Annotated in this window: 50 protein-coding genes and 3 pseudogenes (2 of these 53 cut by a window edge); 18 read left to right on the top strand and 35 right to left on the bottom strand. The window is 71.6% G+C overall.

The window, feature by feature from the left end; all coding sequences use genetic code 11:
• Window positions 1-762, top strand: partial view of a LysR family transcriptional regulator gene (locus tag ACIO3O_RS04255; protein ID WP_401741645.1) — the 3' portion only. The gene continues 159 nt to the left of window position 1, outside the view; the window shows 762 of its 921 coding nt (coding positions 160-921); its start codon lies beyond the left edge, outside the window; the stop codon is at window positions 760-762.
• On the opposite strand, the gene ACIO3O_RS04250 is transcribed toward ACIO3O_RS04255, so the two are convergent.
• Window positions 759-1379, bottom strand: a complete 621-nt coding sequence (locus ACIO3O_RS04250; RefSeq protein ID WP_401741644.1) for a hypothetical protein — start codon at window positions 1377-1379, stop codon at window positions 759-761. The genes ACIO3O_RS04255 and ACIO3O_RS04250 overlap by 4 nt on opposite strands.
• A gap of 72 nt (window positions 1380-1451) precedes the next feature.
• Window positions 1452-4412, bottom strand: coding sequence for a tetratricopeptide repeat protein (locus tag ACIO3O_RS04245; protein ID WP_401741641.1), 2961 nt, complete (start codon window positions 4410-4412; stop codon window positions 1452-1454).
• A 122-nt stretch (window positions 4413-4534) separates the two neighbouring features.
• Between ACIO3O_RS04245 and ACIO3O_RS04240 the strand changes: the two genes are divergently transcribed.
• From ACIO3O_RS04240 to ACIO3O_RS04230, 3 genes are read left to right on the top strand one after another with little or no spacing between them, the layout of a single operon-like run.
• Entirely contained in the window at window positions 4535-4840 is a 306-nt protein-coding gene (locus tag ACIO3O_RS04240; protein WP_401741638.1) for a hypothetical protein, read from the top strand.
• A gap of 48 nt (window positions 4841-4888) precedes the next feature.
• Window positions 4889-5578, top strand: a complete 690-nt coding sequence (locus tag ACIO3O_RS04235) for a HEAT repeat domain-containing protein (RefSeq protein ID WP_401741636.1) — start codon at window positions 4889-4891, stop codon at window positions 5576-5578.
• Window positions 5579-5587: 9 nt separating this feature from the next.
• The gene (locus tag ACIO3O_RS04230) at window positions 5588-6709 is read left to right on the top strand and encodes a HEAT repeat domain-containing protein (RefSeq protein WP_401741635.1); all 1122 of its coding nucleotides are present in this window, start codon (window positions 5588-5590) and stop codon (window positions 6707-6709) included.
• A 60-nt stretch (window positions 6710-6769) separates the two neighbouring features.
• Here the strand turns inward: ACIO3O_RS04230 and ACIO3O_RS04225 are convergent, their stop codons facing one another.
• Together ACIO3O_RS04225 and ACIO3O_RS04220 are read right to left on the bottom strand one after the other, a co-directional pair.
• A complete protein-coding gene (locus ACIO3O_RS04225) occupies window positions 6770-8101 on the bottom strand; it encodes an MFS transporter (RefSeq protein WP_401741632.1) in 1332 nt (443 codons plus the stop codon).
• Between the two features lie 277 nt (window positions 8102-8378).
• The gene (locus ACIO3O_RS04220; RefSeq protein ID WP_401741629.1) at window positions 8379-9272 is read right to left on the bottom strand and encodes a LysR family transcriptional regulator; all 894 of its coding nucleotides are present in this window, start codon (window positions 9270-9272) and stop codon (window positions 8379-8381) included.
• Window positions 9273-9367: 95 nt separating this feature from the next.
• On the opposite strand from ACIO3O_RS04220, the gene ACIO3O_RS04215 reads away from it, so the two are divergent.
• The 3 genes from ACIO3O_RS04215 (at window position 9368) to ACIO3O_RS04205 (ending at window position 12106) form a co-directional block, all read left to right on the top strand.
• Complete coding sequence (locus tag ACIO3O_RS04215) at window positions 9368-10603, top strand: nuclear transport factor 2 family protein (RefSeq protein ID WP_401741627.1); 1236 nt, start codon at window positions 9368-9370, stop codon at window positions 10601-10603.
• Between the two features lie 91 nt (window positions 10604-10694).
• Complete coding sequence (locus tag ACIO3O_RS04210; protein WP_401741625.1) at window positions 10695-11669, top strand: helix-turn-helix transcriptional regulator; 975 nt, start codon at window positions 10695-10697, stop codon at window positions 11667-11669.
• Between the two features lie 68 nt (window positions 11670-11737).
• On the top strand, window positions 11738-12106 hold the full coding sequence (locus tag ACIO3O_RS04205) for a DUF488 domain-containing protein (RefSeq protein ID WP_401741623.1): 369 nt from the start codon (window positions 11738-11740) through the stop codon (window positions 12104-12106).
• 8 nt (window positions 12107-12114) lie between these two features.
• Here ACIO3O_RS04205 and ACIO3O_RS04200 read toward each other — a convergent pair whose 3' ends face one another.
• Complete coding sequence (locus ACIO3O_RS04200) at window positions 12115-13083, bottom strand: NAD(P)/FAD-dependent oxidoreductase (protein WP_401741621.1); 969 nt, start codon at window positions 13081-13083, stop codon at window positions 12115-12117.
• A 150-nt stretch (window positions 13084-13233) separates the two neighbouring features.
• Here ACIO3O_RS04200 and ACIO3O_RS04195 point away from each other — a divergent pair, with 150 nt between their 5' ends.
• Window positions 13234-14778: a protein kinase gene (locus ACIO3O_RS04195; protein ID WP_401741619.1), complete on the top strand. Its 1545-nt coding sequence runs from the start codon at window positions 13234-13236 to the stop codon at window positions 14776-14778.
• Window positions 14779-14799: 21 nt separating this feature from the next.
• Here the strand turns inward: ACIO3O_RS04195 and ACIO3O_RS04190 are convergent, their stop codons facing one another.
• The 18 genes and pseudogenes from ACIO3O_RS04190 to ACIO3O_RS04105 form a co-directional block, all read right to left on the bottom strand.
• A complete protein-coding gene (locus tag ACIO3O_RS04190) occupies window positions 14800-16404 on the bottom strand; it encodes a hypothetical protein (RefSeq protein WP_401741617.1) in 1605 nt (534 codons plus the stop codon).
• Between the two features lie 184 nt (window positions 16405-16588).
• The gene (locus tag ACIO3O_RS04185; RefSeq protein WP_401741615.1) at window positions 16589-17284 is read right to left on the bottom strand and encodes a response regulator; all 696 of its coding nucleotides are present in this window, start codon (window positions 17282-17284) and stop codon (window positions 16589-16591) included.
• Window positions 17284-19185 (bottom strand): APC family permease, encoded by a 1902-nt coding sequence (locus ACIO3O_RS04180; RefSeq protein ID WP_401741614.1) that lies wholly within the window; start codon window positions 19183-19185, stop codon window positions 17284-17286. The genes ACIO3O_RS04185 and ACIO3O_RS04180 overlap by 1 nt, the downstream gene beginning before the upstream one ends.
• A 97-nt stretch (window positions 19186-19282) precedes the next feature.
• Window positions 19283-19801, bottom strand: coding sequence for an ATP-binding protein (locus tag ACIO3O_RS04175; protein WP_401741612.1), 519 nt, complete (start codon window positions 19799-19801; stop codon window positions 19283-19285).
• A gap of 625 nt (window positions 19802-20426) precedes the next feature.
• Window positions 20427-20780, bottom strand: a complete 354-nt coding sequence (gene cas2e, locus ACIO3O_RS04170; RefSeq protein ID WP_401741610.1) for a type I-E CRISPR-associated endoribonuclease Cas2e — start codon at window positions 20778-20780, stop codon at window positions 20427-20429.
• Window positions 20777-21751, bottom strand: coding sequence for a type I-E CRISPR-associated endonuclease Cas1e (cas1e, locus tag ACIO3O_RS04165; protein ID WP_401741608.1), 975 nt, complete (start codon window positions 21749-21751; stop codon window positions 20777-20779). The genes cas2e and cas1e overlap by 4 nt, the downstream gene beginning before the upstream one ends.
• A 4-nt stretch (window positions 21752-21755) precedes the next feature.
• A complete protein-coding gene (cas6e, locus tag ACIO3O_RS04160) occupies window positions 21756-22544 on the bottom strand; it encodes a type I-E CRISPR-associated protein Cas6/Cse3/CasE (RefSeq protein WP_401741606.1) in 789 nt (262 codons plus the stop codon).
• Window positions 22544-23350 carry a type I-E CRISPR-associated protein Cas5/CasD gene (cas5e, locus tag ACIO3O_RS04155; RefSeq protein WP_401741603.1) on the bottom strand — a complete coding sequence of 269 codons (807 nt, stop codon included), beginning with the start codon at window positions 23348-23350 and terminating at the stop codon, window positions 22544-22546. Before cas5e ends, cas6e begins: the two co-directional genes overlap by 1 nt.
• Window positions 23347-24552, bottom strand: coding sequence for a type I-E CRISPR-associated protein Cas7/Cse4/CasC (gene cas7e, locus ACIO3O_RS04150; RefSeq protein ID WP_401741600.1), 1206 nt, complete (start codon window positions 24550-24552; stop codon window positions 23347-23349). The genes cas5e and cas7e overlap by 4 nt, the downstream gene beginning before the upstream one ends.
• A complete protein-coding gene (gene casB / locus ACIO3O_RS04145) occupies window positions 24549-25253 on the bottom strand; it encodes a type I-E CRISPR-associated protein Cse2/CasB (protein ID WP_401741891.1) in 705 nt (234 codons plus the stop codon). Before casB ends, cas7e begins: the two co-directional genes overlap by 4 nt.
• Window positions 25242-26942, bottom strand: a pseudogene (gene casA, locus ACIO3O_RS04140) (type I-E CRISPR-associated protein Cse1/CasA); the annotation flags it as partial. The gene casB and the pseudogene casA, both read right to left, overlap by 12 nt.
• Entirely contained in the window at window positions 26926-29832 is a 2907-nt protein-coding gene (cas3, locus tag ACIO3O_RS04135; RefSeq protein WP_401741597.1) for a CRISPR-associated helicase Cas3', read from the bottom strand. The gene cas3 and the pseudogene casA, both read right to left, overlap by 17 nt.
• Window positions 29833-30373: 541 nt before the next feature.
• Window positions 30374-30523 carry a hypothetical protein gene (locus ACIO3O_RS04130; RefSeq protein ID WP_401741596.1) on the bottom strand — a complete coding sequence of 50 codons (150 nt, stop codon included), beginning with the start codon at window positions 30521-30523 and terminating at the stop codon, window positions 30374-30376.
• A 291-nt stretch (window positions 30524-30814) separates the two neighbouring features.
• Complete coding sequence (locus tag ACIO3O_RS04125) at window positions 30815-31642, bottom strand: thioredoxin domain-containing protein (RefSeq protein ID WP_401741594.1); 828 nt, start codon at window positions 31640-31642, stop codon at window positions 30815-30817.
• Complete coding sequence (locus tag ACIO3O_RS04120; RefSeq protein ID WP_401741591.1) at window positions 31639-32058, bottom strand: hypothetical protein; 420 nt, start codon at window positions 32056-32058, stop codon at window positions 31639-31641. Before ACIO3O_RS04120 ends, ACIO3O_RS04125 begins: the two co-directional genes overlap by 4 nt.
• Window positions 32055-32987 carry a hypothetical protein gene (locus ACIO3O_RS04115; RefSeq protein ID WP_401741590.1) on the bottom strand — a complete coding sequence of 311 codons (933 nt, stop codon included), beginning with the start codon at window positions 32985-32987 and terminating at the stop codon, window positions 32055-32057. The genes ACIO3O_RS04120 and ACIO3O_RS04115 overlap by 4 nt, the downstream gene beginning before the upstream one ends.
• Before the next feature lie 169 nt (window positions 32988-33156).
• Window positions 33157-33573, bottom strand: a complete 417-nt coding sequence (locus ACIO3O_RS04110; RefSeq protein WP_401741588.1) for a hypothetical protein — start codon at window positions 33571-33573, stop codon at window positions 33157-33159.
• A 10-nt stretch (window positions 33574-33583) separates the two neighbouring features.
• Entirely contained in the window at window positions 33584-34717 is a 1134-nt protein-coding gene (locus ACIO3O_RS04105) for a polymorphic toxin-type HINT domain-containing protein (RefSeq protein WP_401741587.1), read from the bottom strand.
• Here ACIO3O_RS04105 and ACIO3O_RS04100 point away from each other — a divergent pair.
• Window positions 34710-35468, top strand: coding sequence for a transposase family protein (locus tag ACIO3O_RS04100; protein ID WP_401741585.1), 759 nt, complete (start codon window positions 34710-34712; stop codon window positions 35466-35468). The two genes, ACIO3O_RS04105 and ACIO3O_RS04100, sit on opposite strands and share 8 nt — an antisense overlap.
• Before the next feature lie 23 nt (window positions 35469-35491).
• Here ACIO3O_RS04100 and ACIO3O_RS04095 read toward each other — a convergent pair.
• The 3 genes and pseudogenes from ACIO3O_RS04095 to ACIO3O_RS04085 all read right to left on the bottom strand — a co-directional run.
• Window positions 35492-35875 (bottom strand): annotated as a pseudogene (locus ACIO3O_RS04095) (SMI1/KNR4 family protein); the annotation flags it as partial.
• A gap of 575 nt (window positions 35876-36450) precedes the next feature.
• Window positions 36451-37238, bottom strand: a pseudogene (locus ACIO3O_RS04090) (transposase family protein); the annotation flags it as partial.
• Window positions 37239-37360: 122 nt separating this feature from the next.
• A complete protein-coding gene (locus ACIO3O_RS04085) occupies window positions 37361-37909 on the bottom strand; it encodes a hypothetical protein (RefSeq protein ID WP_401741583.1) in 549 nt (182 codons plus the stop codon).
• A gap of 691 nt (window positions 37910-38600) precedes the next feature.
• On the opposite strand from ACIO3O_RS04085, the gene ACIO3O_RS04080 reads away from it, so the two are divergent.
• From ACIO3O_RS04080 to ACIO3O_RS04070, 3 genes are all read left to right on the top strand, one after another.
• Window positions 38601-38984, top strand: a complete 384-nt coding sequence (locus ACIO3O_RS04080) for a BlaI/MecI/CopY family transcriptional regulator (RefSeq protein ID WP_401741581.1) — start codon at window positions 38601-38603, stop codon at window positions 38982-38984.
• Window positions 38981-39925 carry a M56 family metallopeptidase gene (locus ACIO3O_RS04075; RefSeq protein ID WP_401741579.1) on the top strand — a complete coding sequence of 315 codons (945 nt, stop codon included), beginning with the start codon at window positions 38981-38983 and terminating at the stop codon, window positions 39923-39925. Before ACIO3O_RS04080 ends, ACIO3O_RS04075 begins: the two co-directional genes overlap by 4 nt.
• A gap of 85 nt (window positions 39926-40010) precedes the next feature.
• Window positions 40011-40268, top strand: a complete 258-nt coding sequence (locus tag ACIO3O_RS04070) for a hypothetical protein (RefSeq protein ID WP_401741578.1) — start codon at window positions 40011-40013, stop codon at window positions 40266-40268.
• 651 nt (window positions 40269-40919) lie between these two features.
• Here ACIO3O_RS04070 and ACIO3O_RS04065 read toward each other — a convergent pair.
• From ACIO3O_RS04065 to ACIO3O_RS04055, 3 genes are all read right to left on the bottom strand, one after another.
• Window positions 40920-41999: a sodium-dependent transporter gene (locus ACIO3O_RS04065; protein ID WP_401741576.1), complete on the bottom strand. Its 1080-nt coding sequence runs from the start codon at window positions 41997-41999 to the stop codon at window positions 40920-40922.
• Window positions 42000-42151: 152 nt separating this feature from the next.
• Window positions 42152-43537 (bottom strand): sensor histidine kinase, encoded by a 1386-nt coding sequence (locus tag ACIO3O_RS04060; protein WP_401741574.1) that lies wholly within the window; start codon window positions 43535-43537, stop codon window positions 42152-42154.
• A complete protein-coding gene (locus tag ACIO3O_RS04055) occupies window positions 43534-44196 on the bottom strand; it encodes a response regulator transcription factor (protein ID WP_401741572.1) in 663 nt (220 codons plus the stop codon). The genes ACIO3O_RS04060 and ACIO3O_RS04055 overlap by 4 nt, the downstream gene beginning before the upstream one ends.
• Before the next feature lie 241 nt (window positions 44197-44437).
• Between ACIO3O_RS04055 and ACIO3O_RS04050 the strand changes: the two genes are divergently transcribed.
• The gene (locus ACIO3O_RS04050; protein ID WP_401741569.1) at window positions 44438-45115 is read left to right on the top strand and encodes a TetR/AcrR family transcriptional regulator; all 678 of its coding nucleotides are present in this window, start codon (window positions 44438-44440) and stop codon (window positions 45113-45115) included.
• Window positions 45116-45122: 7 nt separating this feature from the next.
• On the opposite strand, the gene ACIO3O_RS04045 is transcribed toward ACIO3O_RS04050, so the two are convergent.
• A complete protein-coding gene (locus tag ACIO3O_RS04045; protein ID WP_401741568.1) occupies window positions 45123-45815 on the bottom strand; it encodes a phosphatase PAP2 family protein in 693 nt (230 codons plus the stop codon).
• The gene (locus tag ACIO3O_RS04040; RefSeq protein WP_401741565.1) at window positions 45812-46465 is read right to left on the bottom strand and encodes a phosphatase PAP2 family protein; all 654 of its coding nucleotides are present in this window, start codon (window positions 46463-46465) and stop codon (window positions 45812-45814) included. The genes ACIO3O_RS04045 and ACIO3O_RS04040 overlap by 4 nt, the downstream gene beginning before the upstream one ends.
• Before the next feature lie 151 nt (window positions 46466-46616).
• On the opposite strand from ACIO3O_RS04040, the gene ACIO3O_RS04035 reads away from it, so the two are divergent.
• The 3 genes from ACIO3O_RS04035 (at window position 46617) to ACIO3O_RS04025 (ending at window position 48545) form a co-directional block, all read left to right on the top strand.
• Window positions 46617-46988 (top strand): BlaI/MecI/CopY family transcriptional regulator, encoded by a 372-nt coding sequence (locus ACIO3O_RS04035; RefSeq protein WP_401741563.1) that lies wholly within the window; start codon window positions 46617-46619, stop codon window positions 46986-46988.
• Window positions 46985-47956, top strand: coding sequence for a M56 family metallopeptidase (locus ACIO3O_RS04030; RefSeq protein WP_401741561.1), 972 nt, complete (start codon window positions 46985-46987; stop codon window positions 47954-47956). Before ACIO3O_RS04035 ends, ACIO3O_RS04030 begins: the two co-directional genes overlap by 4 nt.
• Window positions 47957-48125: 169 nt before the next feature.
• Window positions 48126-48545 carry a molybdopterin-binding protein gene (locus ACIO3O_RS04025; protein WP_401741559.1) on the top strand — a complete coding sequence of 140 codons (420 nt, stop codon included), beginning with the start codon at window positions 48126-48128 and terminating at the stop codon, window positions 48543-48545.
• Window positions 48546-48744: 199 nt separating this feature from the next.
• On the opposite strand, the gene ACIO3O_RS04020 is transcribed toward ACIO3O_RS04025, so the two are convergent.
• The 3 genes from ACIO3O_RS04020 to ACIO3O_RS04010 all read right to left on the bottom strand — a co-directional run bounded on the left by ACIO3O_RS04020 (window position 48745) and on the right by ACIO3O_RS04010 (window position 53108).
• Entirely contained in the window at window positions 48745-50643 is a 1899-nt protein-coding gene (locus tag ACIO3O_RS04020) for an amino acid transporter (RefSeq protein ID WP_401741558.1), read from the bottom strand.
• Between the two features lie 379 nt (window positions 50644-51022).
• Window positions 51023-51997: a pirin family protein gene (locus ACIO3O_RS04015; RefSeq protein WP_401741555.1), complete on the bottom strand. Its 975-nt coding sequence runs from the start codon at window positions 51995-51997 to the stop codon at window positions 51023-51025.
• 106 nt (window positions 51998-52103) lie between these two features.
• Window positions 52104-53108 (bottom strand): D-alanyl-D-alanine carboxypeptidase family protein, encoded by a 1005-nt coding sequence (locus ACIO3O_RS04010; RefSeq protein ID WP_401741553.1) that lies wholly within the window; start codon window positions 53106-53108, stop codon window positions 52104-52106.
• A 189-nt stretch (window positions 53109-53297) separates the two neighbouring features.
• On the opposite strand from ACIO3O_RS04010, the gene ACIO3O_RS04005 reads away from it, so the two are divergent.
• On the top strand, window positions 53298-54248 hold the full coding sequence (locus tag ACIO3O_RS04005; RefSeq protein WP_401741552.1) for a hypothetical protein: 951 nt from the start codon (window positions 53298-53300) through the stop codon (window positions 54246-54248).
• Between the two features lie 25 nt (window positions 54249-54273).
• Here ACIO3O_RS04005 and ACIO3O_RS04000 read toward each other — a convergent pair whose 3' ends face one another.
• Window positions 54274-55101 carry a class I SAM-dependent methyltransferase gene (locus ACIO3O_RS04000; protein ID WP_401741550.1) on the bottom strand — a complete coding sequence of 276 codons (828 nt, stop codon included), beginning with the start codon at window positions 55099-55101 and terminating at the stop codon, window positions 54274-54276.
• A 74-nt stretch (window positions 55102-55175) separates the two neighbouring features.
• On the opposite strand from ACIO3O_RS04000, the gene ACIO3O_RS03995 reads away from it, so the two are divergent.
• Window positions 55176-55595: the 5' portion of a TetR/AcrR family transcriptional regulator gene (locus ACIO3O_RS03995; protein WP_401741547.1), read on the top strand. 177 nt of this gene lie beyond the right edge of the window; only the first 420 of its 597 coding nucleotides appear in the window; its start codon is at window positions 55176-55178; its stop codon lies beyond the right edge, outside the window.

The following is a 55595-nucleotide window of genomic DNA, read 5'->3' as shown; positions in this document are numbered from 1 at the left end:
GGCGTCGTCCCCACCCCCGCCGGCCAGCTCCTCAACGGCGCGGCGGCGGGCGGCCTGGGCGACATCGACCACGCCCTGCGCCTGCTGAAGGAACAGGTGCACGGCGAGGGCGGCTCGATACGGATCACCACCGGCGCGACGACGGTCCGGCACTTCATGTCGGAGGCGGTGGTCGACTTCCGTCGCCAATTCCCCGCCGTCAGGCTGGAGTTCAGGACCGCGACCTCCAGCCGCGCCTGCTTCGACGCACTGCTCGCGGGCGGCCTCGACCTGGCCTGGATCACCCTGGGGGAGCCCGTCCGGGGCATCGAGCAGCGTCCCGTCGTCGAGCTTCCGTGGGTGCTGGCCGTCGCCGCCGACGACCCCCTGGCCGGCAAGTCCCGCATCTCCACGGCCGACGTGGCGGACGTACGCCTGATCGCCCTGCCCGAGAACGCCACGTCACGCTCCCGGCTGGACTCCTGGTTCGCGGCCTCCGGCGTCGAGCCGACCTCGGACACCAGCGTCGCGGACTGGGACACGGCGATCCTGCTGGCCGAACTGGGCCTGGGCCACGCCGTGGTCCCCGACCTGCCCGCCTGGCACGGCCCCGCCCACCCCCGCCTCCACCTGATCCCCCTCCCCGAACTCCCCCCGCTGTGGACGGGCTGGGCGGTACGCCGCTGGGAGGCCCTGCCCCCACTGGCCCGCTCCTTCGCGGACACGGTGGAGGAGAACTGCGCCCGCACCTTCCCCGCCGGGGGCGACACCGCCCGCCGCTAGCCGACCCGCCCCGGCCCCGCGTGCGTCAGCAGGAACTCGGTCGCCCGCGCGATGGCCTCCGCCGAGGTGCCGTACGCGGCCGCCGACTCCTCCTCACGCTGGTCGGCGGCCGTGGCGGCGTACCACCAGGCGTCCGCGTCGGGGTCGTGGTGGATCACGGCGCTGCCTCCCGCGTAGGCGAGCGGAATCGACTCCCCCGAGGTCCGCTTCACGACCGCGTGCGGCCACTTCAGCCGGGCCGACTGGCGCTTCAACCCTCCCCAGGCAGCGCCGAGTTGCACGTACGTCGCGCCCGTGCGCCCGGCAGCGGTGGCGGCGCTCTCGGCGAGCCGGTCGACGGACTGCTTGGCCTCGTACAGCGACCGCAGCACCGCGAGCTGCACGTCGGGGGCGGCCATGAGCACGGGGTCGAGCTCCTTGCCCGCGGCCCGGTAGGCGGCGGCGCGGGTCGAGATGCCCCGGGCGAGTTCCCGTACGGCGTCGAGCACCTTGTCGTCCATGGCGAGCGAGTCGTCGAGGGCGGGCTCGGCCCAGGCGGGCTCGACCTGGGTGGTCACGGTCGGCCAGAAGTCGGGGTCGGCCTTGTCGGGGGTGGGGATGAGCGTAATGTCGTCCATGCGACAAGAATAACTGTCACACATCGAAGCCGACAAGTATTTCTGTCGTACGGAATTTTGCGGCGGCCCTCATCACCCCCGCCCACCGGGCAGCCGCTCCAGGATCCGCAGCAGCGGGCCGACCGCGCGCAGGGTCCACGTGCGACGCCAGGCGACTCCCTGCCGAGGCCCGACCGCTCCCTGCCCCTCCTCGTCCGGCACTCCGCGTGCCTGCGCGGCCTCCACCGCCGCCACCGCCCGGTGCAGCACTCCCACCCCGCCGATGACCAGGCGCGGGCTGGGGCGGAGCGCCAGCACCGACGCGACGTGTCCGGCACGGCCGGGCCAGCGGACCTGGTCCGTGTACAGCGCGACGAGGCGGATCGCGGCGGTCACGGCGGCTCGGTTGGCCGGGAGGTGCTCGCGGAGCAGGTCCACCACGGGGCGGGCGATCGCCGACTCGGCCTCGGCCTCCGGCAGGCCCAGGTGCCGGACGAAGGCCTGGGTCAGGTCGGCGGTGGCGTCCTCGTGGCGTCCGGCGTAGGCCCGTACGACGGCGCGTCCGCCCAGGCACCACGCACGGTTCGGTTCCACGGCCAGCACACGGGTGAACTCCCTTTCTGCCAGCTCCAGTTCACTCGCGTGCCAGGCCACCCAGCCGCGCATCGCGGACGTGTGCACCTCCCAGTCGCCGATCTCCGACGACCGGTCCAGCTCGGCCAGCGCCTCCGCCTCGCGGCCGCCGAGCCCGTACAGCGCCCAGGCGCGGAGGCTGTACGGCCAGCCTGTCGCCCGGAGTTCGCCCTCTTCCGGAGCAAGGGCCCGGTCGATCTCCACGAGAGCGTCCGCGTACCGGCCGTAGTCGAGCAGCAGAGCCGCCAGGTAGGTCCGGCACTGCCGGTCCTCGGCCCGCTCCTCCTCCAGCTCGGCGGCCCGGCGCATCGCCTGTTCGGCCTCGTCCCAGCGGTCCAGGTCCTTCAGGCAGCGGGCGCGTTCCATCTGAGCGGCCGGATAGGAGGGGTCGACGGCCAGCGCCCGGTCCGCGTCCGCCAACCCCTCCTCCGCGCGCCCGAGTTCGCGCATCACGTAGGCCCGGTTGGCGAACGCCCAGTCCTGGCGGGGGTCCAGCGCGACCGCCCGGTCGAAGTCGTCGAGCGCTTCGTCCCGCAGTCCCGCGTGCAACTTCATCCACCCCCGGAACGCGTGGTGCTCGGCCCGGTCCGGCGCCACCCGCACCACCTCGTCCCACGCCGCCAGCGACTCCTCCGCCCGCCCGGCGTCCAGCAGCGTGCGCGCCAGCCCCTCCCACCCGTCCACGCTCTCCGGGTCGAGAGCGACCGCCGCCCGGAAGTCGGCCAGCGCCGCTTCGTACCGCTCGGCACGGGCGTGCAGCCGCCCGCGCACACAATGGACGCGCAACCGTCCGCCCGGTGTCGGCCCCCGCCCCGCGAGCAGCTCGTCCAGCACCTCCGCACGGTCACCCCCCGCCAGCCGCCGACCCCATGCCGCGAGCTCCTCCTCTCCCCCGTCCTCCCCGGCCCGCGCCAGGAGTTGGACCCAGCGCCGCAGCATCCCCTCCCCCTGCTCGCACGCCTCCGCCACCTCCACCAGCGCGTCGGGCAGTGCGCGGCGCGGGTCGGCGCACAGCAGGTGGTAGGTCTCCCCGGCCCGCTGGTCGCGCCACTGCGCGTCGCCCCCGTACTCCTCCTCCGCCAGCACCTCCTCGCGCCGCTCCCGCCCCGCCCGGAACAGCTCCGCCAGCGCCTCGTGCGCCTCCCGCCAGCGGGCGGGCGAGGTGGTGCGCTGGTGCCGGAGCATCGGGGTCCGTACGACCTCGTGGTACCGGCAGCGACCGCCCCGGTCCGTGACGAACGCCAGCCGCCGCACCCACCCGTACTCCTCGGCGGCCTCCGCCGGCACCACCGCCCGGAAGACGTCCTCGTCGAACTGCAACGGCAGCGCGCAGGCGAGGGCCGCCGCCCGGCGCGCGGGGTCGTTCTCCCACTTCAGGAAGCGTTCCACGGCCGTCCCCGACGGGTCGTCCACCGCCTCGGCCGAGCCTGGCCGCGCCTGCGCCAGCGTGTGGACGAGCACGGGCAGCCCGCCCGACAGGCGCAGCACGACCTCCACCACCCGCTCGTCCGCGATGCCCTGGAGCGCCAGGAGCGACCTCGCCTCCTCCTCCGTGAACACCTCCAGCGGCACCTCCGCCACCAGGTCCAGCCAGTCCCCCCAGCAGCGCGCGTCCAGCCGCCCCTGCCCGGACAGCACGAGCTGTACATTCGCGGGCAGCTCCCCGTGCACCTCGTCGAACGCGATGTCGCGGAGCCACGCGTCGAGCGCGGGCCCGGTCCGCTCGTACACGTCGAAGAACAGCACCACCCACGGCCGCTTGCGCGCCGCCTCCGCCAGCTCCTCCAGGAAGACGGGGGTCAGGGTCCGTACCGGATCGAGTACGAGTCGTACGTCGTCCTGCGACCGGAGCCGGGACCCGAGCGCCGCCCGCAGCCGGTCCGCGCCCTGGGCCACCTGCTGCGGGTCGACGGCCCCGACGAACGCCCCGAGGCCGGGCACCATGCCGAGCCCGACGAGACCGACCTGCGCGGCGACGGTCGAGGAGGGCGAAGGCGGCGCCAACTCGCCGTCAGGGCCGGGCACTTCGGGACCCGCCGGCGGGTTGGCCGCCCCCTGCGCCTCGTGCAGCCGCTGCCGGTACGTTTCCAGTTGCCTGCTGAACCGGCGGAAACCGGCCCCCTGCCGCCCGAGCCGTTCGGCCACCGCCTCCATCGCCTCGACGGGGCTGTGCACGGTGTCGTCGACGTACGCGGTGGCGGCCCCGCCCCGGGACTGGGCCAGTTCCTCCCACTGCCGCAGCAACGAGGTCTTGCCGACGCCCGCGTTGCCCCGCACGTGGAAGAGGAAGCGGAAGTCGTCGGCGGCCGGGTCCCGGCCCAGGTTCTCCCGGAAGGCGTCCATCTCGGCACGCCGCCCCACGAAGCCGCTGCGCCGCCTGCGCCGGACCAACTCCTGCCGGGACAAAGGCCGTTCTGCCATGTGCGCCCACCCCCGTGCCCAGTATGGACGGTCGGCGGGGCGCGCGGCCGTACGCTGCGGATGGGGCAGGAGTTCACTTCGCGGCCACCTTGCGCGCAGGCCCCGGGCGTAGATTTCCCGGCGTGGACATACCTGTCGACCTTCCTGTCGCGCTCCGCTGGCTGTTCGCGGCCCTGGCGCTCCTCCAGCTCCTCGCCGTCGTCGCCGTCCTGCGCCGGATGCGGCACCTGCCCGACCCCACGGCGCGTGCCGTGGCGCGGTGGGACCATCTCGAAGCCGTCGGCTTCCTGGCGGTCCCGGTCGGTCTCCTGCTGGGCAGCGGGGTGCTCGGCCTCGGCGGCTTCGTGCTCGCGTGCGTGGCCGGTTCCGTGAAGGGGGTGCGCTTCCTGCGGGGCCGTCGGTCGAAGCGGCCGGGTGCCACCGCTTGACCTTGACACGGTGACAAGGTCTTCACTGTGGCGCAGGAGGTGGTCCCGATGACCATGGCACAGCAGGATCAGGAGCAGGAGCAGGACACCGCGCGGGTGCTGCGCGCCCTTGCGGACGACCGCACCGCGGTGCGGCTGCGGGCGACGATGGCGGTGGGGACGGCCCCCGCCCCCGACTACGTCGACACGCTCGTCGTACGGTGCGCGGACGAGCCCGACTTCCAGGTGCGGGAGATGCTGACCTGGGCGCTGACCCGGCACGCGCCCGACCTGACGGTCCCGGCCCTCGTCGGCGAGCTGCGCTCGGAGCGGGCGCAGGCCCGCAGCCAGGCCCTGCACACCCTGTCCAAGATCGGCGACCGGAGGGCCTGGCCCGCGATCACGCGGGGTTTGCTCACCGACGCGGACGACGAGGTCGCGCGGAGTGCCTGGCGGGCGGCGGTCGCTCTCGTACCGGAGGAGCAGCGGCCGGAACTGGCCGCAGTATTGTCGACACAGCTCGGGCGCGGTCCGCGGGCGACGCAGCTGAGCCTCAGCCGGGCGATGATCGCCCTCGGCGAGGTGATCGTGCCGTCGCTGGCGGCGGCGGGCACGCACGCCGACCCGGGTGTGCGGGCGCACGCGCTCGCCACGGAGCGGTTGCTGCGTGACCCGGAGGCCGAGTCCGCGTTCACGGTCTACGCGATCGAGGAGGCGAAGCGCGTCGTGGCCCTCGGCCCGGACGCCCAGGAAGGGTGAGGTGTTGCGGTGCTGATCGGTGAGGTGGCGCGGCGGTCCGGGGTCAGCGCGCGCATGCTGCGGCACTACGAGTCGCTGGGCCTGGTACGCCCTTCGGACCGCACCGCCTCCGGCTACCGGGAGTATGCGGCGGACGACATCCGTCGGGTCTTCCACATCGAGAGCCTCCGGTCGCTGGGGCTGTCGCTGCGGGACGTCGGGCGCGCGCTCGACGACCCCGGGTTCACCCCGTCGGAGCTGGTCGCCGACCTGATCCGGCAGACCCGGGAGCGGATCACCGCCGAGACGGAGCTGCTCGACCGGCTGAGCCGGATCGACGCGGCCGGGCCCGCGGCCTGGGAGGACGTGCTCCAGACCACCGCGCTCCTCCAGGCGCTGGGCTCCAAGAGCGCGGGCAGACGCCAGAGCGCGGTCCTGGCCCCGGGCGCCGAGGACACTCCGCTGGACGCGCTGGTGGAGGCCGCGCTGAACGAGCGCGAGCCGAACGTCGCCGGTGCACTGCGCTGGGCCCTCGCCCGGTCGAACGAGAGCCCCTCCCCCCTGCTGGCGAAGGGCCTCGCCTCCTCCACGGCCGAAATCCGCAGACGCGCCGCACGCACCCTCGCCGCGATCCCGGACGACGAAGCGACCGCGTTGCTCCGGAACGCCCTGACCCACCGCGACCACACCGTCCGCCGCATCGCCGCACTGGCCCTCGGCACCCGCGGTGTGCCGGAAGCGGTACCGGTCCTCCTGGACATGGTCGTGCAGGGCCGCAACGACGTGGACGCCGCCGACACCCTGACCACCCTGGCCCACCGGTCCGCAGACCCGGCCGACACCTCGATCACCACGACCGCACCGACCACCGCGATCACCTCGACCACACCGACCACCCTGGCCGCCCGCGAGGCGGACACGACCGACACCCCGGCCACCCCGAGCCCCCTGGCCGACCTCATCGCCGCCGGGCTGGTCGACCGCGTGGCCCGCAGCGCCAAGGACCCCCTCGCACGCCGACGTCTCACCCAGGCACTCGCGGACATCCCCGGCCCCACCGCCCTCCAGGCCCTCACCGCCCTCACCCAGGACGACGACCCCGGGGTGGCCGTCACCGCGACGTACCTCCTGGGCAGGCGTACCACGGACTGACGGCAACCCGGCCGGACCCCCGGCGGGGCGACGCGCCCCGCCGGGCGCCCGGCCCGCGGCTCAGCCCCGTGCTTCCTCCGGCAGTACGATCCGCCACGCCACCACAGCCGCCGCCAGCAGCCCCGCGAGCGCCAGCCCGCTCGTGGTCAGGAAGGCGTCCGGCCCTTCCGGGGCGCGTGCGAAGCCGACCCCCACGTAGAGGGTGACCCCCGCGGCCCCGCCCAACTGGTCCGCGGCCCGTTGCACGCCGGAGGCGATCCCCGCGTCGGCCTCCGTCACGCCGCTCACCGCGACGTACTGCAGCCCGACGATCCCGAGCCCCATCCCCGCCGCGACGCACACCATGGCAGGGATCATCGCCGCACCGCTCGCCCCGTACCGGGACACCAGCGCGACGAGGATCATGGCCAGCGCGGTGAACCCGATCCCGCCCAGCACGCAGACGCGCGCACCCCACCTCCCGAGCAGTCGGGGCACCAGCACCGACGCCGCGATGAGCGACACCGCCAGCGGGAGCATCGTCAGCCCGGCCCGGAGCGGGCCCGCGCCCAACCGGTTCTGGAGGTAGTACGTGAACAGCAGGAAGGAGGTGGACAGCGCCGCGCTCACCAGCGCGGTGGCGGCATTGGCCCGCACCCGCGGCCGGTTGCGGAACAACCGCAGCGGCACGAGCGGATCGGGCGAGCGCCGCTCGACCCGCACGAACAGCACCCCGGCCGCCACCGCCCCGGCAAACGTCACCGGCGACAGCCACGGCACAGGACCGTCACCCTCACCGGCACTGACGACCCCGTAGGTGAACAACAGCGGCCCCGCCACCAGGAGGAGCGCCCCGGGAAGATCCAACACACCGGTGGCGCAGGGCTCTTCGGCCGGTACGAGGAGGGGCACCGCCACCAGCACCACCAGCAGGAACGGCACCGCCACCAGGAAGATCCACCGCCATCCGAGCAGCTCCGTCAGGAACCCGGAGACCACGAAGCCGAGCACGAGCCCGCAGCTCGCGATCGCCGCCCACACGCTCAACGCCCGTGTCCTGCGCGGCCCTTCGGGGAACAGCAGCACGATGACCGCCATCGCCGCCGGAAGCGCGACCGCCTCCCCGACGCCCTGCAACAGCCGGGCGAGCACCAGCACCCCGAACGAGGGCGCGAGCCCGGCCAGCAGGGAAGCGGCCCCGAAGAGCGCGGTGCCGCACAGCAGGACCCGCCGCCTGCCGAAGACGTCGCCCAGCCGCCCGCCGAGCATGAGCAGCCCGCCGCCGGTGATCGTGTATCCGACCACGACCCAGGTCAGCGCGTGACCATCCACGCCGAACTCGGCGCCGATCGAGGGGAGGGCGACATTGACCACGGTCACGTCGACCGCGATGAAGAACTGCAGCATGGCCATGCAGCACAGCACCAGCCACGCACGCGCCGGGGACGACGTGCCCCGGCGCGGAGGAAGGATTCCTGGAATCACGAAATGCTCCGTTGCTCGGAATCAGAAGGAGTTCTGACGAGCAGCACGGAAGTGCCGCTCCGATGCGATCTCGGAGCGACGGCGCGTTCACACGCTCACACGGGTGGGACGCTCCGCCGCTAGCGGAGCGTCTTCGTCACAGCGGAGCAGGCAGCACAGGCCGCGCAGGAAGCAGACATGCGAACGACCGTACCAGCACCGCCCCTCACTCCCCGAACGGGGCAAAAGCGGTGCCCAGTTGGGTGAGGAGCGCGTCCGTCGAGGGGTGTGGGTCGCGGGTCGGGGTGAGGGCGTAGACGCCCCGGGTCGGCGGGTCGACCAGCTCCGTCGCCACCACGTCGGGCCGCAGTGCTCCCCTCAGCACACCCGGGACCAGGGCGACGGCGTGCCCCGTCGCGACCAGCGCGAGTTTGCCGAGCAGGTCGGCGGCGGCGAGGTCGATGCGGATGTCGGCACCGGCGCGGGCCGCGTGGCGGCGCAGGAGGGCCGCCGAGCCGTCGTTGTCCTCGGCCCAGGTCTCCTCGGCCAGGTCGGCGATGCGCACCGGTCCGCCACCGGCCAGCCGGTGGCCGAGCGGGAGGACGACGGCCATCCGGTCCAGGCCGAGGAAGCGGCGTACGACTCGGGGGTCGTCCGGCAGCCCCGGCGGCGCGTCCGTGACGACGACCAGGTCCAGGTCCCCGGCGGTCACCCGCTCATGCAGCTCGGCGCTCAGGCCGGGCAGCAGGCTCCAGCGCAGCGGCCCGGTCTCCGTCAGGAGCCGCCGGATCGCCTCGGGGACGATGCCCGCCGCGAGCGAGGGGGTGGCGCCGACCGTCAACGGACGGGCCAGGGCGCCCTGTTGGGCCTCGCGTGCGGCCCGCACCGCCCGGTCGGCCTCGTTGAGCGTGACCTGGGCGTGGGTGCGGAAGGCCGCACCGGCCGGTGTGGGGCGCACCCCTCGCGCATGGCGCTCCACCAGCGGGACGCCCAACTCCCTTTCCAGTCCGGCGATCTGCCGGGACACGGCGGACTGGGTGTGGTGCAGTTCGGCGGCCGCCGCCGACAGCGAGCCGAGTCGGCACACGGTCACGAAGGTCCGCCACACGGTCAGGTCCATGGCCCCAGTATGCGGCGGAGCCATGCGTCTTCCGCAGGGCAGGTCTGCGGAATCTGCGCTTGTCGCAGTTCCTACCCTGCGGAACGCTGACACCCATGACGAACACCGCCGCACCGCGCACCATCGCCGTCCTCGGGCTGGGAAGGATGGGCTCCGCGATGGCCGAACGGCTGTCCCGCGACGGGGACGTGACCGGCTGGACCCGGTCGGGCCGCGCCTCCGCCCCCTTCCCCACCACCGACGACCCGAACGAAGCCGTGGCGAAGGCAGACCTCGTCGTCCTCGCCCTGTTCGACGGCGCCGCCTGCCGCGAGGTGCTCGCCACCGTCGCGGGTGCCCTCCGTACCGACGCGGTCGTCCTCAACACCAGCACCGTCTCCCCTGCCGAGGCGGCGGAACTGGCCGCCTCGCACCCCCGTTACGTCCACGCCCCCGTACTCGGCTCGGTCCCGGCCGTCGTGGCAGGCGGGCTGAAGATCCTTGCGGCGGGTGATACTCCGTCACTTGAGCGTGTACGACCCGTACTTGAGACCCTGGGTACGGTACGGGAGTGCGCCGACGTCCCCGGCGCGGCCGCACTGAAGCTGATCGCCAACAGCAGCCTCGCCGGTGCGGTCCTCGCCCTGCGCGACGCGCTGCGTCAGGCCGACGGGCTGGGCCTGTCCCGCGCCCAGGCCTTGGACGTACTCGAACTCGGCCATCTGGGAGGGCTGGTGGCCCGCAAGCGCCCGCTCCTCGCGGACCGGCCCACCGCGACGGCCGGGTCCGGGGCAGGGGCCGGGGCAGGCTCCGGGTCCGGGTCCGGGTCCGGGTCCAACTCCGGTGAGGACGCCCCCGCCGACTTCACCATCGCCGCGCTCGCCAAGGACCTGGCCCTGCTCGCCGACGCGTCCGGTGTCCCCCTGCCCGCCGCCGCAGCCCTGGCCGCCGCCCCCGCCGCACCCGACGCCGACATCGCGGTCGCCGCCACGGTCCCGGCCGCGCCCGAACCCGTACTCCGCCCCCTGCGCGCCTACCTGCGCGGCCACGCCACTGGCGAACCGGCCCATTTCCGTGCGGCGTTCCTGCCGTCGGCCCATGTGGAGGGCATCCGCGACGGCGCGCTCGTGTCGTGGCCCCTGGACGCGTACTGCGAACTCTTCCCCGGCCACCCGGCCCCGGACGAGGCGAGCCGCTCGCGCCGCATCGACTCGGTCGAGGTGCACGGCACGGTCGCGACCGCCACGATGACGCTCACCCACGGCCCGGACACGTTCACGGACGTCTTCCTGCTCGTCCGCACCGGCGACGCATGGCACATCGCCAACAAGGCGTACCACCGCCATTCCTGACGGATCGTCGGACGCCCGTCCCCGTCCGCTGCCGGGCCGGGGGCCGATCAGAGGCGTCCAGCGCCCTCACCCCGGGCCTTAGGGTTCGGGCATGCGTGCCGATCGACTCGTCTCCCTGGTCCTGCTGCTGCGCCAGCGCGGGCGGTTGTCGGCGACCGCGCTCGCCCGGGAGCTGGAGGTGTCCACCCGGACCGTGCTGCGCGACATCGAGGCGCTGTCCGCGGCGGGCGTCCCGGTGCACGCCGAGCGCGGGCGGCACGGCGGTTTCGCGCTGCTGCCCGGCTTCCGCACCGAACTCACCGGCCTGAACCACGACGAGGCCCTCGCCCTCCTGGTCGCCGGGTCGCGGCGCGGCCCGCAGGCGTTCGGGCTCGGTTCGGCGCTCGCCTCGGCCATGCTCAAGGTGGTCGACGCGCTGCCCGAGAGCCAGCGGGACACGGCGGCGGGGGTGGCCGAGCGGCTGCTCGTGGACCCCGGGACCGACCTGCTCGCCCGGCGGCAGGACGCCGACGACGTGCCCGGCCCGATCGCCGCCGAGGTCCGGCGCGCGGTCCTCTCCGGGCACCGGCTGCGCATCCGGTACGAGGCCGTGGGCCAGGCCGCCGAGTGGCGCACCGTGGACCCGGTCGGGCTGGTCACCGTACGCGAACAGACCTACCTCCTCGCCACCCGCGCCGGGGCCGACCGCACCTACCGGCTCTCCCGGGTCCGGGCCGCCGAGGTGCTCGCCGAGCCCGCCGAGCGCCCGGAGCGGGTCGACCTGGAGCGGGCCTGGCAGGAGCGCAGCCACCGGTTCCGCAACGGCGGCGACCGGGTCACCGCGCAGGTGCGGGTGGTTCCGGAGCACCGGGAGCCGCTGGTGGCCACCGCCCTCGCCGTGCTCACCGAGGAGCCCGAGGCGGACGGGCGGCTGCGCCTGGAGGTGGCCTTCCAGGACGCCCGCCACGCGGAGTGGGCCCTGTGGCAGCTCGCCCCGCACGCCGAGGCTCTGTCCCCGCAGTGGCTGCGCACGGCCCTGCACGACCGCGCCGCCTCGGTGAGCGCCCACTACGGGGCACGTTCCTGATGTCGTACGGGTGCGTGGGTACCGGCGCTGCCTAGGGTGGAGGGCCCCGACCCAGGAGGTGCCGGACGATGCCAGCGCGTCCCGACCGCCGTGTGCGCCGCGTCTACGACCCGCCGGAGCCGGACGACGGCGTACGCGTCCTCGTCGACCGGCTGTGGCCGCGCGGGCTGTCCAAGGAGCGCGCGGCGGTGGACGAGTGGCCGAAGGACCTGACGCCCTCCAAGGAGCTGCGCACCGCCTATCACGCGGGGCGGTGCGACTTCGCGCAATTTCGGTCCCGCTACCGGGCGGAACTCTGCGAACCGGCTGCGGCGCAGGCGCTCGACCGGCTTCGCGAGACCGCCGCTTCGGGGACGGTCACCCTGGTCACCGCCGTGCAGGACCCGGAGCACAGCCATGTGACGGTACTCGTCGAGGCCCTGGACGAGCGGCGGTAGGGGCGGCGTCAGACGGGCTGAAGGAGTCGGCGTGCCGTCAGGTCGGCGTGCAGCAGAGCCGCGTTGACCGCGACCCCGGCCCGGTAGCCCGCACTGGCCGCGTTGACCACCTGCTCCGCGGCTCCGGTGGCGTTGCCGACCGCCCAGACGCCGGGGACGCTGGTCAGACCGGTCGGGTCGACCTCGGGGAACGTCCCGGCGGGCGTCTCCTGCGTACGTACGCCCAAGGCGGTCAGCACACCGTCCCGGGGCACCATCCGCGGCGGCACGACGAACGCCGACGCCTCCCGCACCTCGCCGCCCACCAGCCGCACGCCGGTGAGCCGGTCGCCCTCGACCACCAGCCCGGCCAGCTTCCCCGCCACCGCGCGGACACCGGCAGCGGCGAGCAACTCCCCCTGCTCGTCGGTGAGTTCGCCACCGTCCAGGAACAGCGTCACCTCGCTCGACAACTGGCTGAACAGCAACGCCTGGTGTACGCCCACGTCCTCGCGGAACATCACCCCGATCCGCTGGTCCCGCACCTCCCAGCCGTGGCAGTAGGGGCAGTGCAGTACGTCGCGGCCCCAGCGCCCGGCCACCCCGGGCAGGTCCGGCAGCACGTCCACCAGCCCGGTGGCGACGACGACCCGGCGGGCGTGCACGCGGCCGCCGGACGCCAGGACCACGTCGAACTCGCCCGCGCCGTCCGGCACGACCTCCGTCACCGTGTCCCGCAGCACCACTCCCCCGTACCCGGCGACCTCCTCGCGCACCACGGCCAGGAACTCGCCGGGCGGCATGCCGTCGCGCGACGGGTAGCCCTGCATGTGCGCGGCGGGCGCGTTGCGCGGTTCGCCCGCGTCGACGACGAGCACCGAGCGCCGGACGCGGCCGAGGACCAGCGCGGCGGACAGGCCGCCCGCGCCGCCTCCGACGACCACGACGTCGTAGGCGGCGGCGATGCCGTTCGCTGCGTTCGCACCACTTCTGGCCATGACGACCACCTCGCTTCTCTTTGTCTTCCTGGCTTGCCTCGAAGGTGCACCCGTACTGCGCCGGGGGCAAACATGCTTGCCGTTTCGGCAAGACGCTTCCCGGCCGCCCGTACCTCCGCGAGGGGATGCGGGCCCGCCTAGGATGCGTCCGTGACCGCTGACGAAACGCAACTCCTCGCTGGCCGCTACCAGTTGACCCACCTCCTGGGCCAGGGCGGCATGGGAGCCGTCTGGCGGGCCCATGACACGCAGCTGGCCCGGGACGTGGCCGTCAAGGAGCTGCGGCTGCCCGGGCACCTCGGGGAGGCCGAGCGGGCGAACTGGATCGCGCGCCTGGACCGCGAGGCCCGCGCGGCGGCGGGGCTGAAGCACCCGGGGATCATCACCGTGCACGACCGGGTGGCCGGGGCGGACGGACTGCCCTGGATCGTCATGGAGTTGGTGACCGGCGGGTCGCTGGCCGACCTCGTCGAGGCGCGCGGCCCGCTGCCGCCCGAAGAAGTCGCGGAGATCGGGCAGCAGGTGGCCGCCGCGCTCGACGCCGCGCACCGCAGGGGGATCACGCACCGGGACATCAAGCCCGCGAACATCCTCCTCGAAGAGGGACGGGCGGTGCTGACCGACTTCGGGATCGCGGCGGTGGAGGGGGACGCCACCCTCACGGCCACCGGCATGATCATGGGGACGCCCGCGTTCATGGCCCCCGAGCAGGTCCTGGGCCTGCCCGCGACGGCGGAGTCCGACCTGTGGTCGCTGGGGGCGACGCTCTACGCGGCCGTGGAGGGCCGCGCGCCGTTCGCGGGCACGACTCCGAGCGCGGTACTGGTCGCGGTGGCGACGGAGGAGCCCGCACCCGCCGGGCGGGCCGGGCCGCTGGCTCCGGCGCTGGCGGGGCTGCTGCACAAGGATCCGGCACAACGGCTGACGCTGGACGGGCTGCGGGCGCGGCTGGCGCAGCCGGTCACCGTACAGGCGCAGGTGCAGGCGCAGCCACAGGTGCAGGCACAGGTGCGGCCGCAGATGCAGGCACAGGCGCAGGCGCCGCTGGGTGTCCCGCAGCACGCCCCGTCGCCGGTGCCGCAGCCCGCCCCGTCGCCGGTCCCGCAGAACGGGGCGTCCTCAGCGCCCCAGCAGGCCCCGCGTCACACGCCCCAGCCCCGCACCGTCACCGCCATGACCCCGCCCCCTCCGGCCTCCCCGGCCGCCCGCCCCCGCTGGTCCACCCGCCGGAAGGTACTCGGCGCGGTGGCCGTCCTGGCGGTGGTGGCCGCCTCGGTGACCGGTTACCTGGTCCTGAACTCCGACGCCCTGAGCTCCGCCTACCAGGGCAACCTGCGCACCGCCGCGAGCGCCGGTTCCCCCGACGGCTTCCTCCGGGAGTCCGAGACCCGGGTCTCCGACGACCGGGCCCGCATCACGCACACGGCCCCCTGCGGCAGCTACGCGGAGTGCGGCACCCGCGCGGACGTCGCCCAGCGCTGGCTCGCCGCGCTCCCCGGCGTGGCGGCGACCGGCGTCACTCTCGGCAGCGCCTGCCTGACCAGCGCGGAAGGCTGCGCGTTCCGGATGGTCCCGGCCCCCCGGCAGAACCAGCGGGGCGTACGGAGCGCCTCCCTCCGCCTGGAGGTGACGGCCGGAACCGCCCGGCACCCCCTCTCGGGCCGCTACCGCCTCGACGTCACCTTCGGGGAGTAGGCCCCCACACACCCCCACCGGTCACGGATTGCTGAACTCCCGCAGACGCGGGCGCAGTCCCCGTACGACCAGACCCGCCGCCACCACGAGCGCGCCGCCCGCGAGCGGGAGGGGGCCGGTGAGGAGGGAGCGGCCCTCGGCGGTGGCCTGTTCGTAGTGCAGGTGGTTGATGTCGACGGTCCGGCCGAGAGCGGTCATCCAGGCGCCGAAGTGGGCGTTGGACTGGCCCGGTTGCCAGCCGATGCCGAAGGCGACGGCCGCCCGCTCCTGGCCCCGGGCGACCAGGGCGCGCAGGGTGCGGTCGTCGCGCTGGTAGACGGCGTACGCCCGCACCGTGGCTTCGGCGGCCTTCCGTTCGCCGGGGAAGGTGATGTTGTCCAGTTCGCGCCGGAACTCGCCGCCGAAGCGCAGGTCGGTGTGGTCGGCGCGATAGGCGGACCAGGTGCGGTCGAGGTCCCTGTTGTACGTGTCGAAGGTCGTGCCCCGGATCTCGTACAGCTGCTGCGAGGTGGCGAAGTAGGACTCCTGGTACGCGTCCCTGTCGTCGGCGAACAACAAGTACCGGCTCTCGTCGGCGTTGAGGTCGTAGGCGCTCGCGCGTGCCCGGGAGAGCGCGACGACGGAGTCGAAGGCGTCGGAGCGGGCGATCCGCAGGTGCTCGGACGAGGAGAGCAGGACCTGCCCGCCGAGGCCCAGCGCGAGCAGGGTGCAGGCGGTGGCGGCGAGCAGCGGCGGGTTGAGGATCCGCCGGAAGCGGCGCGCGACGTACCACTGGAGGACGCCGAGGAGGGCCAGGAGCGCCAGGCCCAGGAGGAGCGCGACGGCGCACTCCGCCGTGATCCGGTCGCGGGCGGCGTCGACCTCGGCCGCGTAGACCGCGTTGTTGGTGTCGGTCAACTCCCTTGATTCGGGGAGGAGTTTGCTCTTGAGGAGCTGGAGGGCGGTGCGGTAGTCGTCGCGGGCGGCCGGTTTGCCGCCGGTGCGGCCGTCGTTCTCCAGGGCGCGGCCGATCAGCTCCTGGTAGCGGGCGAAGTTCTCGGTGAGGTCTTCGACGACGCGTTCGGCGCGCGGGTCTCCGTCGGCGGCGACGGCGAGTGTGCGCAGTTCGCGGCTGACGGTGCGGCGCGCGGTGACGTACAGCTCGGTGGCCTTCTTGTACGAGGTCTCCAGTCGGCCGGTCCCCGCGTCGCCGCTGGCGAGGAGGGTGTTGGCGGCCTGCGCGTCCATGTCGCCCAGGGCGAGGTTCAGCCCGGCGGCGCTGGTCGTGCGGGGAACGTGGCGGGTCTCGATCGCGTCGAGCGCGTCGGAGAGGGCGAGGCCCGCGGTGGCGAGGAGGACCAGCAGGGCCCCGGCGAGGGCGAGGCCGGCGGTACGCAGGAGGCGCAGGCGGGCCGGAAGGCTCGCCCAGCGGCTGCGCAGGTTCGCTGCGAGGTGCCGTACGGGGAGCGGGCCGCCGGGTCGTGGCCCGCCGGGCGACTTCGGACCGGGCGGGCCCACGGGACGTACGCCTGCTGCGTGAGGTGCGCCCGCCTCCCCCTGGCGAACCGCTCCCGGTGCCTGGGCCTGGGCCTCTGCCCACACCCGCTGTTGCTCCCGCTCCTGCTTCTGCTCGGCAGTGATGGACACACGCCCTCCCCCCTGCGCGGCGGACGCTCCGTCCGCTCCCCCTGGCGATCGAGTCTGCGCCGGTACGGAGGCCGGAGCGGCGGCCGTTGACGGCGCCCTGACGTGGGCGCATCGGTCCCTGACGGGGGCTTGACGGAGCGAGACAGCGACACCGGAGTCCGGAGCCCCCCGCTCGCCTCACGCCTCACGCCTCGAAGCGGTACCCCATGCCGGGCTCGGTGATCAGGTGGCGCGGGTGCGCGGGGTCGGGTTCCAGCTTGCGCCGGAGCTGGGCCATGTAGACGCGGAGGTAGTTGGAGTTCTTGCTGTGACCGGGGCCCCAGACGTCGCCGAGGAGACGGCGCTGGGAGACGAGCCGACCGGGATTGCAGATCAGGATCTCCAGCAGCTGCCACTCGGTGGGAGTGAGCCGTACGTCCCGGCCCGCCCTGCGCACCCGCTTCGCCAGGAGGTCGACGGTGAACTCCCCGGTTTCCACGACCGCCGGCTCCTGGCGACAACCAAACGTCCCGGACGTAGGACCGGTCCGCCGCAGGGCCGCCCGCAGCCTGGCGATGAGCTCGTCCATGCTGAACGGCTTGGTGAGGTAGTCGTCGGCACCGGCCTCTAACGCCGCTATCTTCTCCGGCGAGCCACGGCGCGCGGAGATCACCAGCACGGGCGCCCCGGTCCAGGTGCGCAGCCCCTTGAGGACGTCCAGCCCGTCCATGTCGGGCAGCCCGAGGTCCAGCAGGACGGCGTCCGGCCGGTGCTCGGCGGCGAGCCGGAGCGCGCTGGTGCCGTCGGGGGCCGCGTCGACCCCGTACTGCCGTGCCTGGAGGTTGATCACGAGGGCGCGGACGAGCTGCGGATCGTCCTCCACCACCAGCACCCGACTCATCAGCGCAGCCGGAAGCGCAGGCGGCAGATGACCGCGTCGGTGTCCCGGCGGACGGCGTGGGCGACGACCGCGCCGCGCTGGTTCTGCAGGAGCCGCTGCCAGAGGTGGGCGGGCTCGACCTCCGGGATGAGGACGGTGATGCGGGTGCCCGGTTCCTCCCGTGCGACCTTGTTCGCGTACGAGGCGACGGGGCGGCCGATCGTACGGCGCTCGGAGGTGATCCTGACCAGCGGGACGCCGGGGTTCCACAGCGCCCAGTCCCGCTCCAGCGCCTCGCTCTGGGCGCGGTCCTCGGGGCCGGTGTGGCTGACGGTGACGGCCTGGACCTCGTCGCCGAGGGACACGGCGGCGCTCAGCGCCTCACCGGTCAGCCGGGACAGCGACGAAACCGGTACGAGCACCAACGACCGCGCCCGGCAAGGAGCTTGGGGAATGCGTCCGACCTCAAGCCGCGCTCCGATGCGCCCGTACGCCCGGTGCACCTGGTCGAAGAGCACCATCAGCAGCGGCAGCGCGACGACGATCAGCCAGGCGCCGTCGTGGAACTTCGTCGCGGTGACGACGACCGCGCTCACCCCGGTGAGCAACGCTCCGAGACCGTTGAGGACCGCCTTGCCCGCCCAGCGCGGCCCCCGCACCGTACGCCAGTGCAGGACCATGCCGACCTGGGCGACGGTGAAGCCGATGAACACCCCGATCGCGAAGAGCGGCACGAGGGTGTTGGTGTCGCCGCCGGAGAAGACGAGGAGGGCGGCGGAGACGGCGGCCAGGGTGAGGACGCCGTGCCGGTGGACCTGACGATCGGCCTTGAGGCCGAAGACGTGCGGGAGGTGGTTGTCGCGGGCCAGGATGCCCAGGAGTACGGGAAGGCCGCCGAAGGAGGTGTTGGCGGAGAGCGCGAGCAGGATCATCGTCGCGAACTGCACCAGGTAGAAGGCCCAGTTGTGGCCGAGGGAGGCGTCCGCGAGCTGGGCGAGGACGGTGACGCCCTCGACCGGCTGGAGCCCGAAGCGGGAGATGAGGACGGACAGCCCGATCAGCATCACGCCGAGCAGCGCCCCGAGGGCGACCTCGGCCCGCTGGGCGCGGCGGGCGGCCGGGGCGCGGAAGGAGGGGACGGCGTTGGCGATGGCCTCGACGCCGGTGAGGGCGGAGCAGCCGGACGCGAAGGCCTTCAGGAGCAGCAGCGCGCCGACGGTGGTGGCGTTGTCGCCGAGCACGGAGGCGTGTCCCGCGGCCGCCTCGACGGACGCCGGAGCGTCCCGGAACAGCCCCACGACGACCATGGTGAGAATGGCGGCGACGAAGACGGCCGTCGGCACGATGAAGGCCCTGGCGGAGTCGACGATTCCGCGCAGGTTCACGGCCGTGACGAGGACGAGGACGGCGAGGCAGAGCGCCACCCGCTGCTCGTACAGCGCGGGGAACGCGGAGGTGAGCGCGGCGACCCCCGCGGTCACCGCGACCGCCACGTTCAGCACGTAGTCCAGAACCAGCGAACCGGCGGCGAGCAGACTCGTCCGCACTCCCAGGTACGTCCTGGCCACCGCGTAACTCCCGCCGCCGTCCGGGAACGCGGCGATCACCTGCCGGTACGAAGCCACCAGCACCGCCAGCAGCGCGGCGATGCCGAGCGTGACGGGAAGCGTGAACCCGAGCCCATGGGCCCCGGCCGCCGCGAGCACCAGAACGATGGCCTCGGGCCCGTACGCGACCGAGGCCATCGCGTCGAGGGAGAGTGCGGCGAGACCGGTGAGGGTGGTCAGCTGGTGCCGGGCCTCGGGATCACCGGCGGCCTTGGCACGCTTGCCGCGTGGGGGAGGTTCCTCGACACCTGCGGGGGACGGCCCTTCGACGGAGGCGGCGGAGGCGGCGAGGCCGGAACGGGAACGGGCGGACATGGACGTACTCCTTCGATGCAGGTCCGCCCAGCATCGGCACGCTCACCGCGCCCTTCTCGTCCTCCTGACGACCTCTTGCCGCGCCGCTCCCCCGTTTTCACGGCTCCTTGACGCTCGGACCCTCCGGTTCCACCGGCTTCACCGACTCCAGGTGCAGGGCGGGGGCATCGACGAGGGCAAGCCGCACACGGGTCCGCTTCCCGAGGGGCTGCTGGTGGACCTCGTACCCCTCACAGAGGGCCATGACGATTTCGAGGCCGTGCTGCCCGATGCGGTCGGCGTCGGCGGCGCGTGGGAGAGGGAGCGCGGGGCTGCTGTCCCAGAGGGCGACCTGGAGGCCGACTCCGTCGGTGGAGAGTTCGAGGAACTGCGGGCCGGGGGCGTACTTGCAGGCGTTGGTGATCAGCTCGCTCACCACCAGCGGAAGCACTTCCCGCGCCCGCGCGGAGACCGGAATCCCATGCTCGTCCTGGGCCCGACGCAGAAAGGCGCGGGCCAGTGCACGGGCCTCGCCGATATCGGCGGGATCCCCCTCATACGCGGCACCGACACTGAAGCAGAGAGAATCGACGTCCGGGCCGTCGGGAACATCCGGACCTTCCGGGTCATCCGGCATCCGGACCCCCCTCTCGGCCAGATCAATCCGGCCCGCGTTCGCCTGCCCCACAAGCCGTCCTCAGAATCGATTCTCTCCCACTGCGCGCGACTACCCCCACTTGCCGCACCCATGCACGCCCGCCACGAGCAGCCGGCCATCACCTTCCCACAACGGCACGAACCGCCCCACGGCGCGCCACCGGGGTGCGGGCATCGCGGTGGCGCGCCGTGCAGGAGTAGACGTTCTCCGTGACGACACGGTCGAAGGTCGGGGTACGCACACCGGCCCGGTCGGCGGGCTCGGCAGGACGCGGTCCAGCCGAGGGCCCGAGCAGGATAAGCACACGGGCCGCAAGCGCTCGCCGACGCACGCGACCTCACCGAGCGCTCCGGCCGCGGGCCGCACGCGGTACCTGTCGTGGTTCACGAGACCGCAGTCCACCGGATCTCCTGCGCGCTTCCTCCAGCCTTCTGCTGGATCGGCACCAGTCAGGTGACGGTCGCGAACTCGTCCTCGGCGGCACCTGGGGCCCGTATCCCCGCGTGCGCGGGGAGCAGTCTTTCTGAGCTGGGGCTTTATGGTGCCCCGGGCTGATTTTGAACCACTTTCATCGATTCCGACATCAAGGACAATTACCCTTTCTCTACTTTCCGAAGCGGCGACGCTTCGAGGCCCTGCTCCACCCGGGCTTCCCTCCCGGTTCGACCACTGGCTGAGGGGCCTTCTCGTTTGGGCGGTGGATCAGGGTCAGGCCCTCGTGGTCGGTGGGGTGCCAGGCGTGGTCGTGGGTGAGGAAGGTGAAGCCCTGTTCGTTGTTGGTGGTGTGGGCGAGCAGGGCTCGGCCCTGGTGCGCGTACTGCTGGACTTCGTGCCACAGCGCTTCGCGGACGCGTGTGGAGGGGTTGCCGATGAAGACGCCCGCGGAGATTTCCAGCATCCAACGGGTGAGGAAACCGCGCAGGCCTTGTGGGCAGTTGGTCAGGACGATGACGGTCACCAGATGTCCGCCCCGTCGCCGTAGTTGCTGCCTGCGGCTACTTCCCAGCCTCCGTCGCTCTGGAGGGTGAGGGTGTCGGCGTCGGCGTCGAAGTTCCTGGTGTGGTGTGAGCGGGGTGGGGTGGTGTCTTCGGGGAGGAGGAGGGATTTGATGTCGTCGACGCAGCGGTCAAGGAGGGAGCACTCGTTGATGCGGTCGCGCAGGGCGCGCCGTGTGCGGGGGCCCACGTCTTCCTCGTCTTCCGCGGCGATGTCGAAGGCCAGGGGGATGCCGATCTCGGTCTTGTAGAGGTCGGCGATGTCCAGGACGAAGGAGAGTTCGTGGCCGGAGTGAACGAAGCCGAGGGCGGGGCTGCAGCCCAGGGACATCACTACGGCGTGCGCGATGCCGTACATGCACTGGGCGGCGGCGGTGATGGCCTGGTTGACCGGGTCGCCGCTGGTGAAGTCGCCGGGGGTGTATTTGCGGCCCCGCCACGGGACTCCGGTACGGGCGGACTGGGCGCGGTAGCAGTCCTTGACCCGTTGGCCTTCTCTTCCGAGGAGTTCGCGGCGGGTCAGCCCGGCCGGGTCTTCGCCGGGGAAGCGGAGCTTGTACATGGCGCGCGCGACCGCGACGCGGGAGCGGGCGTTGGCCCACTGGACGGCCTGCGCTTCGGCCAGGGCCGAGGAGCGGGTCAGGGCGCGGCCTGCCGCGTAGTAGCGAACGCCGTGTTCGCCGACCCAGATCACGGCGGCACCGGTTTCGCCGAGGACGCTCATCGCCTGGTGAGTGATGCGGGTCCCGGGGCCGAGGAGGAAAGTGCCGATGGTGGCGGAGGGGATGTGGGTGGTGCCGTTGGCGTCCTCTGCGGTGATGGCGTTGGCGTCCCGGTGGACGACGCATCTCTCCAGGTAGATGAAGGAGACGCGGTCGCCGGTGCGGGTGAGCTGGCGTGGGGTGAGTGCCGTGCGCCGGCCGACGGTCGTCATGGCGCTACCGGGCCGGTGCGGGCGCGAGCGGGGCGAGGGTCATCAGGCCGCAGCCGTATGCCTTGGCCTTGCCGAGGCCGTGGGTGAGGGTGTGGCGCAGGAGTTGGGAGTCGGTGACTTCGAGGCGGCCGTCGAAGGTGGCGGTGACCAGAGTGACGACGGTGCGCTTGCTGCCGCGTGAATCAGGGGACTTGGCGAAGGACAGGCCGCGCTGGTCGCGGACCGCCAGCTCGTACCGGTCGCCGTGATGCGGGTGGCCCCGGTGAGTGGTTGCGCTGGGCAACAGCCTTGCGGCATCGGGCTTTTCGAGGATGCGGAAGCCTGCTCGTTCCTGCTGCTTGAGCAGCCATCCCATCTGGTGGACCGGGTTGATGTGCGCGGTGCGCTTGGTCGGCGCCCCGTCCTTGTTGCGGACGGAGTGCACCGGGTTGGCGGTGAGCCGGAACGCCCAGGTGCTGCCTTTGTCGAGGCGGTCCAGGAGGGGGGTGTAGGGGCGGGTTTCCCAGCCCGGGGTGGCCGGGTCGGCCGCGAGTGCGGGCCACCCTGCCTGTTCCACGAGGTGGGTGAAGTCGGGTCGGTCGGGGCTGACGACGTACAGGAACACCTCGGCGCGGGCGTTGTGGTCCAGCCGCCACAGAACCCGTGGCCCCGAGCCTGCTGCGGGCTGTTCGGGAGTGGTCGGGAGCAGGGCGGGGAAGGCGCTCATGACGGCCGCGTGGAGCGACTGGGGCGAGGAGAGCAGGCGGCGGGCACCGGTCCGTGCGGTGTTGATACGGAAGCGGGTCAGGTGCATCAGGTGCTCTCCTCCAGAGCGGTGAACGGGTCGTGCGACGGCTCGGGAGCGACCGGAGACTGCCCGGCGGTGGGGTCGGGCAGCGCGGCGAACGGGTCGTGTGCCGGTACGGACCGGATCGGCGGCGTCGGCGGCTTCGGGGTGGCTGGGGAGCTGGGGATGTCCACGGTGGTGCTGGTGACGGTGCGCAGGGCGTGCTTGCGGTGCGCTGCGTCGAAGCTGACCGGCTGGTCGCGCAGGAGGTCGCCCGTGGTGTCCCCGGGCTCGGCTTCCAGCAGCAGTGGCAGCCGTACGGTGGGTCCGCGGAGGTGTTTGCGGTACCAGGCCGATGCCTGCCAGGGGGTGTGGGTGAGTGCCTGGTCCAGCCGGATGTCGTCGTGCAGGCCCAGGACGAACTGTCCGGTGGGCGGACAGGAGCGGCGGCCGAGGAAGGGCGGGTAGACGGGGCGGTACAGAGCCTCGCGCAGTGCGGCGAGCAGGAGGTGTTCGCCTTCGAGGGCGGCGACGAACACGGCGTCGGCGAGGTAGAACCGCTCGGACAGCGGCATGGATTTGCCGGTCACCTGATGGTGCGCGGTCTGGAAGTCCCGTACCCGGGTGCCGGGTTGGTCGATACGCACCCCGAAGCGCAACGCCGCCAGACGCGCCAGGGCGTCGTCGTCTCCGCGGGCGATGCCTTGGGCGGCGGCGAGCATGCCGATGACGCCACTCTTGGTCGGCGCCGCCTCGGTGGTACGGCGGACGAAGCGGGCCGCGGCCCCCCAGGACTGGAGGGGGCCGGCCAGCCTCAGCGTGAGGACGCTCATGACGACGAGGGCGCTCCGTCCAGGCGGTCGGCGACGGCCTGGCCGACGGAGGTGACGAGGTCACGCAGTTTGTCCTGCTTCTCGCCGAGCGGGGAGAGCGCGGTGGTGTGCGGGCCGACGCTCAGCACCCAGGTGCGGGTGGTGTCCTCGTCGCCGTATGCCTTCTCGATGTCCGGGACATACGCCGCCAGACGTTCGGCGGCCCCGCGTACGTGTCCGCCGGTGTCACCGCCGGTGACGGGTTCTTCGAAGGCCGCCGCGTAGCTCATCGGGCGGGTGGTGCGGAGCTTGACGACGACCGCGTCGGGGAGGGTGTGGTTGCCGAAGGTGTTGATCTTGCCGGTGGGCAGGGACTCGACGAAGCTCTGGACGAACGCCTCGACAGCACGACGCACCGGCGTACTGAGCGGTTCGTCCTCCTGCAGGCCCTGGCCCAAGTTGGCGGCGAGTTGGTGGACACCGACGGCCGCATACCGATAGAGAGTGGCGGAGTTGAACTCGACAGTGCCGATCATCCCGGCACCGGGCTCGGCGTCAGTGTTCATGTCGTCGACGGCGGTGTAATAGTCGGACTCGTTCTCCACGCGGTGGACGCTGATCGCATGGGCGACCTGGACCGCGGCGTCGACGTTGATGTCGGCGGAGTCGGCGACCATGCGGCCGAAGAGCGCGATGTCGACGGAGTGGAGGGTGTCGGCGATCTCCTTGGCGCGCGCCTTGTTCTTCTTGTCCTTGAGGTACGACGTGATGTCGTCCGCGCCGTCGACCGCGAGGTCCGCGAGACCGTCGAGCTGGTGGGCGCTGAGGAACATCAGGTACTTCGACCGCGGCACCGCCTCCTCGCCGGACTCCTCGTCCTTGGCGTTCCGCTTCGGCGCCTCGATCTTGGAGCCAGTGGCCCCCTCGATCACCGCCGCCGCCAGTTCAAGCGCTGCCGCGCCCTGGAGCGACGGCTCGCGCTCGGTGATCCGGGCGGCCAGGATCTCGGCGACCTTCTTGGTGCGTACGCCGAGCTCCTGGGGGTCGAGGAGGTGTTCGTCGCTGAAGTAGGTGCGAATGGCGCGCTTCCAGGCCTGGCTGGAGACACGGGCCCGGCGCACTCCCCCGTACACGGCCGACTTCGGTGCACCGGTGTCGTCGCGGTTCAGATTGCTGGGCGGCACGGTCTGCAGGGCGTGCACGTCGAGGAAGTAGCGGTTCACGAAGCGTCCTTGTCGGTCGTGGCGACGGCGTTGTCGCCGGAGCGGGGCTGTGCGTCGTGCTCGGTGGTCTCGTCGTTCTGCGATGCGCGGGCCGACTGGAAGGAGCGGCCCCACTCACGGCGTACGAGATCGCGCCCGCCGGGCTGCTGCCACAGGAAGAGCTGTCCGGCCAGGAGCCCGTAGTCGAGAGGCACTTCCGCCTCGCGCAGCAGCAATACGATCTCCCGCAGTCGCACCGCCAGGGATTCCGCATCGGGCGCGTTGCCCGCACGCACGAGCCGTTTGAGGATGGTTTCGTCGATCTCACCCGGCGCCATCAGGCTGCGGACTGCCGCGCCCAGTCCGGTGCGGCTTCCCCGGGCTCCGTCCGAGCGGTGCATCCCGGTGCCCCGGGATTGCTGGTGCAGGGCCCACAGCGTCAGCACGGTGTGCACCGCGTCTTCGGCCGCGGACAGTTCCGCTTCCCGCAGGGCGGGGCCACCGGCCGCGGCATTCCCGTACAGGTCACTGGTGTCGACCAGCCCCAGCAGGTCGGGGACCTGCGCGAACGTCTTGCCTGCGCCACGGCTCAGGCGGGCGCGGGCCCCCACACTGTGGGAGTCGTCGCGCAGGTAGCCGCTCTGCAGCGGGCGGATGAGACCTGCGGCGATCTCACCGACGCGCTTGCGGGCCGACGTGGCGAGGGCGGCCGGGACGGACATGGATGCTCCTTGGGCGTCGGTTCGGGTACGAGGTCCGCCGGAGCCCGGTGTGTGACGGAAGGGGCTGCTGAGGCCCTTGTCGAGGCGGAGGCCGAACCACTTGTCGGCGTGGGCGGAGTTGCGCCACTCCTCGCCCTTGGCGCCCGCCACGATGCGACCTTCCCAGGCAGCTTCACCGATGTCGGCGAGCAGTTGCTCGCCGAGCCGGGCGATGATCCTGTGCACGTCCTGCTGCCAGTTCCGGCGTTGCACGTCCAGGTCTTCGGCTTCGGCCAGGTGGGACAACCACGTGCGGTACGGAGCGTCCAGGGCCACGAAGCCGCGGTCGCGGGCGGTCGCACGAGGCCCTTCGGGATCGACCCCCACGGCCCGTGCCAGGTCAGTCGCAAGATCGCCGAGTGCCTTGACCGCCTCGTCGGCATCGTGGACCGCGTCGATGGCCTGCTGCCCGTGCTCACGGTCGCGGCGGTGCAGCAGGACCACCGCCATGGCGACGCGGTCGTCGACCACTTCGTCGATCACCGACTGTTGGGTTCCGTACGCGGCGCCGACGACGTGCGCCCGGATGAGGAAGCCGCGGGGCAGTTCCCCGTCGGTGACGAGCTGGGCGATCCACTCGAAGATCCCGGGCCGCAGGTACTTGGCCGCCTCGGACGTCTGGGTGGCTTCCGCCTTGCCGACGATGAGGGATTCGATGCCGCGCCAGGCGGACCGTGCGGGGTCGTGCTCGCGCGGCAGGTAGACGACGGCTTCCTTGCGCTTCTTCTCCTGCGCGGGACTGCGCCGCCAGGCCGTCATCGGCTCGTGGGTGTGCATGTTGTACGCGGGCAGCGGGTCGCCGTATCCCAGGACGACGCCGTGCACGCCTTCCGTGTCGTAGTGCAGCCGCACCCGCCGGGTCTGCCAGGTGTACAAGTCCCGTACGCCATGGGGCCGTCGATCGCCGTCGGCTCCGGGCCCGCACGGTGGGCGCCGCCACGCCGGGCGGTCGTCGTCGCTGAGGCGCAGCCCCTGGGTGTCGGCGGCCACCAGGTTCAGCAGCAGCGTCTCGCGCAGGGTGCGCCCTTCGACGTACACCCCGCCCAGGGCCCCGGCCCAGCCGACACCTTGCGGGTACACCTTGCCGCCCTTGACCCGCTTGTCGTCCACGGCTCCGGTTTTGATACCGGAGGTGTCGTAGGCGTGCGCGTGGACGAGCCAACGGGCGGCTTCCGCGAAGCCGAGCCGGTCCACGGTGGGCTGCCGGGAGCTGAAGAAGGGGTCGCCGTTGGGGACGTCGGCGACGATGCGGTTGAGCGAGAACACCTCGTCCTTCGCCGTACGCAGCCCTGCCACCTGAAAGAACGGTGTGTGCGGGTGCAGCAGGTCGAAGCGGTCACGGTGTGCGTCGAGGTAGTCGGGGACCTTCGCGAAGCAGTCGGGGTCCGCCCAGAGTTCGCCCCACTCCTCACTGTCCGCAGGGCCGTCGAGGACGTCGTGGCACACCGCCAGCAGCAGGCGCAGCAGCGCGAACTCCTGGGTGGGCAGGTCCCCGGTCAGCCTGCGCAGGTCCTCGGCCTGCACGAGCGCCTCACGCAGCGAGACTTCGTCCGGAGTGCCGTCGGAGCGTAATACCGGCAGCCACGGGCGGGCGGTCAGGTCGAACGACAGCCCCTCAACTCCCGCGCCGACCTCACTGGTTGTGGTCACTGTTCACCTCTAGCCCGTCGCTCTTGCCGTACCGGAGAGAAAAGCCTGCCAGGTGGGTCTGACAATCGGCGTCCAGCGCAAGAATCAGCTGGCCGGCGAGCCAGTGGCAGTCCTTGCCCTGCCAGGCGTGTACGTACAGTTCCTCCAGTTCGGCGATCGCACGGTCCATCACCTTCGGGTCGGAGAACTGGATGGGCAGTCGCAGCCCGCACATGGCCGCCGCTCGCGCCGCCCGCGGCGAAGGGGCGCGGTCCTGGGGCAGTTCGAGGCCGCCGTGCCCGTCCTCCAGCCACGGCAAGGTGGCCAGCGAACCGTCCGCCCGCCGCTGTACGACGACGACCTCCAGGCTTTCGGTGCTGTCGCGTACCTGGGCCCGGCCGGCCCGGGTGTCGTCCGCGTCCCCCGCCCCCGCCGCGACCCAGCCGACCAGGGAGCGGCCGGGCCGGCCCACCGGGCCGAGCCGGAACGTGTCCGCCTCCTCCGCCTGCCGCGCGCGGTGCCGATCGTGCTGCTCCCGCGCCAGGGCCATGGCCTCGGCCCATGCGGCGGGCTCCACCGCCGCTTCCCCGTACGCCCCCTGGACGAGCGGGCTGATGTCCTGCGGCAGCCGCACCGGCCGACTGCCCTCTCCCAGGTGGGGGAGGAGAACGGCGGCCGAGCGCAGCAGCGCGTACCGGCCGTACACCGCCACCGATCCCCTGACCGGCACGGGTACGGGGCCGCTCCAGTCCGCCCCGGTGACCAGACAGCGTGCGGTACGCAGTCGCCGGGGCCGGTCCGCCTGCTTCTCGCCGCGCTGGTGGCGGTGCAGGCGCCCCATCCGCTGGAGCAGCAGGTCGACCGGGCACAGGTCGGTGACCAGGAGGTCGAAGTCGACGTCGAGGGACTGTTCGGCGACCTGGCTGGCCACGACGATGTGCCGCTCGGGGCGCTCGGCCGTCCCCGGCGGCCCGAACCGGCTCAGCAGCCCGGCGTCCTTCGCCGCCCGGTCCACATCCACGAACCGGGAGTGCGCGACGGTCACGTACGCAGTGCAGAAACGCCTGCGGAGCACCTGGGCGGCCTCCAGCACCCGGCCGACGGTATTGCGTACGACCAGCACGCAGCCGCCCCCGTCGAGTTCCTCCTCCAACCGGTCAGCCAGTACGTCCAGGTCCTCCTCGACCTGTTCCAGCAGCACATCGCCACCGCGCCCCGAGGCACCGGGCCGCTCTACGACGGGCACCTGCCCCGGAGCCACAGCAGTCAGCAGCGGATACCCCTCGGCCCGCGCCACCTCGTCGAACTCCGCACTTCCGGGGGCAGCCCCGGCGTACGCCTCGGCCAACTCTCGCCGACGGGCGGCGGGCAACGTCGCGGACAACACCACGACCGGCACCCCGTACGCGCCCAGCCACGACAGCACCCGGTCCAGATACACACTCATGTACGTGTCGTAGGCGTGCGCCTCGTCAATGACGACGACCTTCCCGGCCACCGCAAGATGCCGCAGCACCAGGTGCCGGCTCTTCAGCCCCGCGAACAACAACTGATCGATCGTCCCCGCCACGAACGACGCCAGCATCGCCTTCTTCCGCCCATGCAGCCACGCATGCGCGATCAACTCCGCCGGAGCCAAACGCCCCTGGCCCGAGAGCCGCCCCTCCGACATCTCCGCATCAAGCTCCACCGCGGCGACCTGCTGCCGCCCCTCACGCACCAAGCCTGCGTACTCCTCGTTCAGCGCGGCCTTGGAATGCGCCAACAACACGGAGTACCGACTTCCCTCCTCCAAGGGCAACCGCTCCAGCCAGTCCAGCAGCCGGGGGAACATGGCATTGCCGGTCGCCATGGTGGGCAACGCGAAGAACACCCCGCCCGCTCCCGCCCGCGCGGCAAAGATCTCCGCCACGGCGAGCGCGGCCTCCGTCTTGCCCTCCCCCATCGGCGCCTCGATCACCATCAGCCCCGGCACGGGCATCGACCTCGCCCACCGCACTGCCGCGTCCTGCACCGGCCGCACCTTCGCTCCGGGCGGCAGCGCGAACCGCGCACCGAACAACTCCTGAGCAGTGCCGACGGGTTCCTCCGGCTGCCAGGGCCGCGTCAGATTCAACCCCTGCCAGGCCGCCGCAATCCGCCGACTGCCACTGCGGGAATTCTCCTTCAGGACGTACGGGAAGAGGCCGGGGTTGCTGGCAATCCAGTCGGCGAGAATCACCCCGGCGCTGAGCAGCACCTGCACCGGCTGAGAGAGCCTGACCGCCCGCCACCCGCCCAGCAGTTCACCGACCCCGAACTCCTCGGCACACGCATCGAGCAGTTCCCCCTGCACCCGCCGCCACGCCGCACCACTCGCTCCCCGGCCACGCAGCAAATACGGATGCGCGTCCAGATCCATGATCTGCAGATTCTCCGGCGGCACCCCGTGGTGCCCCCCGACCACCACCGCGAACTGCCCGCTCTGCCGCCCCGACCACCCGTGCCGCTCCTGAAGCCACTCCCCCAGCAGCATCTGCCCCGCCAACGCGTGCGGCGCCAGCCTCCGCTCCGGCCCGTACGCACGCTGCGTACGCATCTCCAGCCCCTGCGCCCGCATCCCGTCCGCCAGCGAATCCACCTGACACGCAAAGGCAGGCGTCGCCTTCCCGATGTCATGCACCCCCGCCAGCCAGACCAGCAGCAGCCGCGCCTCCGACTCCCCGCCCGGCAGCGCCCCGGCAATCAGGGCCCGCACATTCGCCGGCAACCACTCGTCCCACAAGAGACCCGCGACAGCCGCGCTGTCCTCCATGTGCCGCCACAACGGCAGCCACCCACAACTGTCATGATCATGCTTCGCCCACACGACCCGCGCCGCCTCGGACAGACACGCCCCAAGCCCCGAACGAAGCCCCTCTCCAACGCTCATGACCCGATCAGTACCGGCAAACCCCACCCCACGTCCCCCACAAGCCAAAACCCGCCCACGCCACCGCCCCTCCTGGTACAACGCAACACCGACGACGCCTCGCGGCATACGATGACGCGACCGTTTCCCGCCGTTCACCAGCCCCCAAGCGCCAATCTGAGACCTATGCGCAACTTGTCCGATTCAACGAACGTGGTCAAAAACCACCTCCTCCCGCTGTAAAGCAGCAGCCCAGGAAGCCTGCTCCCCACGCACGCGGGGATGTTCCCCCCGCCCTGCAACTGCTGGCGTCGTTGGTCACCTGCTCCCCGCGCACGCGGGGATGTTCCCAGCCCTGCCGACCTGTGGATGCAGATCGCCAACTGCTCCCCGTGCACGCGGGGATGTCCCCGCTTGGCCCCCGAGCAGAACCCCCAGGATGACCGCACGGATGTGCGCATAAGCCAGAGCGGAGTTCAGGCCAGGTAGGTACCGACCAAGACTCCGCGCAAGCTACTGCCCGGGTCGGCGGCTGCAGACAACGGCGTGCCAGAATCCCGGCTCAGCGCGGGCTCCTCCGCGGCTTCAGCGGTACGTTCGGCAGTTCCGGCGTGGGCACGGGTGCCCCCTCGTATCCCTTGACCTCGCCGAAGCGGTCGCCCGTCATCCAGTCCGTGCGGGCTTGCGTGACGTCCTGCGTGGTGCGGCCCACGAAGTTCCTCCACAATCCGAATGGGTTGGGACTTTTCGCAGGTCAGACACCCTTCCGTGCATCAGCTGTCAGCAAGACGTCCGCATCGCACCAGGGAGTCGGCAACGCCATGGCCACCACATCCCTCACCCACGGCATGGGTACCTCCTTCAAGGAGTGCTCTCACGCCAAGGCCAGATGGCCCAAGGGTCCCACCCGTACACGATCCAGTTCCGGGACATCTCCGGAAGGCAGCGTGCCGGATCCGGAATCCAGACCGAAACTGCTGCGGTGGAGCGGTTGTCGGAGGTATCACCGGCGAGCGACCGGAAGCAGCCCCTCCGTCAGGCCGCGGAACTCGACGGCCGACAGGGTGCGGGCATCGGTGTGGTCGTCGTGCAGGCGTCGGCCGTCCAGGAGTACGTCCGACGTGCCGGAGGAGTTGTGCTGCCCGGTCGCCTTCGCCACCCAGGGGGCGTAGGTGTTCTCCGTGACGGCGCGGTCGAAGGCTGGGGTGCGTACACCGGCCTCGTCAGCGATCTCCATCAGACGCTGCGGCTCAGCGAAGGCGCCGTCGGTGCCCGAGGCGGCGGGACGGGCGGCGAGGGCGGCGAAGAGGGCGGCGAAGTCCTTGGGGCCCTGCTCGGCTGCGGCCCCCAAGGCGTTGAGCGCGCGCGCCGACCCACGGCCGCCGTCCTTGCCGTCCTGGAGTGTCGTGCCGTGGTATTCGATCCGGTACGCCCCCTTGTCAGCCAACTCCCTTACGGTGGAACCGAGTTCGCGTTCGAGGGTGGCGCTGCGGGGGTCGCGGGGGTCGAAACGCACGGTGAGGACGTGGGGTGCGTTCGGGTCGCCGTACCCGAAGGCGGTGCGCTGTTCGCCGACCGCGTGCGCCGGGACGATCAGGGGCTTGCCCTCGGCGTCGGCGGGCTCGGCCAGGGCGCCGCTGACGACGGTCCAGCCGAGGGCCCCGAGCAGGGTGAGCGCACCGGCCGCGAGCGCTCGCCTGCGCACCCGATCTCGACGGGCGCTCCGGCCGCGCAGGGCACGCAGACGGTCGCGGGCCGCGCGCGGGGCGTGAGGCGCTTCGTGGTTCACCGGGTCGCCCGCGTGGTTCACCAGGTCTCCCGCGTGGTTCACCGGGCCTCCTGCTGGAGCGGCGCCAGGCAGGTGGCGGTCCCGAACGCCCCCTCGGCGGTGGCCCGGTGCACCACCTCGCCCCTGATGCGGATCAGGCATTCGGCGCGACCGCCGTCCTTCCCCAGCACCACGTTGACCGTGGGCGTGGTGGCGATTCCGGCGAGTTCTGCCGTGTGCTTCCACGGCAGCTCGGGACGGTGGGCCCGCCCGGACTCCTCGTCGCCCGCTCCCGTCGCGTAGACCACGCTCTCCACGGGGGCACCCGTCACCTCGTACACGACCCCGACCTCACGGGCGTCGCGCTTTTCGAAGTCACTCGCCCCGTCCGATCCGGAGCAACCCGTCGCCAGAAGGCACACCACGGCCGCGACCGTACACGCGCCCATCACCCGGCTCGTCCTCCGTGCCCTGCTCATACCTTGATGCCCTTCATTGCGATGTACGCCGCCAAGTCCTCCCGGGCCTCCAGGAACTCCACCCGCCCCTGGTACTCCCCGATCTGGCTCCAGTAGCGTTCGCTCGCCGACCTGCCGATCGCCCGGAACTGCGCGAACGCCTCCGCGTGCCGTTCCTGCGCGTACAGGGCGTAGGCGAGCAGACCTCGGTCCATGTTCACGTACGGGTGCGCTCCGGGACCGCCGCCCTCCAGCGCACCGTCCACGGCGGCGACGGCCTCCGGCCGTTCCCACACCGAACCGTCCTCGGTCCGCGCGAAGTACTCGAACCAGGCCTGCACCGGCAGGATCCGCAGGGGCGAACCCGCTTCCGCCCGGCCGGCCACCTCGTCCGCGAACGCGAACATCTCCTCGTGCGAGCCGTACCACTTCTCGCACCGGTACTGCAGCGCGATGTCATGCCCGTACCGATGGGCGGGCGCCCGCCGGAACAACTCACCCGTCCACTCATCGAACAGACCGGCCGGAGCCCCCAGCCCCACCCCCAACTGCACCAATGCCAGCCACGGTACGGAGTCCTCCGGGAACCGGCGCGCGATCCCCCCGATGACGGGGCGGGCCGCCGCCAGTAGCTCGTGGAAGGCCGCGAGCCGTTCCGAAGCCGTGAACCGGACCCCGGCCGACCCCCGTACCTCCCACGCGCCCGTCACCAGCGCCAGTGCGTGCAGCACCTCGCCGTCCCGGTCGCCCGGCCGTGCCGCCCGCCAGGCATCCAGCCAGGCCCGCTCCCGCCCGGCCAGTTCCGCCAGCACCCACACCCGGTGCGTCCGCAGTTCCTCGTCCCCGGCGGACGCGCTCAACAACACCGCCGCGGGCAGCCACTGCCCTGCGAGCGCGGCGCCCAGCGCGTGGTCCAACTCCCCGTCCCCCAAGGACGGATCGAACCGCATCTCCTCATCGGGAACCAACTGCCCCGCAACGCCTGCGTAGTTACGACGGTACCGACGCCCGTCACCCCACCCGGATATCGCCATTTCCTCGCTTCTTCCCTTTCCTTCCGGATTCCGCTGAGGGGGAGACGTAATGTCTCCCCCTCAGCAGCTTTACACCGGACTCCGCTTACACGAGACCCGCGGTCGCGAGCGAGGAGATGGTTGCCGCCTGCACAACCGGCAGCGCGTCCTTACGGCGCGGCAGCGTTGTGCGAGCCAATTCCACCGCGTCGACCAATTTCCTCGCGTACCAACGGACGATGGCGTCGTGCTCTTCGGCACCCAATTCTTCCGGGACCGCGACCTGCACCTGCATGATGCACCTCTTCCGCCAGAGCGAGCCCGTGCGGATTCCCTCGTATTCGGGTTTCAGAAGCGATCCGGGGATGTGGAAGACGAGGTCGATCGCCGTCTCATCCTCCGAGTGCTCCCAGGGTTGCGCGTCGACCAGCCGACCGATTTCCTGCAGCCCGGCGGTCAGCTTTCCGGGGTGAGGGGTCGGCCCTCCTTCCACGGCGCCGATGTAAAGGGGCTTCCATGACATTTCTGTTTTCCTATCCGAAGGGTCCTGGGCTGAAGGGCGGCTTGCTTCCGGCCCAACTCTCCCGATTGAGCGGGCCTGGCCATCGGGACGTCAGAAACCGTTCATGCCTTGTCATGGTTCTGCGATTTCCGCGGGCGATGATGATCATTCGCTTGTCCTGCATTTCCTTGCCACTGTACCGGTTCACCGGATTCTTCTGGCTGGTGATCCCCCACTTGAGGTGGTTGCCACTATCACGGTCCACCAGTTGGTACAGGACGGTCGGCTGGCTGCTGTTGAGGGAATTCCCATGCGTGCCGCTGGAAGGTGGCGGGGACGGCTTGTTCGGGTTGGACTGGAATTGGCCGTTGGTACCGCGGAGAGCTCCGTTGCAGCCGGGGTCGCCATTGGTGTTGTGCGTGAGGAGGTCATGACCCTGGCTCGCACCGGCACCGGCACCGGCACCCGCACCCGCACCCGCACCCGCGAAATAGGTGTGGGTTTCCTGGACCGTGAGGTTGTGGACGGTTGCCTGTGCGGTCCACTTCTGGATCGCACTGATCTGGACCCAGGTGCCCGCGCTCGTCTGGAGCCACTGGCCGGGCTGAAGGTCGCCCGCGTCCCGCCACTCGTGGAGTTCCGGGACCCAGAAGGGGTGTCCGTCGGTGGCGATCAGGGTGCCGGCCTGGCTCTCCTCGCCGCCGGAGGCGGCTGCGAGTGCGGCCGGGTCCAACGGCACACCGGTTCCGGCCGTGACGTCGCCTGCTGGGGCGGGGCGTTCGGTGTGCGCCTCGACCGTGATCCTGACGAGGTCCTTGCCGCCCTGTCCGATGATGGTGGCGACGACGGGCTGGGCCTTGGTCTCACCGGTTTCCGGGTCCGTGGCGAGGACCTGGTCGCCAGTCTTGACCTCCTCGATCGGCTTGCGGGTGCCGTCGGCCATCAGGACCGGGGTGCCGGGCACGAAGCTGTTGGCCTGACAGCTGCCGCCGGTCGCCTTCTGCTGGGCGGCCTCGGTCACCTGCTCCTTGGCCTGCTCGCGGGCCTCGGACTTGACCTCCTTCTTGATCTGTTTGGAGCCCTGGGACCTGGCCGCCTTCGGCTTGGGCGGCTGCTTGGGCCGGGAGGCCGGCTTCGCCTTCGGCTTCGGCCGCTGCTTGGGCACCGACCGGTACTTCGCCGACCGCTTGGGCGCGGACTTGGCTGCCGTGCGGGGCTTCAGATGCGATCGCACAGCGGGAGAGACCGAACGCGGCACCGATCTCTGGTACGCGATCCGGATCAAGCACTTCGCCGGCAACGTGCAGTTCCTGGCCGCGCCCGACGGAACACCGCTGTGGGTCTCCGACGTCGAACCCGGCAGCACTCACGACCGGGCAGCCGCTCGTATCCATGCGCTGCCCGACCTTTACCGGGCAGCCCGCGTCGGCCTGCCCCCGCTGGCCGACATCGGATACCTCGGCGCGGGCAGCGGCATCCACGTTCCTGTCCGCAAACACCCCGACCTGCCCGGAGACATCGGCCTGGACAACCGGACCCACAACAAGCTTCTCCGCGGCCTCCGCTTCACCGGCGAACGCGCCATGGCCGTACTCGAACAACGCTGGCGCGCACTCCAGCACGTCACCCTCAACCCCGGCCGGACCGGCGCCATCACCCACGCCGCCCTCGTCCTCAACAACACCTGGTCACGATTCCTGAGAAACCTCACTCACCGGCAGCTTGGCTGCGACCTATGCGGCGTCCTCGCCCAGGTGAGGGCGCCGTCCTCGTCCACCTCGCGGACATGGCCATTGAGCGGAGTACCGCATTCGAGTGCTTCGACGAGTCCCGCCATCAGTTGGGGCAATGAGCCCCCCAGCCCCTCGGGAGATTCTGTGCTCGCTCCGATCTCATCACGTATTCCTAAGCGCTGACTCTCCCTTTCGATGAATAGGTAACCCCCACCCGAATCACTCGCGAACGGAATCCAGCCGGGATGCCATCGGGCGTACTTTCCGTCGATTTCCAACGGAATTTCGGCACGGAGGTATTCAGTCCTAGTGGACTGCTCCAGATCCAATTGCAATTTGAGATGGTCCACCACAGCCCAGGTGCTCAGAAGAGTGAATACTGGAGGGAAAAGCCATACCGGGTCACTGCCATTGTGACCGCGAAGGGTCTCTGCAAGCTCCACCGGAATCGCGTGACCGAGAAGCTCCTCCGCATGCCTCAGTTCCGCGGGCGTCGCAGATGGCGGCAGAGCGGCAGCGGTGCGCGGGGCGCAGCCATGAAGCCAGGTCTCGATACGGAACCAAGAGTTACTGATCGACTGCGATGGCATGTCCAATTCCTTTGATGGGACGTGCGGCGGCGGACGGTCTGGGGGCCCTAGCCAGGGCCCCCAGACCGTCATGGCTGTTCGACCACAAATTGTTTACTGCTACGTGTGGCTCTGGAAGAGGGGACCAGCCGGAACGAGACGAATCGCGGCTTGTAGATGGAGGTGTCGCGGAAGAGTGCACCCGCAGGGGACCAACGATTGTCGAAGCTGTTCACGTTGTACGACAACGTCCATCTGTCACCGGACTGAAGCGTGGGATGCGCACGGGCGTTGTACATGAAGATCTGAGGATCTCCGTAGCTTCCCCATAGGTCGGTCTCCGGTGTCCGGTATATCTCATCATTCCCGAAGTTTTTAAGGCCCCTGATACCTGATCTGAAAATGTCGTGACTCATACCGAAAGGTGCTATTCCGAGGAGATCTGGTCCATGCGAGCCCGGTGGGGGTCAGAAAGCCATCGGTGCTCAGAGTTCGCATCATGATCAACGAAATGAAGGCCGCCCAGGCCCATGATGTTCGGGGCGCCCCTCCGGGAGATCACTGAGGTTTCTCAGGAATCGTGACCAGGTGTTGTTGAGGACGAGGGCGGCGTGGGTGATGGCGCCGGTCCGGCCGGGGTTGAGGGTGACGGGCTGGAGTGCGCGCCAGCGTTGTTCGAGTACGGCCATGGCGCGTTCGCCGGTGAAGCGGAGGCCGCGGAGAAGCTTGTTGTGGGTCCGGTTGTCCAGGCCGATGTCTCCGGGCAGGTCGGGGTGTTTGCGGACAGGAACGTGGATGCCGCTGCCCGCGCCGAGGTATCCGATGTCGGCCAGCGGGGGCAGGCCGTCGCGGGCTGCCCGGTAGAGGTCGGGCAGCGCATGGATACGGGCGGCTGCCCGGTCGTGAGTGCTGCCGGGTTCGACGTCGGAGACCCACAGCGGTGTTCCGTCGGGCGCGGCCAGGAACTGCACGTTGCCGGCGAAGTGCTTGATCCGGATCGCGTGCCAGAGATCGGTGCCGCGTTCGGTCTCTCCCGCTGTGCGATCGCATCTGATGAGGTGCCGTCCAGGATCACGAACGACAGGCCCTCGCGCCGGCATCGTTCCAGAACTTGTGTCGGTTCCGGTGCCTGCGCCGCCAGGATGTCGATGCCTTCGTGAAGGTACCTGTAGCCGGTGGCCTGGGAGATGCCCGCGTCTCGGGCCAGGCAGTGGACACACGCATGGTCGCGGAACCAGCGCAGTCTGAACACCGCCTGCCGGAACGGGCCCAACGCCCGCGTTCCGCCACGAGTGCCGATCAACCGCCGGTGCCCTGCGAGCAGACGCGCACGGTACTCGACCACGGGACGCGGAACGTCGGGCATGGCACGATGAGAGACCACGTGAAGCCTCCTGACACGGGCAGGATCTGTCGCAAGTCCCGTCCTACCAGGAGCTTCACGTGCTGTTCAGGGCGCATACAGGCCGCCCTCCGAAACCACTTCACCTACTTGCTGAGAAAATCTCAGTACGTCAGCCACTCCCTATCGGGGATCAAGTCCTCGATCCGTTCTTGGCCTCGCATCGCCCACTGAGGAGCAAGGAACACTGGGCGACAGCGGGCGTGGTCACCGTTCTGCTGGCATCGCAGGATCAATCCCAGACTGAGGAGATACGGCTCCCCGCGGGGCCCGAAGCGCAAGCCGTCGACGTACTCGGGCAGAGTCGGATCCGCAAGTGTTGACGCGGTCTGCTCGAGCCAGGGTTCGAGTTCCGAGGGAAGCCGGCCAACCAGAGGAGTGCCGTCGAGGCTGACCTGGGGACCCCTGCAGGCATCGACGGCTACTGCAGCCAAGGTCTGGGACTTCTGGTCGTAGTAGGTGTCGATGCCAACTCCGTCGAAGGAATGCCAAGGCGCGTACATCTCGCCCCACCCCGTGATCGGCTCGCCCAGAGCGGCTGAGACTTCCTCCTTGCTCTGACCGAACCGTATGGGCCCCACGGACTTCGATGGGACCCACGTCCACTCAGGACGCTCCCCGTCCCAAAGGAACCTTTCCGCGAACCAGACCAACGAACCCACCCCGATCGAAGCATGCGTGCAGGAAGCATTCTTACAAGGCGCGTTGCGGGGCACCACGCGCCTGCCTGCGGAGCCCGATCCAGGATTCCGGAGCGAGCCCTGGGCGACGGTGGTGGCGTCGCCTGGCCAGGGGCGCGGGACGCGGGCGAGGATCGAAAGTGCGGGCAGCGGACCGGGTCGCGCCCACTCCGATAGTTGGCATCGCATCACCACCGTGGTCCAGACAGCCCCTGTCCTTCACCACGCTGCGGCGTGAGGTTGGAAAAGGCTCATTCTGCTTAAGGCTCAAATTCGACGTTCGGGAAGGTGAAATGCGATCCACACAATTGTCGCAATCTCTCTATGTCGAGGAGGGATTTACCTGGGTGCCCGTCCTTGCATTCATCGTCGCTCTCGCCATCGTGGCCGCAGTCATCTGGTCAAGAAGGCGGTAAAAAGCCCTGCCGGACAGGCTCTCCTGACTGCCTCCGCCCGGCCCGGGAACGAGACCCCCCTCCCGGACGACGAGCCCACGAGCGAGCCGCAAGGCCCCCACTTCCTGGACGACCAGAGCAACGAGCCCCCGCCGCCGTCACGGTAGATTGGGGAGATCCAGGACTCGCCCGTCTTACGCCCACCGCCAGGTGGCTGCCACGAGGCGATCAAGCACCGCACCATCTGATGGCCGAAGGACGGGACAGGAATGTCGAGCAAGGACCGGGAGGAAAGGCGCCCGCACGGTGAGCTCGTCGCCGATGTGCTGGCGGTGCTCTGGGAAGCCGGTCGGCCGATGACGGCACAGCAGGTCAACGCCGCACTCGACAAGGGTCTGGCCAGGACGACCATGGCCACCATCCTGATCCGCCTGTACGAGAAGGGCACCCTGCGCCGGATTCCGGCAGGCCGGGGCTTCGCCTACGAGCCGGTGGAGGACGCGGCCGGGCTCGTCGCCGGACGCATGCGCCGTGAGCTGGAGAGCGAGCCGCGCCGCGATCTCGTACTGAAGCGGTTCGTCTCCTCGCTGTCGGAGAACGACGAGGAGACCCTGCGGCAGCTCCTCCTCGAAGCCGAGGACGGCTCCGAGTGACGTACGTACTCATCGTGGTCGTGCTGGCTCTGGCCCTTCCGTGGGGGGCTTCTCGGGTCGCACGACGTCTGGCCGGGGTGCTTCCTCCCCGGGAGGCATGCTGGGTGCTGACCGGTTCGGCGGTGCTGCTGGCCGGGGGGACGGTCTCCGCGCTGATCGGCCTGTTCCACGTGCCGTTCCTCGCCTCGCTGGAGCAGGTGCCGCTGTCACGTGTGCGGGAGGTCTGGCCCGCCGCCTTCCCCCTGGCCTGTGCGGCGGGTGCGGTCATGCTCGTACAGATCGTCCTGCTGGTGCGCCGCTGGGCACAGCAGCGTTCCTTGCTCAAGCGTGCTTGGCAGGCTGTCGCGGACGGATCGGGCGACGGGGACCTGCTGGTGGTGCCGGGCGACGAGGTGGATGCCTTTGCCCTGCCCGGATACCGGGGGCGCGCTGCTCGGGTCGTGGTGACCGACGGCATGGTGCGCGCTCTGCGGGACGGCGAGCGCGAGGTGCTGCTGGCGCACGAGCGCGCTCACCTGTCCGGCCGCCATCACCTGCTGTCTGCCGTGGTCGACCTGTCCACCGCCGTCCACCCCTCGTTGCGGCAGCTTCGGGAATCGCTGGGCTTCCACCTGGAGCGGTGGGCCGACGAAGCGGCGGCGCGTGCTGTCGGCAGCCGGAAGACGACTGCGGCCGCCCTTGCCAGGGCCGCCCTTGCCGGGCAGGCCCGGCACCGTTCGCGTGGTGCTTATCCGCTGCTGTCGGCGACGTCCGGGCCCGTGCCCCAGCGGGTACGTGCGCTGCTGGCGCCCGCGCCCTCGGCGCCGCGGGGCGGTGCTCGCCGGGCGGGGGCCCTGGGCCTGGCGCTCTGTGTCACGGGTTCGGCTCTGGGCGCCCTCGCTCTGGCGTACGGGCTGCACGAGTACGTGGAATTCGCAGCCATTGCCGTACGGGGACGCTGACCGTCTCCTCCCGGCCGACGGTGGGCCCGGTCCTCCTCTGCGTGCTGAGGTCGAGCACGACGTCGGCACGGAGGAGCTGTTCATCATGGTGCGGAACCGGTACGAGCCGATACCGACAAGCTTCACGGCGTCGGCGAGCGTGCTGCCGTTGCTCATCGCGAACAGCACCACCTTCAACTTCGCGGGTGTGTCCCGGCGGCCCGGCGGCAGCCCGTGCGAGGCCGCAAGAGCCGCAGTCGCCTGCAGCGCGGCGGCGAAGGCGGCGTCCTTGGCCACCCAGCCCTGCAGGACGTGGTCCGGGACCCCGGCCCACACGGCCGCCGCCTGCGGGCCCAAGCCCTGAGCGGTGGCCTGGAGAACATCGCCCATGTGCGCGAGGGTGGCGTCACGTTCGCTCGGCAGCATCCCCAGTGAGCTCTGGAGCACGCGTTCCACGGGACCTCGGTCCCGCATCCACGCGATCACCCGGTCCGCTTCCGGTACGTCGGGGGCTGGGTCGGGTGCGGGTGCGGCAGTGGGCTCCTTCGGTACGTACATCGACTCTCCCTCGCATGTTGCGGTGCCGACGGTCTTACGGTGCTGCGGACTGCCCGTCCACGGGTTGTGCACGAAGGAAGAGGGAGCTCGCGGCGGCCGATGCGGAGCAGAGCGTCCGTCCGCCCCCATCGGGGACAGCCACCGGCAGGTCCGGAGCCCGGCGGCAGTACTGCCAGCATCACCATCGCCCAGAGTCTACATAAATGTAGTCGTACAGGAATGCCCATGCGCACCCGTTACTGATCCGGGCGGGCCACGCCCTCGGCCGACCCCGTCCGGAACCGGCGGAACTCCCGCATCCCGGCGAAGCGTCCCTCCGTACAGGGAAATTGAGCAGGCGGCTGCGCGCGGAGCCGCCGTCGGCGTCGCCGGATGCCTGCCGGTGGTGCACCACGCCCCTGCCGGCGGCGGCCGTCGCGGGGCTCGCCGCCTTCGCCGCACGACGACGCAGAGGCTGTCACCGACGTGTCGTGACACAGGGGCGGCCGCCGGGTCGGCCGGGTGGTGAGTGCGTTCGGACGACCCGGCTCGCCGCCGTCTTCTGGAGCAGTCCGTACGCGAGGACCGGCAGCAGCAGGTGCGGTTTGTCGGGCAGTGCCGTACTGAGCAGCACCGCGCTCGCGCTGCTGTTGTTCATGCCGCAGGCCAGGGTGAACGAGGAGGCGACCGGTGCGTCCAGGCGCAAGGCACGGACCGAGAGCCGCCCCAGTGCGAAGGTCAGCGCGCACACCAGCGCGGCCACCGTGACGGCCGCGACGAGCAGTACGGGCCGGGGGCGGGCGAGGAAGGAGCCCAGCGCGCCACTGGCGTTGACGTACGTCAACAGCAGCGAGCCCAGCAACGCCACTGGTGCACACGCGTGTTGGGCCTTCGCCGCCCGCTTCTTCGGCAGCAGGGCGCGGCAGAGAAGTCCCGCCGCGCACGGCAGGGCAACCGTGGTGAGCGCGGACCCGCCCCCGAGTCCCGGTCCCGCGGTGGCCAGGGTGTCCGCGTAGCCGCCACCGAGAAGTGGGGCGAGCATCTGTACGGTCAGCGGGACAGTGAGGGGGCTGACCAGTGTGGACGCCAGGACCAGGCCCACCATGACCGGCTGGTCGCCCTGTCCCCTGCTCGTCCACACGGTGGCGCCCGCCGCGACCGGCATCGTCACGATCAGGATCATCGCGGTGACCAGTCCGCTGCCGCCGTCGGCGTCCGGGGAGCCGCGCAGCAGGACCACCAGCGGCGGAATGACCAGCAGCGGGGCCGCCAGATGCAGCCCGAGTCCGGTCAGCAGGACGCCCGGCCGTCGCACCAGCCGCGCCAACGAGGGCAGCGGCACCTGGAGCCCGGCCGAGAAGAGCACCAGTGCGAGCAGCAACTCACCGGTGTGCAGGGACAACGGGCCGACGGGTCCGGTCGGCAGGACGAGGGCGTGCGGGTGGCGCAGCCACGTACCGGGCCCGGGCAGGACCAGTGCGGCGAGGTAGGCACCGCACACGGCCCGCCCCAACTGCCGGTGCAGAAACGCGGCGGACCGGCCGCCTCGGATGTTCATGGGCTCATGCTGCGCGGGGCTGCTCTCCGGCGCGGGGCGGACCGCGCGGCAGTCAGGATGTGTTCAGGTTTCCGGTGACAGCGCCGCCGCCCTGACACCGGACCCCTCCGGCAGCCCGTCCCCCGGCGCCCCCCTCCCCGCCCGCCCCCGGCTCACCCGCCCGGCAGCCGGACCGTGAACCGGGCCCCGGGACCATGGTGTTCCTCGTGGTGGACGTCACCGTCGGCGGAGCGGGCCAGGCGTCGCGCGAGCGGCAGGCCGAGGCCCGCTCCCCCGTGCCCGTCACCGGGGTCCGCCCGGCGGCCCGGCAGGAAGAGCTCCCCGGCGAACGACGGAGGCACGCCGGGCCCGTCGTCGGTGACGTCGATCCGTACGTCCTCCCCCTCCCGCCCCACCTCCACCACCACCCGCGAACGGGCATGGCGCAGGGCGTTCGCGAGGAGTGGGCTGACGACTCGTTCGAGGAGCGCGGCGGCGATCCCGGCTTCGGTACGGGGTTCTCGGGCGGTGACGGTGAGCGTCACGTGGGCCGGCACGTCGAGGTGTCGGGCCAGGCCGCGCAGTACGGGCAGCACTTCGGTGGTGCCGGGCACCGTGTCCGCGTCGTCACGCGCCTCCCGGAGCAGGGTGTCGCAGATGGCGGTCATGCAGTCCGCCGCCTGCCCGATCACCTCGTGTGCGGCCCGGATCTCGGCGGGTGTACGGGGACGGGACCGGCACCAGTCCAGTTCGGCGACGATCCGGCTGAGCGGGGTGCGCAGCTCGTGGGAGAGCTCCGCGGTGAGCCGGCGCTCGTGGCGCAGCAGTGTGCGGATGCGGTCCAGGAGCGTGTCCAACGAGGAGCCGAGGCGGGCCAGTTCGTCGGGCCGTTCCGCTGATCCGAAGCGTTCCGCGGAGTCGGCGCCGCTCCGTTTCAGGGCCTGGTCGGTCATGGCCTGTACGGGGCGCAGCGCGAGGCCCACGGTCAAGCGGGCCAGGACGTAGGTGCAGGCGAGCATGACGGCGTCGAGTGCCAGCGAGCCCTGGAGCGAGGTGGCGGCGGAACTCCGGTAGGGGGTCAGGTCGAGAGCGGTGACGACGGCGGCTTCGCCCGCCGGGCCCACGAGTTGGCGGGAACACAGCCGGACGGGGGTGTGGCCTTCGACCGTGGTGCAGCGTTGTCCGCCGGCCGCGACGAGGGTGTACGCCGTGCGTGTCAGGGGGCTGTTGGGCGGGGTGTGCGGGGGCTGCTCGATCAGCCGGGTTCCCTCGTAGATCCAGACGTTGCTGTCGAGCAGGTCGTCGTGGCCGCTCTCCCGGACGACCACATGCCGGCCGTCCGTGTCGACGGTGGTGGCGACGGCGGCGGCCCGGGTGTGCAGTGCGTCGTCCGCCTGGTGCTGGAGGTGCCGGCCGACCACCGTGTTGAACGCGACGGTGAGGACCGTGATGAGGAGCGTGGCCGTGAGTAACGCGGCCAGGGACAGCCGGCCGCGCAGGGTGCGCGGCGCGAGGCGGTGCAGTATGGGGCGCGCGAGGCCGTGCACGAGTGCCGTCATGTCAAGCGGTGGCCCACCCCTCGGGCGGTGGTGATGGCGAGGGCGCTGCCCGCCAGGCGCAGCTTGCGGCGCAGCCGGGTCAGGTACTGGTCGAGGGTGTTGTCGTTGACCCGTGCGCCTTCCGGCCAGCCCGCCCGGACCAGTTCCCGCCGGGAGACCATCCCCCCGGCTCCGGCCATCAGCAGGGCGAGGAGGCGGAACTCCGTGGGGGTCAGGGCGAGTTCGACGCCCCCGACCGCGCAGCGGTGCCCGACGGCGTCCAGCGTCAGATCGCCCGCCGCGGCGGGAGAAGCGGACGCCGTGCGCCGGAGCACCGCACGGAGCCGGGCCGCCAGTTCCGCGAGGTGGAAGGGTTTGGGCAGGTAGTCGTCGCCACCCGCGGCGAACCCGGACAGGCGGTCCTCCAGCCGGTGGCGGGCGGTCAGGAAGACCACGGGGAAGATGAGCCCGTTCGCCCGCATCGCCTGGCACACGTCCCGGCCGTCCGCGTCGGGCAGCCCGATGTCGAGCACGGCGGCGGACAGGCCGGAGGTCGCCAGGCGGAGCGCGGTGGCGCCGTCCGGGGCGGACCTCGGGTTGAAGCCCTCGTCGCGCAGTCCGCGTACCAGCACGTCGCGCAGCGCGTGGTCGTCCTCGACGACCAGGATCTGGTGGCACATGGCCCTCCGTCGGCTCTGTCGACGTGCACGCAGGACCCGGGGCCGGGAAGCCGCAGGGACGCGGTCCTCGGGCGCTGCCCGGGCCGTACCGGTCCGCACACCGCCCGGCGCAGCAGGCACGGTCTACATTAGTGTAGACAGTGTGCGTGGGGCCGACCCACGCACACGCTTGAGGCGTACGACCCACCTACCGGGCGAAGGGCACCAACCGCATGACGAACACCGTGCCAGACACCCGCCCTTGAGTGCGGAGCCGCTCGACCGGACCGGGGCAGCGGCGACGCGCGTCCGGCGGGACATCCTCGTGGCCGCCCGCAGTGCGTTCCACCAACTCGGCTCCGCAGCCGGGATCGTGGACATCGCCAAGATCGCCGGGCTGGGGCCCGCGGCGCTCCACCGGCAGTTCCCCACCAGGGAAGCCCTGATCGAGGCGCTCGTCGAGGACTTTCACACCCACCTCATCGGTCTTGCGGAGAGGGCGACCGCTGCTCCCGCCGACCGGGCGCTGGAGGAGTTTCTGCGCGGGGCCGGGTGGCGGATCGCGACCAGTCACGGATTCCTGCCGCGGACGTGGGGCGAGCAGGCCCGCCCGGCGCAGATTCGTCGGCTGGCCGCGCTCACGGAGGACCTGGTGCGCCTTTCCCGGCAGAGCGGCGCGGTGCGCGACGACCTCACGACCGGCGACGTCCTGGCCGCCGTGAGTGCGTTGCGCGGCGTCATCGAAGGGGCACCGGCGAACGGCAGCGCAGAACCCTGGCTGCGGCATGTGGACATCGTGCTGGCCGGGATGCGCCGCGCAGCTCCTGCCACCACCGGGAACTTCCCCAGGCCGCTCGCAGGACCTTCGGGGAACGACCCGTCCGGGAGCAAGGGCAAGGAGGCGACGACGCCTGGCGCACCATCGCCCCGCACACCGTAACCATCGGCTACCCGGCCCCGCACCGGAACCCCTGCTCGCCGGCGGCAGCCACTCCACTCCCGAGGCGAACGGACAGCCATCGGTACCCGGCCCCCACGCACAGCCCGAGCCAGCCGACGGCGAACAGCCAGCCGCCGAGCACGTCGACGGCCCAGTGGACCGCGAGGTAGGCACGTGTCATACCGACCGCGAGCCCCCAGCAGACGACCACGGCACACCACACGATCCTGCCGCGCGGCGCACGGAGCCGGAGGGCGACGAGGACGAGCCCCGCGGCCAGCGCCGCTGTCGTCGTGTGCCCGGAGGGGAAGGCCCAGCCGGATGCCTGCGCGGCCCAGGCGGCGTGCGGCGGTCGCGGCCGGTGCACGAGGAACATCACGCCGTAGCGCACGAGTTGGCCCGCAGCGAGGCACAGCGCCCCAAGCGCGACGGCCCGCACCCGTTGCGGACCCGTGCGTCCGGCCCACGCACCGGCCAGCACGACGAGTACGTACGGCACGACGGCCGAGCCGGTGGCCGTCAGCGCACGGGCCACGGCCACCGCGAGGTGCGGCCGGTGACCGACCGACCAGGCCAGTACGGCGTCGTCCACCGGGAACGGCAAACCGTGGCGACCGGTCACCAGCACCGTCAGAACGGCGAGGGTCGCGCTTGCGGCGAGGCCGACGAGGAGGAGGGTCCGGCGCTGCTGCGGCTTCATGAGGAGGACGGCCCGGACGTCGCCGCCCGGGGCCCCGGTCGAGATGCGGCCGGTCGACGGACCAGACCGGCGGGGGCCTTCCGTACCAGGAGCATGGCCGCCAGGGCGACGAGCACGCCGAGGAGCGTTCCCGCGACGACGTCGTGCGGGTAGTGCGCGCCCACCCAGACCCGGGAGGCAGCCATGGCCAGTGCACCGGCGGAGGCGACGATGCCGAGCCGGGCGGAGACGAACCACAGGCAGACGGCCGCCGCGGCGGCGAGCGTGGCGTGGTTGCTGGGGAACGACCAGTCGCCGACCGCCGGGCACGCCTCCAGGGTGGCGACGTGCAGGGACTGGCAGGGGCGCAGTTCGTGCACCCCGCTCTTCAGCACCGTACTGACCTCGAACGCCAGGACGGTCACGGGCGGAGCGAGCAGCGCCGGTACGGCTCGGGGGCTGCCCCGGCGGCGGGCCCGCCACCAGCCCGCCAGCATGAGGACCGCGAACAGGGCCAGGCCATAGGTGGAGTACGCGCCGACGATCCCGTCCAACCAGCCGGGCGCGTGCTGTGCGTGGCCCACCACGTCGAGATAGGCCGACCCGTCGACGGACGCGCCGTCGAAGGTCGGCACCTCGGCCCCCGTCACGCCGTACGTCATCCGGTGCATCACACGCTCCCTTCGAGCACGTCGGGGCGGACTGGTCCGCTGTCGGCCGCGCAAAAGATGCCCGGCTCCGATGTGCTGCCGCCTATCCTTCGTCTACATCACAGTAGTCGGTCTACATCACTGTAGACGCTCAACGGAGGAGGTTCGTTCCATGGCCGATACGGACGGTGAGCGGCGACCGGCGGGAGAGCTGGAGTCGAGCGTCCTGGCGGCCCTGTGGGCGGCGGGCGTGCCGCAGACGGCCGCACAGGTCAGGGCCGCGATCCCGCAGCCATTGGCCCGCACCACCGTGGCCACCCTGCTCGCCCGCCTGCACGAGAAGGGCGCCGTCGGCCGCCGCCCCGGCGGACGGGGCTTCGCCTACTTCCCCGTCGAGGACGCCCCCGGCCTGACCGCCCGCCGGATGCACCGCGCGCTCGACCAGGACGCCGATCGCGGTGTCGTGCTCGCCCGGTTCGTCGAGGGGCTCGGGCCGGAGGACGAAGCGGAGCTCCGGCGTCTGCTGGAGGGCGACGACCGGTGATCGCCCTCCTGCTGTTGCCGCTCGCCCTGCCGTGGGCACTGGCCCCGCTCGGCAGGGCGGCGCTCGCGCGCATGCGGCCCGAGCAGGCGTTGTGGACGCTCACGGCCGCCACCGCCGTGCTGGCCGCGGGCGTGGTGTCCTGTCTGGGGGCGCTGCTGCTGCCGCTGGCCCTCGCGTTCGCCCCGGTGGCGGCCCTGGCCCACCTGATCCAGCCGCCACGGTTCGGTCCGGACGCCGTCACCCTGGGCGTCTCCACGCCGGCCACCGGATTCCTCGCGCTGGCAACGGTCGGTCTGGTCCGCGGCACCGTGCGCGAAGTGGGGCGCCTGCGCTCCGTCCACGCCCGGGTCTCCCGGCTGCCGCACGCGGGAGGCCTGTGCGTACTGGAGGACTCGCGTCCGGACGCCTACGCCCTGCCCGGCGTCCGGCGCGGTTCGGCGCGCATCGTGGTGACCACCGGCATGCTGCGCTCGCTCGGCGCGGCCGAACGCGAGGCCCTCCTCGCCCACGAGCGCACCCACCTCCGCGCCCGCCACCACCTGTTCCTCGCCACCGCCCAGCTCGCGGGCCGCTGCCACCCCGCACTGGTACCGGTCGTCGCGCAGGTCTCGTACGCGGCCGAGCGCGCGGCGGACGAGGGGGCGGCCCGTTCCACCGGCAGCCGTACGCTCACCGCCCGGGCGATCGGGCGGGCGGCACTCGCGACCACCCGGAGCCTCCGCCAACCGTCGTCCGCCGGGGACCTCGGACAACCGCCGCCGTGCGCACTCACGGCGGGTGCCACCACGGGCCCCGTACCGGCCCGGGTGAAGGAACTGCTCACGCAGCGGACCACGCACCGGATCGCCGCTCCCCTGCTGGCCCTCGCCCTGCTGTGCCTGACGGCCGGAACGTCCGCCCTGAGCGGGGCGGTCCTTCTGCACCACGAGGTCGAAGTGGCACAGGGGGAGCACCCGTTCACCCGGTGAACGCACTCGTTCCCGACTGCCGGACCTGATGTGCGGGGCGAAGTGCGCCTGTGCGCTCGCGGATGCGAGGCCTCGCCGCAAGAATCCGTTCTCTGCCCCTAACGTGTGAAATCACCGCAGGTCAACAGCTTGCTGACCGTACCGACCTTCATCTGTGAGGCAGTTCTTCATGAGCTTGAGCATCCGCAACCAGATCGCCGGCACCGTCACCGCCGTCACCCCGGGCGAGGTCATGGCGACCGTCAAGGCCCGCCTCGTCGGCGGCCAGGACATCACCGCAGCGATCACGCTGGAGGCCGTCAAGGAGCTCGGGCTCGCCGAGGGCTCCTCGATCAAGACCCTCGTGAAGTCCACCGAGGTCTCCCTCGCCACCGGCCCGGTTCAGGGCCTGTCCATCCGCAACCAGATCCCGGGCACCGTCACCGACGTCGCCACCGGTGGCGCCATGGCGTCCGTGAAGGTCTCCGTCGAGGGCGGCGAGCTGACCGCCGCCATCACCGCGGACGCCGTCGCGGACCTGAAGCTGGCCGCGGGCTCCTCCGTCGTCGCCCTGATCAAGTCGACCGAGATCTCGCTCGCCGCCGTCTGATCCCCCGCAGTACGAAGTGGAGCGCCGCACCTGCTTCAGGTGTGGCGCTCCGCGTCGTACGGCCGGGACCTCCTCCGGGATCTCCGCCGGGATCTCCTCGTACAGCGGGTCGTTTCCGATCTGGCGGAACGGACGGATGGAAGCTGCGGTTCAGCGCGCGTTTCCCCGCATCGTCCTGCACACGGCCCGAGGCCTCGGGTCAGGCGCCCACGTGGATGCCGGGACGCTTGGCGGGGTCGGGTTCCTGATTGCGGATGACCTCGCGGGTGACGGGGGCGGTGTCGCCGCGGCCGAGCAGGAAGTAGCGGAACATGTGCGTCACGGGACTGCCCTCGGCCCAGGCGAAGTAGCAGTGCGGTATGACGTCGGTGGCGTCGCGCAGGGCGAGGAGGACGGCAGCGATGGCATTCGGGGCGGCCGGGGCCTGGGCACGCAGGATGCGGTGGCCGTCGACCTCGACGCCGCGGACGGTGAGGGCGTCGCTGAAGTCGGAGGGGTCGACCACGTCGATCTCCAGGAACAGCACGTCGGCCTTGCCCGGTACGGGGTTGGTACCGCGCTGCTCGTACTCCTTGGCGGCGTACTCGGCCCCGTCGCCGGCCTCGCGCCGGTTGGCGATGATGTTGATGGCGTTGTCGTGCGCGAGGGTGTCGGCCACGAACCGCCGGGCGTCCGGGTCGAAGACGATGCGGTCGGCGCGCAGTTCGGTGCTGCGCGAGACCCGGGAGACGAGCGAGACGACGATGATGCCGAGGATGAACAGGCCCGAGATGGCGATGCCGTCGGGCTTGTCGACGATGTTGGTCACCAGGGCGTAGAGCAGGACCGCCGTGAGCACCGCGAATCCGGTGGCCGCCGCACGCCTGCGCCGGTGGACGGCGGAGACGGTGACGGCGAACGCACCGGAGACCATCATGGCCAGGATGCCGGTGGCGTAGGCGCCGGCCTGCTTGCCGACGTCCGCACCGAACGCGAAGGTGATGATGACGCACAGCGTGGTGTAGACGATCACGACGGGACGTACTGCCCGTCCCCACTCGGGGGCCATGCCGTAGCCGGGAAGGTACCGGGGCACGATGTTGATCAGCCCGGCCATCGCCGACGCGCCCGCGAACCAGAGGATCAGGATGGTGCTGATGTCGTACACCGTGCCGAATGCCTGGCCGACGTGTTCGTGGGCGAGCCAGGCCAGGGCGCGGCCGTTGGCCGCGCCGCCGGGCTCGAACTCCCGGTGGGGAATGAGCACCGTGGTCACGAAGCTCGCGGCCAGCAGGTAGACGCTCATGACGAGTGCGGCGGTGGTCAGCAGCTTGCGCGCGTTGCGGATCCTGGAGCGCAGGCGCTCTTCGTCGTTCGTGCCGTCGGCCGAGATCAGGGGCATCATGCTGACGCCGGTCTCGAAGCCCGACAGGCCCAGCACCAGCAGCGGAAACGCGAGAAGTGCGGGCCCCGCGAGCTGACCGGGGCCGCCGCCATGCGTGAGGGCACCGGTCCATGCGGAGAACGCTCCCGGTGTGGTGAACACCTGCACCATGCCGACGCCGATGACGACGGCGTTGAGTACGAGGAAGATCGCAACGAGGGGGATGGCGACCGTGACGGCCTCGCTGAACCCCAGGAGGAAGACTCCGCCCAGGAGCAGCAGCAGTACGACGGTCAGGGCGACCTCGTGCCCGTGCAGGGCCTGGGGAAAGAGGGGGTTCTCCATCACGTGCACCGAGGCGTCGGCGGTGGAGAGGGTGATGGTGATGACCCACGAGGTGGCGACGAAGCCGAGCAGGACCAGTACGAACAGCTTGCCCCGCCAGAACGGCAGCAGGTCTTCCAGCATCGCGACGGAACCGGCACCGTGTGGGCTCTCCTTGGCCACCCGCCGGTACATCGGCAGCATCCCCACGAGCGTGAGTGCCACGAGCAGCAGCGTCGCGAGCGGGGAGACCGCCCCTGCCGCGAGCGCGGCGATGGCGGGTACGTACGCAAGGCTGGAGAAGTAGTCGACGCCCGTCAGGCACATCACCTTCCACCAGGCGTGCGACTTCCCCTGCCCCTGTCCGTGATCCGCCGTCCGCCCCGCGGGCTGCACCTGATGACGCAGCATCCACCGCGCCACACCGCTGCTCGGCTGAGCGCGTCGGGCGGGACTCTCCACGACTTCCGGTATCGCCGAAGCGTTCGCATCCCTCATGTCCCCCACAAGCCCTTCTCGCTGTCGCGGAACTCGGCACGGCGTCGCGCCCGCTGCTCACGTGGCCGTCGTGGCACATGCGCGCGGCTGACACCGGCCAACCCCGCCAGCTACCTCACCGGCTGGAACACTGCACTTGTGCCCACTCCTGCCGTCCCCAGAACAGCCCTTCGGTGACTGTGACGTCCTACCGCGGCCGGGACACGGGAAGGGCCGCTCACGATGGAGCGGCTTTCCCCGGCAGCGATGTCACCCGTCCTGCCTCTCCTGGCGGGCACGACGCCTGTGCAGGTCAGCGCACGTTTCCCCGCGGCTTCAGCGGTACGTTCGGCAGTTCCGGTGCGGGCAGCGACGCCCCGTCGTATCCCTTGACCTCGCCGAAGCGGTCGCCCGTCATCCAGTCCGTGCGGGCCTGCGTGATGTCCTGCGTGGTGCGGCCCACAAAGTTCCACCACATCAAAACGGGCTCGCCGAACGGTGTTCCGCCCAGCAGGATCGTGCGGGCCGTCGCGTCCGACTCGTTGGTCAGGGTCAGGGTCGGGGTGCCCTCGGGGAGGTGGCCGAGGTCGGAGCGGTTGAGGAGGGTGTCGGCGAGGCGGACCGGGCCCGCGTCGACCAGGAGGCCGTGTTCGAAGGCCGGGTCCAGGGGGAGCGTGAGGGTGGCGCGCGGCGGGAGCAGGATCTCCGCGCCGAGGAGCGGGGTGAAGGTGGGGACGGGGGAGGTGTCGCCCGCCAACGTGCCGAGGAATACGCGGAGTTCGGCGCCGGAGACGTGCACCGGGGTGGGCGCGTAGTGCTGGAAGGCGGGGGCCGTGTCGCGGGCGGACTCCGGGAGGGCGACCCAGAGTTGGACGCCGTGCAGGGTGCTGGTGGCGGGGGTGGAGACCTCGGAGTGGCTGATGCCCCGGCCGCTGGTCATCAGGTTCAACTCGCCGGGGCGGACGTAGGCGTGCGTGCCCAGGCTGTCGCGGTGTTCGATCTCGCCGGTGAAGAGCCAGGAGACGGTCTGGAGCCCGGTGTGGGGATGGGGCGCCACGTCCATGCCGCCGGTGGTGGCCACGTCGTCGGGGCCGTAGTGGTCGGCGAAGCACCAGGCGCCGATGAGGGAGCGGGCGCGCTGCGGAAGCGTACGACGCACCGTCATCGCCCGCGGGCCGCCGAGCGGTACGTCGCGCGGGGTCAGCACCTCGACCCGGGGGACCGCGTCCCCGGCCCCCGAACCCGGTTCGCACACGACCGCTGTGGGGTCCTTCTCGGCGTTGCTCATGGCGTGTCCTTCGTGTCCTGCGTGCGTGCGCGATAACGGGTGGGGTTGTTGTGATGGATGGTACGGGGCCGGTCTGGCCCCGGATGCCCCGTACCTCCCCCGCCCCCTACGACGACGGCTGGTTCAGCGTGCCCAGCGGCCTCACCTTGCCCGCCGCCTTGAAGCCCCAGTCCAGGAGCGCGCGCGCTTCGCGGTAGACGGTCAGGCCGTTGCCCTGCTGCGGATTGAGGACCGTGACGATCAGCGTGCGGTCGCCCCGCTTGGCCGCCGCGATCAGGGTGTTGCCCGCCTTGCTCGTATAGCCGTTCTTGACGCCCACGATGCCCCGGTAGCGGCCGATGCCGTTGGCTCCGGTCAGCAGGCGGTTGGTGTTCTGGATGGCGTACGAGGAGATGTGGCTGCCGTCCGCGCGCGTCTTGTCCGGGAAACGGGCCTGCGCGGTCGCGGCGAACTGGGCGAACGCCTTGTTCTTCAGCCCGGCGCGGCCGAAGAGCGCCAGGTCGTACGCCGTCGAGTACTGGCCCGGAGCGTCGTAGCCGTCGGCGGTGGCGACCTTGGTGTTGCGCGCGCCCAGGGCGCGGGCCTTGGCCTGCATCTGGGTGACGGTCGGCTGCCAGCCGCCGTTCATCGCGGCCAGGACGTGCACGGCGTCGTTGCCCGAGCGCAGGAAGGTCCCCCGCCACAGGTCCGCCGCCCGGTAGGTGCGTCCGGCCTTCACGCCCACCACGCTGCTGCCCTCCCCCACCCCCGCCAGGTCGCTCTTGCTGACCTTGCGCAGGGCCGAGCCGGGCACGCGGGGCAGTGCGGTCAGGGCGAACAGGGTCTTCAGGGTGCTGGCCGGGGGCAGTTTCGCGTGCGGGTTGTGGGCGGCGAGCACCTGGCCCGTACGGGCGTCCGCGACGATCCAGGCCCGGGCGGACACCTTCTTGGCCAGTGCGGCCCGCGAGGGGACGGCGGCCGCCGCCAGGCCCGACGTGCTCGGAGCGGCGGAGGCCGACGACGTGAGTAATCCCGACTGCGCGGGCAGCAGGAGCATCAGTGCGGCTCCGCCGATGACTGTGCGGCTGACGACTCGACAGGAGGCGCCCGAGGCCGATGAGATGACGGTCATTCAGTCACGGTAGGGAACCCCACCCACCCGGGCCGACCTGTATTGCGCCAACTGGACGAGAGCGACCGAAAGCCGACAAAACATGGCGGTACCGGGCTCCGATTGTGCAGATTGCCCCCGCTGCCGGTCCGTCCCGGTCCGCTTCTTCCTACGGTACGAACACGCATCCCCGAAGAAGGAGAGCCCCCCGTGCGCGCCCGAGGCCTCAACTACGACACCGGATTCCTGCCCGGCGACGAACTGTCCCGCCCCGTCTTCACCGAGGAGGCGGTCCGGCGCGACATGGCCGTGCTCGCGGGCGACCTGCACTGCGACGTCGTACGCGTCTCCGGCCGCGACCCCGAACGGCTCAGCACGGCCGCCCGCATCGCCGCCGAGGCGGGTCTTGAGGTCTGGTTCGCCCCCTTCCCCGTCGACCTGCCCGCCGACGACCTGCTCCCCTTCCTCGCCGACTGCGCCCGCCGCGCCGAGGAGATCCGGAGCACGGGCGCGGAGGTGGTCTTCGTCGCCGGGTGCGAGCTGAGCGCGTTCGCCCGGGGCTTCCTGCCCGGCGACGGCTACGGCGAGCGGCTGCGCAGCATGGCCGAGGCGGACCGGGACTGGTGGATGTCGCTCGGTCCGGTGCAGGAGCGGCTCAACGCGTTCCTGGCCCGGGTCGCGGCGACGGTGCGCGAGCACTTCGGCGGGCGGATCACGTACGCCTCGGGCCCCTGGGAGTCCGTCGACTGGACCCCCTTCGACGTGGTCGGCGTGGACGCCTACCGGGCCGCGTACAACACGGCGAACTTCCGCGAGGAGGTCCGCTCCCACCACGCCCACGGCAAGCCGGTCGCCGTCACCGAGTTCGGCACCTGCGCCTACCGGGGCGCGGCCGACCGGGGCGGCATGGCCTGGCAGGTCCCGGACGGCGTCGTCGCGGACGAGGGCGAACAGGCCCGTTACTTCGGTGAGTTGTCCGACGTCTTCGAGGCGGAGGGCGTCGACACCGCCCTCTGGTTCACCTTCGCCGCCTGGGACAGGACCGGCCCGGACGACCTCGGCTCGTACGGCGTCGTCCGCGTCCTGCACCGGCACAACGACCAGGACTGGGAGCCGAAGGAGGTCTTCCGGGCGATGGCTGAGCGGTACGGCAAGTCCTGACGCGCAGCCGCTCTCTGACGCTCCCTCACTCCCGTACGGCCACCACCGCCAGCGTCGTGTACGTCACCGGGACCGTCCCGCCCGCCGCGTCGACCGCCTCGCCGAGCCCGGCCAGCACCCGGTCGAGCAACGGGCCCGGGAGGCGGGTGTGCACTCCGGTGGTGGCGGTCTGGTCGAGCCATGCGGCGCGGGTGTACGTGTGCTGCCAGCCGAAGCGCCGCACCTCGGGGGCCCCGAAACCGCCCGCCTCCCTCATCCCGTCGGCCGCCATGGCGCACATGATCTCGTACGCCTCCACGGCCGGCCTGTCCCCCCACGCGGCGGCGGGCGAGTCCGGCAGCAGACGGGCGTAGACCTCCGCGAAGGCCTCCCCGAGCGCGGGGGCGGGGTCCGCCGCGTTCCAGAACGGGGCCAGCACACCGCCCGGCCGCAGCACCCGCGCGGCCCGGGCGGCTCCGGCGTCCGGGGCGACCCAGTGCCAGGCCTGCCCGGAGACCACGGCGTCGAAGGTCCGCCCGCACGGATCCCACTCCTCGAACACCCCCTTCTCGACGGCGAGTTGATACCGCCGCCGCGCCAGCTCGGCCATCCGCGCGTCCGGGTCGACGCCGAGCACCGTGCAGCCCTCCGCCCGGAACAGCCGGGAGGAGATCCCGGTACCACAGCCGACGTCCAGGACGTCACGGGACGGTGCGAGCAGGGAGACGATCCGCTCGGCCAGCGCTCGGGGGTAGGAGGGCCTGGCCCGGTCGTAGCGTGCGGCGTCAACGCCGAAGGACTCGGCGGTCGCGCGCTGCCGGTGCACCGGGGGCTCATCGCGTTCGGGCTCTCCGCCCGAAGGTAGAGTGGGCATGCGCCCACTATGAGTGGGCACATGCCCACTCGTCAACCGGCGTACGGGAAAAGGGAGATGGGGGTACGTTCACGATGCCGACCGGCACAGCCATCCGGGACGCCCGGGACCAGCTCTTCGCGGCCGCCGAGCGCGTCCTGCTCAGGGACGGGCCCAGTGCGCTGACCAGCCGCGCGGTCACGGAGGAGGCGGGCTGCGCGAAGGGCGTGCTGCACCGGCACTTCGCCGACTTCGACACCTTCCTCGCGGAGCTGGTGCGCAGCCGGATCGACCGACTCGCCCTGCTCACCGCCCAGTTGGAGTCGAGCACCGCCCCGGTGGCCGACGCGCTCGCCGCCGCCCTGACGGACCTCTTCGACCCGGTGGCCGTGGCGACGGTCGCCCTCGTGGTCTCCCGCGACGGCCTGCGCACCCGGCTCCGCGAGACGACCCCGGCGGGCATCCCGCTCCTGGCCGAGGCCACCGAACTCTTCGCCACCCACCTCGCCGCCGAA

Source organism: Streptomyces sp. NPDC087440, assembly GCF_044744005.1.
Taxonomy (GTDB): Bacteria; Actinomycetota; Actinomycetes; order Streptomycetales; family Streptomycetaceae; genus Streptomyces.
The sequence above is the reverse complement of the archived record's forward strand: the minus strand, read 5'-3'. Positions and strand labels throughout refer to the sequence as shown.

What these genes read in the sequence shown, in the direction of transcription:
- ACIO3O_RS04250 (WP_401741644.1), bottom strand. Translation starts at nt 1,379, where the DNA reads ATGGACGACATTACGCTCATCCCCACCCCCGACAAGGCCGACCCCGAC.
- ACIO3O_RS04245 (WP_401741641.1), bottom strand. Translation starts at nt 4,412, where the DNA reads ATGGCAGAACGGCCTTTGTCCCGGCAGGAGTTGGTCCGGCGCAGGCGG.
- ACIO3O_RS04235 (WP_401741636.1), top strand. Translation starts at nt 4,889, where the DNA reads ATGACCATGGCACAGCAGGATCAGGAGCAGGAGCAGGACACCGCGCGG.
- ACIO3O_RS04225 (WP_401741632.1), bottom strand. Translation starts at nt 8,101, where the DNA reads ATGGCCATGCTGCAGTTCTTCATCGCGGTCGACGTGACCGTGGTCAAT.
- ACIO3O_RS04220 (WP_401741629.1), bottom strand. Translation starts at nt 9,272, where the DNA reads ATGGACCTGACCGTGTGGCGGACCTTCGTGACCGTGTGCCGACTCGGC.
- ACIO3O_RS04215 (WP_401741627.1), top strand. Translation starts at nt 9,368, where the DNA reads ATGACGAACACCGCCGCACCGCGCACCATCGCCGTCCTCGGGCTGGGA.
- ACIO3O_RS04210 (WP_401741625.1), top strand. Translation starts at nt 10,695, where the DNA reads ATGCGTGCCGATCGACTCGTCTCCCTGGTCCTGCTGCTGCGCCAGCGC.
- ACIO3O_RS04205 (WP_401741623.1), top strand. Translation starts at nt 11,738, where the DNA reads ATGCCAGCGCGTCCCGACCGCCGTGTGCGCCGCGTCTACGACCCGCCG.
- ACIO3O_RS04200 (WP_401741621.1), bottom strand. Translation starts at nt 13,083, where the DNA reads ATGGCCAGAAGTGGTGCGAACGCAGCGAACGGCATCGCCGCCGCCTAC.
- ACIO3O_RS04185 (WP_401741615.1), bottom strand. Translation starts at nt 17,284, where the DNA reads ATGAGTCGGGTGCTGGTGGTGGAGGACGATCCGCAGCTCGTCCGCGCC.
- ACIO3O_RS04180 (WP_401741614.1), bottom strand. Translation starts at nt 19,185, where the DNA reads ATGTCCGCCCGTTCCCGTTCCGGCCTCGCCGCCTCCGCCGCCTCCGTC.
- ACIO3O_RS04175 (WP_401741612.1), bottom strand. Translation starts at nt 19,801, where the DNA reads ATGCCGGATGACCCGGAAGGTCCGGATGTTCCCGACGGCCCGGACGTC.
- cas1e (WP_401741608.1), bottom strand. Translation starts at nt 21,751, where the DNA reads ATGACGACCGTCGGCCGGCGCACGGCACTCACCCCACGCCAGCTCACC.
- cas6e (WP_401741606.1), bottom strand. Translation starts at nt 22,544, where the DNA reads ATGCACCTGACCCGCTTCCGTATCAACACCGCACGGACCGGTGCCCGC.
- cas5e (WP_401741603.1), bottom strand. Translation starts at nt 23,350, where the DNA reads ATGAGCGTCCTCACGCTGAGGCTGGCCGGCCCCCTCCAGTCCTGGGGG.
- casB (WP_401741891.1), bottom strand. Translation starts at nt 25,253, where the DNA reads ATGTCCGTCCCGGCCGCCCTCGCCACGTCGGCCCGCAAGCGCGTCGGT.
- cas3 (WP_401741597.1), bottom strand. Translation starts at nt 29,832, where the DNA reads ATGAGCGTTGGAGAGGGGCTTCGTTCGGGGCTTGGGGCGTGTCTGTCC.
- ACIO3O_RS04120 (WP_401741591.1), bottom strand. Translation starts at nt 32,058, where the DNA reads ATGAGCAGGGCACGGAGGACGAGCCGGGTGATGGGCGCGTGTACGGTC.
- ACIO3O_RS04115 (WP_401741590.1), bottom strand. Translation starts at nt 32,987, where the DNA reads ATGCGGTTCGATCCGTCCTTGGGGGACGGGGAGTTGGACCACGCGCTG.
- ACIO3O_RS04110 (WP_401741588.1), bottom strand. Translation starts at nt 33,573, where the DNA reads ATGTCATGGAAGCCCCTTTACATCGGCGCCGTGGAAGGAGGGCCGACC.
- ACIO3O_RS04080 (WP_401741581.1), top strand. Translation starts at nt 38,601, where the DNA reads ATGTCGAGCAAGGACCGGGAGGAAAGGCGCCCGCACGGTGAGCTCGTC.
- ACIO3O_RS04070 (WP_401741578.1), top strand. Translation starts at nt 40,011, where the DNA reads ATGGTGCGGAACCGGTACGAGCCGATACCGACAAGCTTCACGGCGTCG.
- ACIO3O_RS04065 (WP_401741576.1), bottom strand. Translation starts at nt 41,999, where the DNA reads ATGAACATCCGAGGCGGCCGGTCCGCCGCGTTTCTGCACCGGCAGTTG.
- ACIO3O_RS04060 (WP_401741574.1), bottom strand. Translation starts at nt 43,537, where the DNA reads ATGACGGCACTCGTGCACGGCCTCGCGCGCCCCATACTGCACCGCCTC.
- ACIO3O_RS04055 (WP_401741572.1), bottom strand. Translation starts at nt 44,196, where the DNA reads ATGTGCCACCAGATCCTGGTCGTCGAGGACGACCACGCGCTGCGCGAC.
- ACIO3O_RS04045 (WP_401741568.1), bottom strand. Translation starts at nt 45,815, where the DNA reads ATGAAGCCGCAGCAGCGCCGGACCCTCCTCCTCGTCGGCCTCGCCGCA.
- ACIO3O_RS04040 (WP_401741565.1), bottom strand. Translation starts at nt 46,465, where the DNA reads ATGCACCGGATGACGTACGGCGTGACGGGGGCCGAGGTGCCGACCTTC.
- ACIO3O_RS04035 (WP_401741563.1), top strand. Translation starts at nt 46,617, where the DNA reads ATGGCCGATACGGACGGTGAGCGGCGACCGGCGGGAGAGCTGGAGTCG.
- ACIO3O_RS04025 (WP_401741559.1), top strand. Translation starts at nt 48,126, where the DNA reads ATGAGCTTGAGCATCCGCAACCAGATCGCCGGCACCGTCACCGCCGTC.
- ACIO3O_RS04020 (WP_401741558.1), bottom strand. Translation starts at nt 50,643, where the DNA reads ATGCTGCGTCATCAGGTGCAGCCCGCGGGGCGGACGGCGGATCACGGA.
- ACIO3O_RS04015 (WP_401741555.1), bottom strand. Translation starts at nt 51,997, where the DNA reads ATGAGCAACGCCGAGAAGGACCCCACAGCGGTCGTGTGCGAACCGGGT.
- ACIO3O_RS04010 (WP_401741553.1), bottom strand. Translation starts at nt 53,108, where the DNA reads ATGACCGTCATCTCATCGGCCTCGGGCGCCTCCTGTCGAGTCGTCAGC.
- ACIO3O_RS04000 (WP_401741550.1), bottom strand. Translation starts at nt 55,101, where the DNA reads ATGCCCACTCTACCTTCGGGCGGAGAGCCCGAACGCGATGAGCCCCCG.